44 protein-coding genes (2 of these 44 only partly in view) are annotated in these 57671 nt (G+C 64.5%); 26 read left to right on the forward strand and 18 right to left on the reverse strand.

Annotated features, from left to right (window positions below; genetic code table 11):
* On the reverse strand, nt 1–326 hold the beginning of the coding sequence (locus NGR_RS27620) for a dihydrodipicolinate synthase family protein (RefSeq protein WP_164924535.1). 847 nt of this gene lie to the left of the window's left edge; only the first 326 of its 1173 coding nucleotides appear in the window; its start codon is at nt 324–326; its stop codon lies beyond the left edge, outside the window.
* 289 nt (nt 327–615) lie between these two features.
* Here NGR_RS27620 and NGR_RS27625 point away from each other — a divergent pair, with 289 nt between their 5' ends.
* The 5 genes from NGR_RS27625 to NGR_RS27645 are packed head-to-tail and all read left to right on the forward strand — an operon-like array spanning nt 616 to nt 6562.
* Nucleotides 616–1659 carry a LacI family DNA-binding transcriptional regulator gene (locus tag NGR_RS27625; protein ID WP_012709778.1) on the forward strand — a complete coding sequence of 348 codons (1044 nt, stop codon included), beginning with the start codon at nt 616–618 and terminating at the stop codon, nt 1657–1659.
* Nucleotides 1656–2657, forward strand: coding sequence for a Gfo/Idh/MocA family protein (locus tag NGR_RS27630; protein ID WP_012709779.1), 1002 nt, complete (start codon nt 1656–1658; stop codon nt 2655–2657). Before NGR_RS27625 ends, NGR_RS27630 begins: the two co-directional genes overlap by 4 nt.
* 5 nt (nt 2658–2662) lie before the next feature.
* On the forward strand, nt 2663–4282 hold the full coding sequence (locus tag NGR_RS27635; protein WP_012709780.1) for an acyl CoA:acetate/3-ketoacid CoA transferase: 1620 nt from the start codon (nt 2663–2665) through the stop codon (nt 4280–4282).
* Complete coding sequence (locus tag NGR_RS27640) at nt 4275–5054, forward strand: enoyl-CoA hydratase/isomerase family protein (RefSeq protein ID WP_012709781.1); 780 nt, start codon at nt 4275–4277, stop codon at nt 5052–5054. The genes NGR_RS27635 and NGR_RS27640 overlap by 8 nt, the downstream gene beginning before the upstream one ends.
* Nucleotides 5054–6562, forward strand: coding sequence for an aldehyde dehydrogenase family protein (locus tag NGR_RS27645; protein ID WP_012709782.1), 1509 nt, complete (start codon nt 5054–5056; stop codon nt 6560–6562). The genes NGR_RS27640 and NGR_RS27645 overlap by 1 nt, the downstream gene beginning before the upstream one ends.
* A gap of 106 nt (nt 6563–6668) precedes the next feature.
* Here the strand turns inward: NGR_RS27645 and NGR_RS27650 are convergent, their stop codons facing one another.
* Nucleotides 6669–7736 (reverse strand): LacI family transcriptional regulator, encoded by a 1068-nt coding sequence (locus tag NGR_RS27650; RefSeq protein WP_012709783.1) that lies wholly within the window; start codon nt 7734–7736, stop codon nt 6669–6671.
* 334 nt (nt 7737–8070) lie between these two features.
* On the opposite strand from NGR_RS27650, the gene NGR_RS27655 reads away from it, so the two are divergent.
* The 9 genes from NGR_RS27655 to NGR_RS27695 all read left to right on the forward strand — a co-directional run bounded on the left by NGR_RS27655 (nt 8071) and on the right by NGR_RS27695 (nt 18317).
* Nucleotides 8071–9315 (forward strand): ABC transporter substrate-binding protein, encoded by a 1245-nt coding sequence (locus NGR_RS27655; RefSeq protein ID WP_012709784.1) that lies wholly within the window; start codon nt 8071–8073, stop codon nt 9313–9315.
* A gap of 250 nt (nt 9316–9565) precedes the next feature.
* Nucleotides 9566–10444: a carbohydrate ABC transporter permease gene (locus NGR_RS27660; protein WP_012709785.1), complete on the forward strand. Its 879-nt coding sequence runs from the start codon at nt 9566–9568 to the stop codon at nt 10442–10444.
* Nucleotides 10444–11325, forward strand: coding sequence for a carbohydrate ABC transporter permease (locus tag NGR_RS27665; RefSeq protein WP_012709786.1), 882 nt, complete (start codon nt 10444–10446; stop codon nt 11323–11325). Before NGR_RS27660 ends, NGR_RS27665 begins: the two co-directional genes overlap by 1 nt.
* Nucleotides 11326–11329: 4 nt before the next feature.
* A complete protein-coding gene (locus NGR_RS27670; protein WP_012709787.1) occupies nt 11330–12442 on the forward strand; it encodes an ABC transporter ATP-binding protein in 1113 nt (370 codons plus the stop codon).
* Nucleotides 12439–13959 carry a GMC oxidoreductase gene (locus NGR_RS27675; RefSeq protein WP_012709788.1) on the forward strand — a complete coding sequence of 507 codons (1521 nt, stop codon included), beginning with the start codon at nt 12439–12441 and terminating at the stop codon, nt 13957–13959. The genes NGR_RS27670 and NGR_RS27675 overlap by 4 nt, the downstream gene beginning before the upstream one ends.
* Nucleotides 13956–14729, forward strand: coding sequence for a 3-ketoacyl-ACP reductase (locus tag NGR_RS27680; protein ID WP_012709789.1), 774 nt, complete (start codon nt 13956–13958; stop codon nt 14727–14729). The genes NGR_RS27675 and NGR_RS27680 overlap by 4 nt, the downstream gene beginning before the upstream one ends.
* Before the next feature lie 227 nt (nt 14730–14956).
* A complete protein-coding gene (locus NGR_RS27685; RefSeq protein ID WP_012709790.1) occupies nt 14957–16612 on the forward strand; it encodes a GMC family oxidoreductase in 1656 nt (551 codons plus the stop codon).
* Nucleotides 16613–16623: 11 nt separating this feature from the next.
* On the forward strand, nt 16624–16947 hold the full coding sequence (locus tag NGR_RS27690; RefSeq protein WP_012709791.1) for a Dabb family protein: 324 nt from the start codon (nt 16624–16626) through the stop codon (nt 16945–16947).
* Nucleotides 16948–17048: 101 nt separating this feature from the next.
* Complete coding sequence (locus NGR_RS27695) at nt 17049–18317, forward strand: glycerate kinase type-2 family protein (RefSeq protein ID WP_012709792.1); 1269 nt, start codon at nt 17049–17051, stop codon at nt 18315–18317.
* Between the two features lie 264 nt (nt 18318–18581).
* Here NGR_RS27695 and NGR_RS27700 read toward each other — a convergent pair whose 3' ends face one another.
* Together NGR_RS27700 and NGR_RS27705 are read right to left on the reverse strand one after the other, a co-directional pair.
* Nucleotides 18582–20645, reverse strand: a complete 2064-nt coding sequence (locus NGR_RS27700) for a M3 family metallopeptidase (RefSeq protein ID WP_012709793.1) — start codon at nt 20643–20645, stop codon at nt 18582–18584.
* Between the two features lie 84 nt (nt 20646–20729).
* Nucleotides 20730–21371, reverse strand: a complete 642-nt coding sequence (locus NGR_RS27705) for a LysE family translocator (RefSeq protein ID WP_012709794.1) — start codon at nt 21369–21371, stop codon at nt 20730–20732.
* Between the two features lie 482 nt (nt 21372–21853).
* On the opposite strand from NGR_RS27705, the gene leuB reads away from it, so the two are divergent.
* Nucleotides 21854–22966, forward strand: coding sequence for a 3-isopropylmalate dehydrogenase (gene leuB / locus NGR_RS27710; protein ID WP_164924536.1), 1113 nt, complete (start codon nt 21854–21856; stop codon nt 22964–22966).
* 126 nt (nt 22967–23092) lie between these two features.
* Complete coding sequence (locus NGR_RS27715) at nt 23093–23791, forward strand: phosphatase PAP2 family protein (protein WP_012709796.1); 699 nt, start codon at nt 23093–23095, stop codon at nt 23789–23791.
* 129 nt (nt 23792–23920) lie between these two features.
* Here NGR_RS27715 and NGR_RS27720 read toward each other — a convergent pair whose 3' ends face one another.
* Nucleotides 23921–25813 (reverse strand): MFS transporter, encoded by a 1893-nt coding sequence (locus NGR_RS27720; protein WP_012709797.1) that lies wholly within the window; start codon nt 25811–25813, stop codon nt 23921–23923.
* 509 nt (nt 25814–26322) lie between these two features.
* On the opposite strand from NGR_RS27720, the gene NGR_RS27725 reads away from it, so the two are divergent.
* Both NGR_RS27725 and NGR_RS27730 read left to right on the forward strand, forming a co-directional pair.
* Entirely contained in the window at nt 26323–27357 is a 1035-nt protein-coding gene (locus tag NGR_RS27725; protein WP_012709799.1) for an aspartate-semialdehyde dehydrogenase, read from the forward strand.
* Between the two features lie 284 nt (nt 27358–27641).
* Nucleotides 27642–28463, forward strand: a complete 822-nt coding sequence (locus tag NGR_RS27730; RefSeq protein ID WP_012709800.1) for a lytic murein transglycosylase — start codon at nt 27642–27644, stop codon at nt 28461–28463.
* A gap of 221 nt (nt 28464–28684) precedes the next feature.
* On the opposite strand, the gene NGR_RS27735 is transcribed toward NGR_RS27730, so the two are convergent.
* Both NGR_RS27735 and pdxY read right to left on the reverse strand, forming a co-directional pair.
* A complete protein-coding gene (locus tag NGR_RS27735) occupies nt 28685–29326 on the reverse strand; it encodes a carbonic anhydrase (protein ID WP_164924691.1) in 642 nt (213 codons plus the stop codon).
* A 54-nt stretch (nt 29327–29380) separates the two neighbouring features.
* Nucleotides 29381–30262, reverse strand: a complete 882-nt coding sequence (gene pdxY / locus NGR_RS27740) for a pyridoxal kinase PdxY (RefSeq protein ID WP_012709802.1) — start codon at nt 30260–30262, stop codon at nt 29381–29383.
* A 282-nt stretch (nt 30263–30544) separates the two neighbouring features.
* Here pdxY and NGR_RS27745 point away from each other — a divergent pair, with 282 nt between their 5' ends.
* The gene (locus NGR_RS27745; protein WP_012709803.1) at nt 30545–35332 is read left to right on the forward strand and encodes an NAD-glutamate dehydrogenase; all 4788 of its coding nucleotides are present in this window, start codon (nt 30545–30547) and stop codon (nt 35330–35332) included.
* Between the two features lie 119 nt (nt 35333–35451).
* A complete protein-coding gene (locus tag NGR_RS27750; RefSeq protein WP_012709804.1) occupies nt 35452–36843 on the forward strand; it encodes an MFS transporter in 1392 nt (463 codons plus the stop codon).
* A 263-nt stretch (nt 36844–37106) separates the two neighbouring features.
* On the opposite strand, the gene purH is transcribed toward NGR_RS27750, so the two are convergent.
* The 4 genes from purH to htpX form a co-directional block, all read right to left on the reverse strand.
* A complete protein-coding gene (gene purH, locus NGR_RS27755) occupies nt 37107–38717 on the reverse strand; it encodes a bifunctional phosphoribosylaminoimidazolecarboxamide formyltransferase/IMP cyclohydrolase (RefSeq protein ID WP_012709805.1) in 1611 nt (536 codons plus the stop codon).
* Nucleotides 38718–38854: 137 nt separating this feature from the next.
* Nucleotides 38855–40540: a heparinase II/III family protein gene (locus NGR_RS27760; protein WP_012709806.1), complete on the reverse strand. Its 1686-nt coding sequence runs from the start codon at nt 40538–40540 to the stop codon at nt 38855–38857.
* Between the two features lie 164 nt (nt 40541–40704).
* The gene (locus NGR_RS27765) at nt 40705–42126 is read right to left on the reverse strand and encodes an RsmB/NOP family class I SAM-dependent RNA methyltransferase (RefSeq protein WP_012709807.1); all 1422 of its coding nucleotides are present in this window, start codon (nt 42124–42126) and stop codon (nt 40705–40707) included.
* Complete coding sequence (gene htpX / locus NGR_RS27770) at nt 42126–43085, reverse strand: zinc metalloprotease HtpX (protein ID WP_012709808.1); 960 nt, start codon at nt 43083–43085, stop codon at nt 42126–42128. Before htpX ends, NGR_RS27765 begins: the two co-directional genes overlap by 1 nt.
* Nucleotides 43086–43278: 193 nt before the next feature.
* On the opposite strand from htpX, the gene NGR_RS27775 reads away from it, so the two are divergent.
* On the forward strand, nt 43279–43479 hold the full coding sequence (locus tag NGR_RS27775) for a DUF1674 domain-containing protein (protein WP_012709809.1): 201 nt from the start codon (nt 43279–43281) through the stop codon (nt 43477–43479).
* 278 nt (nt 43480–43757) lie between these two features.
* Here NGR_RS27775 and acs read toward each other — a convergent pair whose 3' ends face one another.
* On the reverse strand, nt 43758–45707 hold the full coding sequence (gene acs / locus NGR_RS27780; protein ID WP_012709810.1) for an acetate--CoA ligase: 1950 nt from the start codon (nt 45705–45707) through the stop codon (nt 43758–43760).
* A gap of 298 nt (nt 45708–46005) precedes the next feature.
* On the opposite strand from acs, the gene NGR_RS27785 reads away from it, so the two are divergent.
* Nucleotides 46006–46707, forward strand: coding sequence for a DUF1013 domain-containing protein (locus NGR_RS27785; protein WP_012709811.1), 702 nt, complete (start codon nt 46006–46008; stop codon nt 46705–46707).
* 181 nt (nt 46708–46888) lie between these two features.
* Here the strand turns inward: NGR_RS27785 and NGR_RS27790 are convergent, their stop codons facing one another.
* Nucleotides 46889–47275 (reverse strand): ectoine synthase, encoded by a 387-nt coding sequence (locus NGR_RS27790; protein WP_012709812.1) that lies wholly within the window; start codon nt 47273–47275, stop codon nt 46889–46891.
* 138 nt (nt 47276–47413) lie between these two features.
* Here NGR_RS27790 and NGR_RS27795 point away from each other — a divergent pair, with 138 nt between their 5' ends.
* Entirely contained in the window at nt 47414–48289 is an 876-nt protein-coding gene (locus tag NGR_RS27795) for a LysR substrate-binding domain-containing protein (RefSeq protein ID WP_012709813.1), read from the forward strand.
* A 36-nt stretch (nt 48290–48325) separates the two neighbouring features.
* Here the strand turns inward: NGR_RS27795 and NGR_RS27800 are convergent, their stop codons facing one another.
* Both NGR_RS27800 and NGR_RS27805 read right to left on the reverse strand, forming a co-directional pair.
* Entirely contained in the window at nt 48326–50233 is a 1908-nt protein-coding gene (locus tag NGR_RS27800) for an AMP-binding protein (RefSeq protein ID WP_012709814.1), read from the reverse strand.
* A 135-nt stretch (nt 50234–50368) separates the two neighbouring features.
* Nucleotides 50369–51028, reverse strand: coding sequence for a YggS family pyridoxal phosphate-dependent enzyme (locus NGR_RS27805; RefSeq protein ID WP_012709815.1), 660 nt, complete (start codon nt 51026–51028; stop codon nt 50369–50371).
* 212 nt (nt 51029–51240) lie between these two features.
* On the opposite strand from NGR_RS27805, the gene leuS reads away from it, so the two are divergent.
* The 3 genes from leuS to holA are packed head-to-tail and all read left to right on the forward strand — an operon-like array spanning nt 51241 to nt 55433.
* The gene (gene leuS / locus NGR_RS27810; RefSeq protein WP_012709816.1) at nt 51241–53871 is read left to right on the forward strand and encodes a leucine--tRNA ligase; all 2631 of its coding nucleotides are present in this window, start codon (nt 51241–51243) and stop codon (nt 53869–53871) included.
* On the forward strand, nt 53858–54388 hold the full coding sequence (gene lptE, locus NGR_RS27815; protein WP_012709817.1) for an LPS assembly lipoprotein LptE: 531 nt from the start codon (nt 53858–53860) through the stop codon (nt 54386–54388). Before leuS ends, lptE begins: the two co-directional genes overlap by 14 nt.
* 13 nt (nt 54389–54401) lie before the next feature.
* Nucleotides 54402–55433: a DNA polymerase III subunit delta gene (gene holA, locus NGR_RS27820; protein ID WP_012709818.1), complete on the forward strand. Its 1032-nt coding sequence runs from the start codon at nt 54402–54404 to the stop codon at nt 55431–55433.
* A 179-nt stretch (nt 55434–55612) separates the two neighbouring features.
* Here the strand turns inward: holA and NGR_RS27825 are convergent, their stop codons facing one another.
* The 3 genes in view from NGR_RS27825 to rsmG are tightly spaced (at most 32 nt apart) and all read right to left on the reverse strand, a layout consistent with a single transcriptional unit that may run on beyond the window.
* On the reverse strand, nt 55613–56503 hold the full coding sequence (locus tag NGR_RS27825) for a ParB/RepB/Spo0J family partition protein (protein ID WP_012709819.1): 891 nt from the start codon (nt 56501–56503) through the stop codon (nt 55613–55615).
* Nucleotides 56504–56535: 32 nt separating this feature from the next.
* Nucleotides 56536–57330 carry a ParA family protein gene (locus tag NGR_RS27830; protein ID WP_012709820.1) on the reverse strand — a complete coding sequence of 265 codons (795 nt, stop codon included), beginning with the start codon at nt 57328–57330 and terminating at the stop codon, nt 56536–56538.
* Between the two features lie 11 nt (nt 57331–57341).
* Nucleotides 57342–57671 carry the 3' portion of a 16S rRNA (guanine(527)-N(7))-methyltransferase RsmG gene (gene rsmG, locus NGR_RS27835; protein WP_012709821.1) on the reverse strand. Its footprint extends 315 nt past the window's final position, so 330 of the gene's 645 nt are visible here — the last part of the coding sequence; the start codon falls outside the window, past its right edge — the gene reads right to left on this strand; it ends in the stop codon at nt 57342–57344.

Raw genomic sequence — 57671 nt, forward strand, 5'->3', positions numbered from 1 at the left:
ACGCTGCGCGCTTCGGCGAGCGAACGGCGGATCAGCTCCTGGGCGCCTGCCCAGGACAAGCCCATGCCGCGCTGCGCGGTGTCCATCGCCTCGGCGATCTTGAAGCCGAGGCTCCATAGGTGATGGCGAAAGGCCATCGTCGCCTCCCAGTCGATCGCCGGGTTGCCCCAGGGATCGGCATCGCGCAACGGATCGGAAACCACATGGGCGGCCGCATAGGCGATGCGGTTGAAGCTCGGCACGGCCGCGGGGCGAGTGATTGGCGTTCCCTGCAGCCGGTATTCTTCGAGCGAGCCGTCCTGGCGCGGCAACAAAAGGCTGGTCATCGGCATTGATCCTCCTGAGGTTTGCGGCATCGAATAATTTAGATCGTTCCAAATTGCAAGGTTGAATATTTTCGAGCTCGCCGAGCGACTCATTGTGGAGCGTGGCTGCTTATCGACGCGAAAAACGGCTATTTTGCTGAAATATAAATGCGTTTGGCGAAATTTCGCTCTCAGATGAGGCACCTAAGCTTCGTGCGATGCCTCGAAAAAAGTGAACGACGCCCTCTTGACGAAATTGGAACGTTCCAATTATTAAGGATGCAAGAGACGAAATGCCGAGGAGGACGTGATGGCGAAGGAGCGGGTGACGGTCGTCGATATAGCGCGCGCTGCCGGCGTGTCGAAGTCGACCGTGTCGCTCGTCCTGCAGGGGAGCGCGCTGGTCAACGAGGCGACGCGCGCCAAGGTGAATGCTGCTATCCGCGAGCTTGGCTATGTTTACAATCGCAGCGCCGCCAATCTGCGCCAGGCACGCTCGAAGATCATCGGCATCGTCGTCAACGACCTGACGAACAGCTTCTTCGCGGAGCTCGCCGTCGGCGTCGATGCGGTGGTGCAGTCCGCGGGCTTCGTGCAGTTCCTGGCCAACACCAGTGAGAAGAGCGAACGCCAGCGCGAGGTCATCGCCTCGATGCGCGAGCACGGCGTTTCGGGCCTGATCATCTCGCCGGCGCGCGGCACGGAAGCGGCCGATCTTGCGCCGCTCGTCGCCAGCGGCATTCCGGTCGTGCTTGTCGTGCGCGACATTGCCGAAGCCGGCGTCTCGTCGCTGACCTCCGACAACCATGCCGGCGCCATGGCCGCCGTCCGTCATCTGATCGAGCGCGGCCATCGCCGCATCGCCTTTCTTGGCGGCTTTCCGGACACCGCCGTCTTCGAGGCGCGCATGCGCGGCTACCGCGATGCGCTCCGCGAGGCGGGAATGCCCGCCCTCGACGAGCTGGTCATCGGTTCGGCGCCGTCGCGGGCCGGCGGCGTGACCGCGATCGAGCAGGCGATGATGCTGAAGGATCGGCCGAGCGCGGCGCTCTGCTTCAACGACGCGGTCGCCTTCGGCGTTTGCGACGGGCTGAGGGCGCGGCGGCTCGAGCCGGGCGCCGATTTCGCGGTGATCGGCTTCGACGACGTGATCGAGGCAAAGACCGCGGTGCCGGCACTGACCACGGTTTCCGTCGATCCGCAGGGCATGGGCGAGCGCGCGGCGGAATTGCTGCTGAAGCAGATCCAGGCCGGGCGCGCCGAACCCGAAGCGATCGTCAGCCCCGTACGGCTCGTCGTCCGCCAGAGCTGCGGCGGCACCGTCGAGCGCAGAGTGAAGGAGATTTCGTCATGATCAGATGGGGATTGATCGGCGCGAGCACGATCGCGCGCGAATGGGTGATTGGCGCCATCCGCGCCGCCGGCGGCGAGGTCGTCTCGGTGATGAGCTCGAGCGAGGAACGCGGGCAGGCCTATGCCGCCGAAAACGGCATCGCCAAGGCCGTTACCAGCCTCGACGACCTCGTCGGCGATCAGGAGGTCGACGCCGTCTATATTTCGACGACCAACGAGCTGCATCACGCCCAGGCGCTCGCGGCGATTCACGCCGGCAAGCACGTGCTCTGCGAAAAGCCGCTGGCGATGAACTTGAACGACGGCTGCGAAATGGTGCTGAAGGCCTGCGAGGCCGGCGTCGTGCTTGGCACCAACCATCACCTGCGCAATGCCGCCACGCACCGGGTCATGCGTGAAGCGATCGCCGCCGGCCGGATCGGCAGGCCGATCGCGGCGCGGGTGTTCCACGCCGTCTACCTGCCGCCGCATCTGCAGGGCTGGCGGCTCGAAAGGCCGGATGCCGGCGGCGGCGTCATCCTCGACATCACCGTGCATGACGCGGACACGCTGCGCTTCATCCTCGACGACGACCCGATCGAGGCGGTGGCGATCAGCCACAGTGCCGGCATGGGCAAGGAGGGGCTCGAGGACGGCGTGATGGGTGTCTTGCGCTTTCGTTCCGGCGTGATCGCCCAGTTCCATGATGCGTTCACGACGAAATATGCCGAGACCGGGCTCGAAGTGCACGGCACGGACGGCTCGCTGATCGGCCGCAACGTCATGTCCCAGCGCCCCGTCGGGACGGTGACGCTGCGCAACGAAGAGGGTGAGGTCGAACTGCCGCTCGATCACCGCAATCTCTACGAGACGGGCATCAGCGCCTTCCATGCCGCGATCGAAGGAAACGGCCGGCCCTCGGCAACCGGCGAGGACGGCGTCTGGTCGCTCGCCACGGGCCTTGCCGTCGTCAAGGCGGCCGCCACCGGCATCGCCGCCCAGATCGAAACGGGACTGTGAAGCGAATGTCCATCAACAAGCATATTTCGCCGGCACAAGCGGCCGGGCTGATCCCGGACGGTGCCGTCGTTTCGGTCTCCTCCTCCAGCGGCCTCGGCTGCCCGGATCTGATGCTGAAGGCGATCGGCGAGCGGTTCGAGGCGACGGGCCATCCGCGCGATCTCACGACCCTGCATCCGATTGCCGCCGGCGACATGAGCGGCATCAAGGGCGTCGACTACATCGCCAAAAAGGGCCTGCTGAAGAAGATCATCGGCGGCTCCTACCCGTCCGGACCGTCGAGCGCCGAGCCGCCGCTGATCTGGCAGATGATCGGCGCCAACGAGGTGGCGGCCTATAACGTTCCCTCCGGCATCCTCTTCGACATGCACCGCGAGGCGGCCGCTAAACGCCCGGGCGTGATGACCAAGGTCGGGCTCGACACCTTCGTCGATCCTTCGCGCGAAGGCTGCGCCATGAATGCTTCGGCTGCCGCGGAGCCTGTGGTGAAGAAGATTTCCTTCGAGGGCGAGGACTGGCTCTATTTCAAGGCGATGGCACCTGACGTGGCGATCATCCGTGCCACGACGGCCGACGAGCGCGGCAATCTCACCTATGAGCACGAGGGCGCCTATTTGGGCGGGCTCGACCAGGCGCTCGCCGCCCGCAACAATGGCGGCATCGTCATCGCCCAGGTGAAGCGCATCGCCAAGGAAGGCTCGTTCAAGCCGCACGACGTGCGCGTGCCGGGTGTGCTCGTCGATTACGTCATCGTCGATCCGGACCAGAAGCAGACGACCCAGACGCTCTATGATCCGGCCATTTCCGGCGAGATCTTCCGACCGCTCGACAGTTTCCGCGTCCCGGAATTCAACATCCAGAAGGTGATCGCGCGCCGCGTCGCCCAGGAGCTCGAAGCGGGCAGCGCCGTCAATCTCGGCTTCGGCATTTCCGCCAATGTGCCCCGCATCCTCTTGGAAGAGGGGTTGCACGGTGCCGTCACCTGGGTGATCGAACAGGGCGCGGTCGGCGGCGTGCCGCTCCTGGACTTCGCCTTCGGCTGCGCCTCGAACGCCGACGCCTTCATGCCGTCGCCCTACCAGTTCACCTATTTCCAGGGTGCCGGCTTCGACGCCTCGCTGCTCTCCTTCCTGGAGATCGACCGCACCGGCTCTGTCAACGTCTCGAAGCTCAGCTTCCGCCCGCATGTGACGGCCGGCGCCGGCGGCTTCGTCGACATCACGGCGCGGGCGAAGAAGATCGTCTTCTCCGGCATGTTCAATGCCGGCGCAAAACTCGGCGTCGCCGACGGCCAACTCGTCATCGAGAAGGACGGCAAGCTCAAGAAGCTGGTCAACCAGGTCGAGCACGTCACCTTCTCCGGCCGCCGAGCCATCGAGCAGGGGCAGGACATCACCTATGTCACCGAGCGCTCGGTGATGAAGCTGATGCCGGAAGGCATCGTGCTCACCGAAATCGCGCCAGGGGCCGACCTGCAGACGCATATTCTCGATCAGGCGGAATTCCCGCTGATCGTCTCCGACAGGCTGAAGGTCATGGATGCGGCACTGTTCCAAGAGGCGCCGCTGGGACTCACGCTGCCCGCCAAGCCGCAGCGCGAGATCGCGGGAGGCGCACATGGCTGACGATCGCATCCGCATCGAGATCGAGGGTACCGTCGCGACGATGACGGTGGCTCGGCCGGAAAAACTCAATGCCTTCGATATCGACATGCTGAAGGCGCTCGCCTCCGCCTGCGACACGGTCGAGGCGAACCGCGATGTGCGGGTCGTGATCCTGACCGGCCAGGGCAAGGCCTTTTCCGCCGGCGGCGACATCAGGGCCTGGGGCGGCATGGAGCCCGCGGCCTTCGGCCACGACTGGGTGCGCTTCGGCCACCGCGTCTTCGAGCGGCTGGCGACGCTGCGCATGCCGGTGATCGCCGCCTTGAACGGCCATGCGCTCGGCGGCGGCCTGGAGCTGGCAGCGGCCGCGGATATCCGCATCGCCGAAAAACAGGTGAAGATCGGCCTGCCGGAAACCAGTCTCGGCATGGTGCCCGGCTGGTCCGGCACGCAACGCCTCGTGTCGCGCTTCGGCGCGCAGGTCGTCCGCCGCATGGTGCTCGGCGGCGAGATGTTCACGGCGGAGGAGGCGAAGGCCGAAGGCCTCGTCGATGCCGTTGTCGAGACGGGCACGGTGATGACGGCGGCGCGGGCCTATGCAGCGCGTGTCGCGTCGCGTGGTCCGGCGGCATTGGAAATATCGAAGCTGATGATCGCTACGGCGAACGGCGAGGACAAGGGCGCGGCCATCGAAGCCTTGGGCTCGATCCTCGTCGCCAAGACCGGCGACCTCAAGGAGGGCGTCGCGGCCTTCAGCGAAAAGCGCGAAGCGCGCTTCAAGGGAGAATGGTGATGACCGTACTGGTGAGGCCGAAGCCGCTCGGCGACGACAAGGTCCGCGAATTCCGCATGCTGATCGACGGCCAATGGATGGCCGGCGCCGAGGGCCGGACGATCGAGCGCGTGGCGCCCGGGCACGGCGTCGTCGTCAGCCGTTACCAGGCGGCGACGATGGTGGATGCCGAGCGCGCCATCGCCGCGGCGCGGCGTGCCTTCGACGACGGCCCCTGGCCGCGCATGACCGCGTCGGAACGCTCGCTGATCCTGCTCCGCGCCGCCGACATGATCGCCGCCCGGGCCGACGAGCTCGCCTATCTCGACGCGATCGAATCCGGCAAGCCGATCAGCCAGGCCAAGGGCGAACTGGCAGGCGCCGCCGATATCTGGCGCTATGCGGCGGCCCTTGCCCGCGAGCTTTCCGGCGAGAGCTACAACACGCTCGGCGAGGGCACGCTCGGCGTCGTGCTGCGCGAGGCGATCGGCGTCGTCTCGATCATCACGCCCTGGAATTTCCCATTCCTGATCGTCAGCCAGAAATTACCCTTCGCGCTCGCCGCCGGCTGCACGACGGTGGTCAAGCCGTCGGAGCTCACCTCCGCCTCGACGCTCGTTCTCGGCGAAATCCTCGAGGCCGCCGGCGTGCCGGCCGGCGTCGTCAACATCATCGTCGGTACCGGCCCGGAAGTCGGCGCGCCGCTTGCCACCCACCCGGATGTCGACATGATCTCCTTCACCGGCTCGACCGGTATCGGCCGGCTGACGATGGCGAACGCGGCGCAAACCCTGAAGAAGGTCTCGCTCGAACTCGGCGGCAAGAACCCGCAGATCGTCTATCCCGACGCGGATCTCGACGCGTTCATCGATGCGGCCGTCTTCGGCGCCTATTTCAATGCCGGCGAATGCTGCAATGCCGGCTCGCGGCTGATCCTGCATCGTGACATCGCCGAGGAGGTGACGGCGCGCATTACCAGCCTCTCCGCCAAGGTCAAGGTCGGCGATCCGCTCGATCCCGAGACGCAGGTCGGCGCGATCATCACGCCGCAGCATCTGGAAAAGATCGCCGGCTATGTAACGGCCGCGGCGGGCGAGGGTGCGGCCGTCAGCCATGGTGGCACCGCACTCGATCTCGGCATGGGCCAGTTCATGGCGCCGACCATTCTCTCGGCCGTCCGGCCGGAGATGGCGGTGGCCCGCGAGGAGGTGTTCGGGCCGGTCCTTTCGGTCCTCACCTTCGAGACGACCGAGGAGGCGATCCGCATCGCCAACTCCATCGATTACGGGCTCTCGGCCGGCGTCTGGAGCCGCGATTTCGATACATGCCTGACGATCGGGCGGCGCGTGCGCGCCGGGACCGTCTGGATGAACACCTTCATGGACGGCGCCTGCGAACTGCCCTTCGGCGGCTACCGCCAGTCGGGGCTCGGCCGCGAACTCGGCCGGCATGCGGTGGAGGACTACACCGAGACCAAGACGCTCAACATGCATATCGGCCAGCGCACCAGCTGGTGGATGCCGCGCTGAGATCGGGATCGGGAGGCAAGTGGGAATGGGCGCGTTGGCACGGTTTGCAGGCACGATGGGGAAGGAAGGGCGTATCCCCTGCCTTTCCGCTTCGGCTGCGCGGGCTTCAGGCGTCGGTGGCAGCTGGCTCCGATTTGAAGCGAAGCTCGGGCTCGAGCAGCAATTGCAGCTCGCCGATCTCGGTGCTGCCGCCGATGCGGCGCAGCAGGATGCGCCCCATGTGCTCGCCGGTTTCGGTCAGGTCCTCGTAGATCGTGTCGACGCGCGGCTGGATGGCGCCGAGCAGCGGCGACGTCTGCTTCGCGACGATGTCGTATTCGACGCCGAGGGTCAGGCCGCAGTCGCTCATGCCGGTGATCGTCGCGAGCGCACAGACCTCGCCGCCGCAGGTGAAGCCATCAGGCGGATCCGGGTCGGCCTGGCGCCGGCGGATCCGGTCGCGGATCGCGCCGGCCGGGCTGTCGAGGTCGATGTCGGTGAGAATTTCATAGGCGCAGCCCGCCTCGCGCACTGCCGTCATGAAGCCATGCAGGATATGGCCGGCAAAGGTGAAACCGGCCGGGCCGCTGATCAGCGCCGGCTTCCGCCGCCCCTTGGCTATCAGCCGCCGCGTCGCCTCATAGGTGAAGGTGAAATTGTCGTAGTCGACGAAAGGATGGGCGGTGGCGAGCTCGGTTCTGCCATGGGTGACGAACGGAAAGCCGGCCTCCGAAAGCAGCTTGACGCGCGGATCGAGCGGTTCGGTGCGCGAGAAGATCAGCCCGTCGGCCATGCCGTTGCGGATGATGTAGTTCACCGCATCGATATTCGCGGCGTCGAGGAAATTCGGCATGACGATCAGGTGGTAGGCGGTGCCCTGCAAGGCCCTGGCGATGCCGGCCATGACGGAGGTTCCGTAGCCGAGGATCTCTTCATGCGGCTCGAGCAGCACGGCGATCACATTCGTCCGGCCGGTCTTCAGGCGTTGGGCAGCGCGGTCCGGCGAATAGCCGATGTCGAGCGCCACCTGGCGGACGCGATGCCGCGTCTCGATAGAGATCTGCGGCGCGTCCGCAAGCGCCCGCGACACGGTGGTGACGGCCAGTCCGGTAATATCGGCAATGGTGCGCAGGGTCGGCTTGCCGCGTCCTGGCGCGGCACTTCCCGGGCGGACGGGTTTAGAAGGATCGGCCAAACGGGTGCTTTCCTGCAAGCGGTCAAGAGCGGCATTTGTAACGTGACGCGAACCGATACGCAATCGTATGATGCAAACGTTTTAAATCGCTATACCACCACTTTTTTGCTGCATCGCAGCATGCATTGCATGTCGTATAGTGCAGTGAAATCAGTCGGTTTCGGTCGGCGGACGGCGGAAGCTCGCGGTCCGCTTGACTTGCGGTGATTTGTAACGTTTTAAATTGTGCGGGCGGCGCATGCCGCAAGCCCAGACTGCCCCTTGGGAGGGGGCAGACAATCCAAAAGAGCGGGAGGAGCTTCCGCTTCGGTAACTTGCAAACGGGAGGAAAACGATGCGCAAGTTGATGACGACGACGGCTGTTGCAGCATTGATGTTGGCGGCGACCGCCGCGCGCGCAGCAGAGAACGTGGAAGTGCTGCACTGGTGGACGTCCGGCGGCGAGGCGGCGGCACTCGACGTTCTGAAGAAGGATCTGGAAGGCAAGGGCATCAGCTGGACCGACATGCCGGTTGCCGGCGGTGGCGGCACGGAGGCCATGACGGTACTTCGCGCCCGCGTCACGTCCGGCAATGCGCCCACGGCGGTGCAGATGCTCGGCTTCGACATCCTCGACTGGGCCAAGGAAGGCGCACTCGGCAACCTTGACGACATTGCCGCCAAGGAAGGCTGGGACAAGGTCGTTCCGACGGCGCTTCAGCAGTTCTCGAAATATGACGGCCACTGGATCGCCGCGCCGGTCAACGTCCATTCGACCAACTGGGTCTGGATCAACAAGGCCGCCCTCGACAAGGCCGGCGGCAAGGAGCCGGCGAACTGGGATGAGCTGATCGCGCTGCTCGACAAGTTCAAGGAGCAGGGCATCACGCCGGTCGCCCACGGCGGTCAGCCCTGGCAGGACGCGACGATCTTCGACGCGGTCGTGCTGTCGCTCGGCAACGACGTCTACAAAAAGGCCTTCATCGACCTCGATCCGGCAACGCTCGGCGGCGACAAGATGAAGGAAGCCTTCGACCGGATGACGAAGCTCAGATCCTATGTCGACGACAACTTCTCCGGCCGCGACTGGAACCTCGCTTCGGCGATGGTCATCGAGAACAAGGCCGGCCTGCAGTTCATGGGCGACTGGGCGAAGGGTGAGTTCCTGAAGGCGAAGAAGGTGCCCGGCACCGATTTTGTCTGCATGCGCTTCCCGGGAACGCAAGGTTCGGTCACCTTCAACTCCGACCAGTTCGCGATGTTCAAGGTCTCGGATGACAAGGTCCCGGCGCAGTTGCAGATGGCCTCGGCGATCGAAAGCCCGACCTTCCAGTCGGCCTTCAACGTCGTCAAGGGATCGGTTCCGGCCCGCACCGACGTTCCGGACACCGATTTCGACGCCTGCGGCAAGAAGGGCATCAAGGATCTGGCCGAAGCCAACGCCAACGGCACGCTCATGGGCTCCATGGCGCATGGGCATGCCAATCCGGCAGCGGTCAAGAACGCCATCTACGACGTCGTGACCCGCCAGTTCAACGGCGAGCTCAGCTCGGACGAGGCGGTGAAGGAACTCGCCGCGGCGGTCGAGGCCGCGAAGTAAGCGACGCGAGGGATTTGCCCCTCATCCCGCTGCCGCGACCTTCTCCCCGCTCGCGGGGAGAAGGGGCAAGCAGCGAGCTCGGCGTGCCTCTCACCCCTTTGGGGGGCTGAGCTCCCTCGCCCCGTCCGCGGGAGGGAGGGGACGGAGGCGCTGCGGCACATGCCTTCTCCCCGCGCGCGCGGAGAAGGTGCCGGCAGGCGGATGAGGGGCAGACCCGCGGCACGAACGAAACGATACGGTGGTAACAAACATGGATAGCCGCACCCGGCTGCAGGAGCTTTTGCCAAAGCTCGTGCTTGCCCCCAGCTTTCTCATAGTTCTGGTGTTCGTCTACGGCTTCATAGTCTATACGGGCTTCCTGTCGCTGACGGACAGCAAGATGCTGCCGTCCTACAATTTCGTCGGCTTGAGCAACTACAGCAGGCTGTGGGCGCTGCCGCACTGGTGGAGGGCGGTCAGCAACCTGGCGATCTTCGCCACGCTCTATATCGTCATCTGCTCGGTGCTCGGCCTGGCACTGGCGATCCTGCTCGACCAGAAGATCCGCGCTGAAGGGTTCCTGCGGCCGATCTATCTCTATCCGATGGCGCTCTCCTTCATCGTCACGGGAACCGCCTGGAAGTGGTTCCTCGATCCCGGCATCGGCCTTGAGAACACCATGCACCTCTGGGGCTGGGAGAGCTTCTCCTTCAACTGGATCAAGGACCGCAACTACACGATCTACTGCGTCGTCATCGCAGCCGTCTGGCAGTCGACCGGCTTCATCATGGCAATGTTCCTGGCGGGGCTTCGCGGCGTCGACAACGAGATCATCAAGGCCGCCCAGATCGACGGGGCGACGACGCCGACCATCTACCGGCGGATCATCATTCCGCTGATGCGGCCCGTCTTCCTCTCGGCCTTCGTCGTCCTCGCTCACCTTGCGATCAAGGCCTACGACCTGATCATCGCTTTGACCGGCGGCGGGCCGGGGCAGGCGACCGAACTGCCGGCGACCTTCATGTATTCCTACACCTTCACGCGCAATCAGATGGCGGTCGGCGCCTCGTCGGCGATCATCATGCTCATCATGATCTTCTCGATCATCGTTCCCTATCTCTATTCCGAAATCCGGGGAGGAAAACGCTGATGGGCGCTCCCAGTCCAGAGAACGTCATCTCGCACAACCGCCTGACCCGGGCGCTGATCTACCTGGCGCTGATCATTTTCGCGCTCTATTCGCTGCTGCCGCTCTACGTCATGCTGGTGAATTCCCTGAAGCCGCTCGACGAAATCCGCCAGGGCGGCATGCTGAACCTGCCGCAAACCTGGACCATCGAGCCCTGGCTTTCGGCCTGGTCGACGGCGCAGATCGGCGTGCAGCCGACCGGCCTCCGTCCGTTCTTCATCAACTCCATCCTGATGGTCGTTCCGGCCGTGGCGATCTCGACCTTCATCGGCGCGCTGAACGGCTACGTCCTGACGAAGTGGCGTTTCCCCGGAGCCAACATCTTCTTCGGCATGCTGCTGTTGTCCTGCTTCATCCCGTTCCAGATCGTGCTGATCCCGATGGCCCGCATCCTCGGTATTTTCGGCCTCGCCGGGTCGATCTGGGGGCTGATCCTCGTCCATGTGGTCTACGGCATCGGCTTCACGACGCTCTATTTCCGCAACTACTACGAGGCCTTCCCGACCGAGCTGGTGCGCGCCGCGCAGATCGACGGGGCGAGCTTCTTCCAGATATTCTGGCGAATCATGCTGCCGTCCTCCGGGCCGATCATCGTCGTCTCCGTCATCTGGCAGTTCACCAATATCTGGAACGACTTCCTGTTCGGAGCCTCGTTCTCCGGGCCCTATTCGACACCGATGACGGTGGCGCTCAACAACCTTGTGAGCTCGTCGACCGGCGTCAAGGAATACAACGTCCACTTCGCGGGCGCGATCCTCGCCGCCCTGCCAACGCTCATCGTCTACATCGTGTCCGGCCGCTACTTCGTCCGCGGGCTGATGTCCGGCGCCGTGAAAGGATAACTCCATGTCATTCCTGAAAATCAGCAATCTGCGCAAATCCTACGGCTCGCTGGAGATCTTGAAGGACATCAATCTCGAGATCGAAAAGGGTGGGTTCCTCGTGCTCGTCGGCCCGTCCGGCTGCGGCAAGTCGACTCTCCTGAACACGATCGCCGGCCTGGAACCGATCACCTCGGGCGACATCGCCATCAACGGCCGCTCGGTGTCGGGGCTGCACCCGTCGAAGCGCGACATCGCCATGGTGTTCCAGTCCTACGCGCTCTATCCGAACATGACGGTCGCCGGAAACATCGCCTTCGGCATGGAAATCCGCGGCGTGCCGAAGGAGGAGCGCGACAAGGCGATCAAGCAGGTTGCCGACATGCTGCAGATCGGTCACCTGCTCGAGCGCAAGCCGAGCCAGCTCTCCGGCGGCCAGCGCCAGCGCGTCGCCATGGGCCGGGCGCTGGTGCGCAATCCGCAGGTCTTTCTTTTCGACGAGCCCTTGTCGAACCTCGATGCCAAGCTGCGCGTCGACATGCGCACCGAGATCAAGCGGCTGCATCACCGAATGAAGACGACGATCGTCTATGTAACGCATGACCAGATCGAAGCGATGACGCTGGCAACCAAGATCGCCGTGCTGAAGGACGGCGTGCTGCAGCAGTTCGGTACACCGGCCGAGATCTACAACAACCCGGCCAATATGTTCGTCGCGGATTTCATGGGATCGCCGGCGATGAACCTGTTGAAGGCGCGCATCGAAGCCTCCGGGCCGAACGTCGCCGTGACGCTGGAGCGGCCGAATGCCGAGCCGCTGAGGCTCGCGGTGCCGCATGACGGCGCGCTCTCCTCCTATGCCGGCCGCGACGTCGTCTTCGGCATCCGTCCGGAGGCGCTCACCGATCCGGACGGTGCCGACCGCAACGCCAAGTTCGTCGCCGAGGGCGATTGCCTGATCGAGGTGGTCGAGCCGGCCGGTTCCGACACCTTCGCGGTCACCCGGCTCGGCGGCAAGGAAATCGTGGCAAGACTCCGCGCCGACGCGCGCATCGCGCCCGGCCAGACGTCGCGGCTCGCCTTCAACCTCGACAAGGCCGTGTTCTTCGACCCTGAGAGCCAGATGCGGATCGCATGAGCCAGAGCATGGAGAGCCAGCCGGATATCGTCATCATCGGCTCGGGCGTCGGCGGCGCCACCGTGGCTGCCGGACTTGCCGCTTCGGGTGCCGAAATCCTCATCCTCGAGGCGGGTCACCACATCGAGGACCTGCCGGTCAACCGCGACCAGCGGGCGATCTTCCAGCGCGGCCATTTCCGGCCGAAGGAGACCTGGTACGAGGCGGGCGGCGCCGGCTTCAACCCCGGCAACTACTACAATGTCGGCGGCAACTCGAAATTCTACGGCGCGGTGCTCACCCGCTACCGCCGCGAGGACTTCGAGGAGATGCGCCACCTCGAAGGCGTCTCGCCCGCCTGGCCGTTTGCCTACGAGGAGCTCGAGCCGTGGTACGCCAAGGCGGAGGAACTCTATCAGGTGCGTGGGAGGCTGGGCGAGGACCCGACCGAACCAGCGCATTCGAACGACTATCCGCACGGGCCGGTGCCGGATGAGCCGGCGATCGCCAAGGTTCGCAAGCGCCTGGCAGCGATCGGTATGCACCCCTATTCGCTGCCGCTCGGCATCGATATCGACCGCTGGCTCGCCAAGGGCAAGACGCCCTGGGATGCACATCCGAACAGTTTCGACGGCAAGATGGATGCGGAAACGGCCGCGCTGACCGCTGCACTCGAATATCCGAATGTGCGGCTGCAGACCGGCTCGCGCGTCACCCGGCTGACGACAGCCCCGGATGGCAAGGCGATCTCCTCCGTGCATTATGTCAAGGACGGGGTCGAGCATAGCATCTCGCCGAAGCTCGTCATCCTCTCGGCCGGCGCCGTGCAATCGGCCGTGCTGCTCCTGCGCTCGGCCGACGAGCGCAACCCGGCCGGTCTCGCCAACCGCTCCGACCAGGTCGGCCGCAATTTCATGAATCACAATTCGAGCGCGGTGATCGCGCTCAGCCCCTGGTACCGCAACGACTCCGTCTATCAGAAGACCTTCGGCCTCAACGATTTCTATCTCTCCGACGGCGAGGGCGGGCCGCCGCTCGGCAATATCCAGCTTCTCGGCCGTGTCTCCGGCGCAATCCTGAAAGCCAACATGCCGGCCATGCCCGAGTGGCTCCTCAACCAGGTCTCGGCCCGCGGAATCGATTTCTACGCGATGAGCGAGGACCTGCCGTCGCCGGAAAGCCGCGTCATGGTCGACGGCGAGCGCATCCTGCTCAAATGGGTGCGCACCAACTGGCAAGCCCACCTCGATCTCGTATCCAGGCTGAAGGCGGTGCTGAAAAAGGCCGGCTTCCCGATCGTTCTGGCCAGGGCCTTCGACAAGCGAACGCCGTCGCACCAATGCGGCACGGTCAGGATCGGCAATGACGCCGCGGACGCGCCGCTCGACGTTTATTGCCGCGCCTTCGATCATCCGAACCTCTTCGTTGTCGATGCCGGCTTCCTGCCGACGTCGGCCGCCGCCAATCCGGCGCTGACGGTTGCGGCCCAGGCGCTGCGCGTCGCTGATCACATCGTCAATGAGGATCTTCGGGCATGACGGACAAGGCACGCCCCGTCGCGATCGTCACCGGCGGCCGCCGCGGCATCGGCCTCGGCATTGCCCGAGCCCTTGCGGCGGGCGGATTCGACATCGCCATCACCGGCATCGGCGATGCGGAAGGCGTGGCGCCGGTCATTGCGGAGCTCGGCACGCTGGGCGCGCGCGCCATCTTCCTCCGGGCCGATGTCGCCGACCTTTCGGGCCATCAGGCAACCGTCGATGCGGTGATCGCGGCCTTCGGCCGGATCGACTGCCTCGTCAACAATGCCGGCATTGCCTCCGTCGTGCGCGGCGATTTTTTCGATCTCAAGCCGGAGAATTTCGACACGATCGTTGGCATCAACCTGCGCGGCACGGTCTTCTTCACCCAGGCGGTGCTGAAAGCGATGCGCGCCATCGCTCCGAGCGCGCCGCGTTCGATCATCAACATCACCTCGGTCTCCGCGGCGATGACGTCGCCGGAACGGCTCGACTATTGCATGAGCAAGGCGGGGCTCGCGGCCTTCACCCAGGGCCTGGCGCTGAGGCTCGCCGAGACCGGCATCTCGGCCTTCGAGGTGCGCCCCGGCATCATCCGCTCCGATATGACCGCGGCCGTGTCCAGCAAATACGACGCGCTGATCGCCGGTGGGCTGGTGCCGGTCAAGCGCTGGGGCGAGCCCGAGGATATCGGCAATATCGTCGCCGGCCTCGCCAGCGGCCAATTCGCCTTCGCCACGGGCTCGGTCATCCAGGCCGATGGAGGCCTGTCGATCAGCCGGTTGTAAACTTGTCGGGGGAGGCAGCCCCTCTCCTCGGGTTTAACCCGAGGACTAACCCTCTCCCCGCCTGCGGGGAGAGGGGACGCGGTCGGCGATACGTCGGGGAGATGGCTAAGGCGGTGCCGCGAGTCCCTTCTCCCCGCGCGCGGGGAGAAGGTGGCGGCAGCCGGATGAGGGGCAAATGCTGAGTTATCTGACCGCGCGCAGACGCGTAAGCTTGAGGACGTCGTGGAATGAGCTATGACTATATCATCACCGGTGCCGGCCCGGCCGGCTGCGTGCTCGCCAACCGGCTGAGCGAGGATCCGGCCGTCAAGGTGCTGCTGCTCGAGGCGGGCGGCGGCGATTGGAACCCGCTGTTCCACATGCCGGCCGGCTTCGCCAAGATGACCAAGGGCGTGGCGAGCTGGGGCTGGAATACGGTGCCGCAGAAGCACATGAAGGGCAGGGTGCTGCGCTATACGCAGGCCAAGGTGATCGGCGGCGGCTCGTCGATCAATGCGCAGCTCTACACCCGCGGGAATGCCGTCGACTATGATCTCTGGGCGAGCGAGGACGGCTGCGCCGGCTGGGACTATCGCAGCGTGCTTCCCTATTTCAAGCGGGCCGAGGACAACCAGCGCTTCGCCGACGACTATCATGCCTATGGCGGACCGCTCGGCGTCTCGATGCCGGTCTCGACGCTGCCGATCTGCGATGCCTATATCCGCGCCGGCCAGGAACTCGGCATTCCCTATAATCACGATTTCAACGGCAGGCAGCAGGCGGGCGTCGGCTTCTATCAGCTCACCCAGCGCAACCGCCGCCGCTCCTCCGCATCGCTTGCCTATCTGTCGCCGATCAAGGATCGCAAGAACCTGACGGTGCGCACCGGTGCCCGCGTCGCCCGCATCGTGCTCGAAGGCCGCCGCGCCGTCGGCGTCGAAGTGGTGACCGCCAAGGGCAGCGAAGCGATCCGCGCCGAACGGGAGGTGCTGGTTTCGTCCGGTGCGATCGGTTCGCCGAAACTGCTGCTGCAGTCCGGCATCGGGCCGGCCGATCACCTGCGTTCGGTGGGCGTCGAGGTCCGCCACGATCTCCCCGGCGTCGGCAGCAATCTTCAGGACCATCTCGACCTGTTCGTGATTTCCGAATGCACTGGCGACCACACCTACGACAACGTCGCCAAGCTGCACCGCACGCTCTGGGCGGGGCTGCAATATGTGCTGTTCCGCAGCGGCCCGGTCGCCTCGTCGCTCTTCGAGACCGGCGGCTTCTGGTATGCCGATCCGAATGCCCGTTCGCCGGACATCCAGTTCCATCTCGGCCTCGGTTCGGGCATCGAGGCGGGCGTGGCGCGGCTGAAGAATGCCGGCGTCACGCTCAACTCCGCCTATCTGCACCCGCGCTCGCGCGGCACCGTCCGGCTTTCCTCGGCCGATCCGGCGGCAGCACCGCTGATCGACCCGAACTACTGGGAGGATGCGCATGACCGCAGGATGTCGCTCGAAGGGCTGCAGATCGCCCGCGAGATCATGCAGCAGCCGGCGCTCGAGCCTTATGTCATGGCCGAACGGTTGCCGGGGAGGGATATCAAGACCGAGGAGCAACTCTTCGACTATGGCTGCGCCAATGCCAAGACGGATCATCACCCGGTCGGCACCTGCAAGATGGGCACGGATCAGACGGCGGTCGTCGATCTCGACCTGAAGGTCCGCGGGCTCGAGGGCCTGCGGGTCTGCGACAGTTCGGTGATGCCGCGCGTGCCGTCCTGCAACACCAACGGGCCGACCATCATGATGGGCGAGAAAGGGGCCGATATAATCCGCGGCCTGCCGCCACTGCCGCCGGCGGTGTTCCAGCATGAGCGCAACGACACGCGGCCCAGGGCCCGCGCCGAAATTAACTGAGGGGAGGAACCATGATTCGCCACTGCGTTTTCATCCGCTTCCGCTCCGAGGTGAGCGAGGCCGAGAAGGCGGCGATCTTCGCCGAGATCGCCGCCCTGAAAGAGCGCCTGCCGGGGTTCCTGGCGGCGCATATCGGCGCCAATGTCAGCCCGGAGACGGGCATGGACAAGGGTTACGCCGAAGGCTTCATCGTCGATTTTGCCGATGCCAAGGCGCGTGATGCCTATCTCGATGACGCAGACCATCGAAAGACCGGCGCAAAAATTGTTGCGGCGGCGGAAGGCGGCGTCCAAGGTGTGCTCGTCTACGACCTACAGCTCCGCGCGTCTTGTTAGACGCGCAAAGGTCGCTGTAGCACTTTAACTTGCTGCATAATTTTGTCCTTGGATCGAATTCGATCCAAGGAATTATGCAGTAAAAATTCCGGACTGATTTCATGGCATTGACCGATCCGCGCCGCTTTCTGACCTCCCTCTTCGAGGCCGCCGTCGTGGCGGCAGATCCCTACGCCGCCATCCGTGCCCACCTGCCGGCGCGGCCGAAGGGCCGCACCATCGTCGTCGGCGCCGGCAAGGCGGCAAGCCAGATGGCCGCCGCCTTCGAGCGGCTCTGGGACGGCCCGATTGAAGGGGCCGTGGTCGCCCGCCATGGGCCGGTCGAGAAGTGCGAGCGTATCAAAGTGCTGCAATCGGCGCATCCGGTGCCGGACGAGGCAGGGCTTGTCGCCTCCTCAGCGCTCCTCGATCTCGTCAAGGGGCTGACAGCCGACGACCTCGTGGTGGCGCTGATCTCCGGCGGCGGCTCGGCGCTGCTGCCGGCGCCGCCGAATGGTTTGACGCTTGACGACGAAATGGCCGTCAACAAGGCGCTGCTTGCCTCCGGTGCGCCGATCTCGGCGATGAACGTGGTGCGCAAGCATGTCTCGCGAATCAAGGGCGGGCGCTTAGCGCTTGCCGCTGCGCCGGCGCGCGTCGTCAGTCTCGTCGTCTCGGATGTCCCGGGCGACAACCCGGCCTTCGTCGCCTCCGGCCCGACCGTATCGGACCTGTCGAGCCTCGAGGAGGCGCGCGAGATCGTTTCCCGCTATGCCATGGCGTTGCCGGAGCGGGTGATGGCGCATCTTTCCGCCGATGCGGCGCGGGCGCCGAGCCCCGATGATGCCGCCTTTGCCGGCAACGAGGTTCATGTGATCGCCTCGGCAAGCGTGTCGCTCGAGGCGGCGGCGGCGCGCGCCAGAGAGTCCGGCATCGAGGCGATGATCCTCTCCGACGCGATCGAGGGCGAGGCGCGCGACATCGGCCGGATGCATGCCGCACTCGCCCGCGAGGTGGCACTGCGCGGCCGCCCGTTTAGCAAGCCCGTCGTGCTGCTTTCCGGCGGCGAGACGACCGTGACGATTTCCAAGGACTACGGCAAGGGCGGCCGCAACAGCGAGTTCCTGCTGTCGCTGGCGCTCGACATCGACGGTGTTGCCGGCATCGATGCGCTCGCCGCCGATACGGACGGCATCGACGGTTCGGAAGACAATGCCGGCGCCTTTGCCGACGGGGCGAGCGTGGCCCGCATGCGGGCGGCAGGCGTCGACCCGCGCGCCCATCTCGCCCGCCACGACGCCTGGTCGGCGTTTTCCGCCAGCGGCGACCTGTTCGTACCCGGGCCGACCGGGACGAATGTCAACGATTTCCGGGCGATGCTGGTGCGCTGAGCTGCCTTACATGGGCAGCATGGTAGGCGGCGGCGTGTGAATGCTCCCCACAGGTGGCCCACAAGGGGGGAGGGCTAACCTGCCGCTCCGCATCCGCCTCTACATCAACCCCTGCGGCAGGCGCGAAGGTTCGAAAAGGGCAGTCGATCGCGGCTGCCGCCGAGCCCCTCCCCCTTGTGGGCCCACAAGGGGTGGGTTGGGGAGGGGTAATCACGCGGAACGACGAGCCTGCGGCAATGGCGCCCGACACCTCAAGGAATTCTCCTACGCCGCCAGCCCCTTCTTTTGGAGCATCGCATCCGGGCTCGGCAGCTTGCCGCGGAAGGCCTTGTAGGCGTCCTCCGGATCGATCGCCCCGCCGACCGAATAGATGTGGCTCTTGAGCTTTTCCGCCATCGCCGGGTCGAAGGGATCGCCGGTCTCCTCGAAAGCGGCGAAGGCGTCGGCATCGAGCACTTCCGACCACATGTAGGAATAATAGCCGGCGGAATAGCCGTCTCCCGAGAAGACATGCAGGAAATGCGGGCTGCGATGCCGCATGACGATCGAGTTCGGCAGGCCGATCTTGTCGAGCGTCGCGGCTTCGAGCGCCATCGGGTCGCTGATGTTTTCTGCCGTATGATAGGCCATGTCGACAAGCGCCGACGAGGTGAACTCGACGGTGGCGAAGCCGGAATTGAAGGTTCGGGCGGCCAGCACCTTGTCGAGCAGCGCCTGCGGCATCGGCTCCCCGGTCCGGTAATGCACCGCATATTCCCTGAGGATCTGCGGCACTGTCAGCCAATGCTCATAGAGCTGCGACGGCAGTTCGACGAAATCGCGCGAAACACCGGTACCCGACACCGACGGGTAGGTGACGTTCGACAGCATGCCGTGCAGCGCGTGGCCGAACTCGTGGAAGAGGGTGCGCGCGTCGTCGATGGAGAGCAGGGCCGGCTTGCCGTCGGCGGGTTTTGCGAAATTGCAGACATTGTAGACGATCGGGATTTCGCCGATCGCGCCATTCTTCAGTTTCAGTTTGTGCTGCGACTGGAACGAACTCATCCAGGCGCCCGAGCGCTTGGAGGAGCGGGCGAAATAGTCGCCGAGGAAGAGCGCCAGGAGTTTACCCGATGCGTCGCGGATCTCGAAGACCCGAACGTCGGGATGATAGGCGGCAATGCCCTTCTTCTCCGTCGCGGTGATGCCGAACAGGCGACGCGCGACGTCGAAGCAGGCATCGATGATCTTTTCGAGCTGCAGATAGGGCTTCAGCTCGCTCTCCGAGAAGCTGAACTTTTTGGCGCGGAGCTTTTCGGCATAGTGACGCCAGTCCCAGGGCATCACCTCGTGGTTGCGGCCCTCGGCGGCGATCAGCTCGGCGAGATCCGCCTCCTCCTCACCGGCCCGCGCCACCGCCTTTTCCCAGACCTGCATCAGCAGGCCGTTCACCGCTTCGGGCGTCTTCGCCATCGTGTCGTCGAGCTTCAGCGCCGCGTAGTTCTCGTAGCCGAGCAGCTTTGCCTTCTCGGCCCGAAGGACAAGCGTCTCGGCGATAATGCCGCGATTGTCTGTCTCGCCGCCGTTTTCGCCGCGCGCCGTCCAGGCCCTGAAGGCCTGTTCGCGCAGCTCGCGGTTTTCCGAGAAGGTCAGGAACGGCTCGATGATCGAGCGCGACAGCGTGACGGCATATTTGCCGTCCTCGCCGCGGTCGCGCGCCACGGCCGCCATCGCATCCCTCAGGAAATCCGACAGCCCGCCGAGTTCCTCCTCCCTCGCGAGCAGCAGCGTCCAGTTCTTCTCGTCGGCCAGCACGTTCTGGCCGAATTTCGCGCCAAGACCGGCGAGCGTCTCGTTGATCGCCGCAAGCCGGTCCTGCTCGGGCTTGGGAAGCTTGGCGCCGGATTTGACGAAACCCTTCCAGTGCCGCTCGAGCACGCGCGTCGCCTCCAGGTCGAGGCCTAGCCTCTCCCGCTTCTCCCACAGCGTATCGATCCGGCTGAACAGCGCCGGGTTCGTGCCGATCTTCGAATAGTGGCGCGACATCTTCGGCGCGATGTCGCGTTCCAGCGCCTGGATGACCTCGTTGGTGTGGGCGCCGGCCTTGGTCCAGAACAGCGCCGAAACGCGCGACAGCTCGTCTCCGGCGATTTCCAGCGCGACGACGGTGTTTTCGAAGCTCGCCGGCTCCGGATTGCTGGCGATCGCGTCGATCTCCGCCTCGTGGCTCGCGAAGGCGGCCTCGAAGGCGGGGGCGAAGTCCTCGTCCTTGATCGCCTCGAAGCGCGGCAGGCCCTGATGGCCGGTCCAGTTCACCAGAGCGGGGTTGAGCGAAGCGTTGACGGTCATGGGATTCCTTTCGCATGCGGAGCTCGGCGCGAGGATCGGCGAGCCGGACGGGATGTTTTGAAGTGGTTGATCAGCGTGGCCGCTTCAAGGCTTGCGCAGGCCAAAAAGACCCGGCGCCGCGTGCCAGACAGCCTGCGCCGCAAAGCCGATGAACAGCAGCCCGGAAAGCCGAACGATGGTGAGCTCATGGCGCCGGTAGAAGCGACGGACGACCGAAGCACCGATGATGGCGATCAGGATCACGTCGGCGATCAGGAAGCCGATCAGCGACACGGCGAGCAGCATCGGCAGGGCATTGAATTCCAGCGCATTGGCGGAACCGGCGAGCAGTGCCGTAAAGGTCGCGAGGGCCACCGGGTAGCCCTTGGGATTGGTGAGCCCGAAGATCAGTCCGCGCCGCAGCGGCCGCTCGACCGTCATCAGCGCTCGATTCTCGCCTTTCGGGCGGGCCCTGAGCGCCGTCCAGCCGATCCAGGCGAGATAGGCACCGCAGAAGAGGCCGAGAATGTCGAAGATCGCCGTTCCGATCGACCGGGCGCCGACGATCGCAACGAGGGCCAGCGCCGACCAGAGAATATCACCGGCGAGATGGCCGCCCATGAACAGCGCGCCGGCTTTCCGGCCCTGGCCGGCGCCGATGCCGAGCAGCGCCAGGAAGGCGGGGCCGGGGATCAGCGTATAGGACAGCGCGGCAAGGAAGGCACCGACGAGAAGCGTCTCGGACATCTTGAAAACCCCGGTTGCAATTTGGCCATTCGAGCCTCCGGCACCGATTCCGTCAAGCGGAAACGGCATGGGCCGCCAGCCATAAGGCCGCCTGACCGACGTGCCCGGCAGCATCAGTCTCGGCGTGAAGGTTTTCGGAGGGTAAGGATGTCCATCGTGTCGCGGACCAGATCTGCAACGGCCCGAATAAACTTGCGCACGGGTTGTTCCTCGCTGTGCGAACCGGATCACGCCACCACCGTCCCACAGGCGGGTGCGCGCCTCTGTTTCCGGGGGAACCGGGGGAAGCGCGCGCACAAATCTTTCGCCGACGCGATTTCCCTCGATACGAAGTTGCGTTAAGAACCGGCCTACAGCGCCGTGCGTCTGTTCAGACGCACCTAGGTCGCTGTAGCACTTTTGAAGGGCTGCATGCTTCTATCCTTCGATCGGCGACGATTTGAGGAAACATGCAGTCGTTTTCCCCTCGAGAAGGACTTTCCATGACTGTGCGCAATCTCTTCCTTCTGCCCGGCGACGGCATCGGCCCGGAAGCCATGGCGGAAGTCCGCAAAATCATCGCTTACATGAACGCCGAGCAGGGCGCCGGCTTCGTGACGGACGAGGGGCTTGTGGGTGGATCCGCCTATGACGCCCATGGCGCGGCGATCTCGGAAGGGGACATGGCGAAGGCGCTCGCCGCCGATGCCGTGCTCTTCGGCGCGGTCGGCGGACCGAAATGGGATGCGGTCCCCTATGAGGTGCGGCCGGAAGCCGGCCTGCTGCGGCTGCGCAAGGATCTTGAACTGTTCGCCAATCTCCGCCCCGCCATCTGCTACCCGGCGCTTGCCAACGCCTCCTCGCTGAAGCCGGAGCTGGTCGAGGGCCTCGACATCCTGATCGTCCGCGAACTGACCGGCGGCGTCTATTTCGGCGAGCCGAAGGAGATCATCGACCTCGGCAACGGCCAGAAGCGCGGCATCGATACCCAGGTCTACGATACCTACGAGATCGAGCGCATCGCCGGCGTCGCCTTCGAACTGGCGCGCACCCGCAACAACCGCGTCTGCTCGATGGAAAAGCGCAACGTCATGAAGTCCGGCGTGCTCTGGAACCAGGTGGTTACCGAGACGCACAAGGCGAAGTATTCGGACGTGCAGCTCGAGCACATGCTGGCCGACGCCGGCGGCATGCAGCTGGTCCGCCAGCCTAAGCAGTTCGACGTCATCGTCACCGACAACCTGTTCGGCGACATGCTCTCCGACGTTGCCGCGATGCTGACCGGTTCGCTCGGCATGCTGCCTTCGGCCTCGCTTGGCGCGCCGGATGCCAAGACCGGCAAGCGCAAGGCGCTCTACGAGCCGGTGCATGGCTCGGCGCCGGACATTGCCGGCCAGGGCATCGCCAACCCGATCGCCATGATCGCCTCCTTCGCCATGTGCCTGCGTTACTCCTTCAACCTGGTAAAGGAAGCCGACAATCTCGAGAAGGCGATCGCCAACGTGCTCGACAAGGGCATCCGCACCGGCGACATCATGGCGGAAGGGTGCCGCAAGGTCGGCACCGTCGAGATGGGCGACGCCATCCTCGCCGAATTCAAGGCGCTCTCGGCCTGATCGGCCATTCCGGCACCATGAATCGCACAGACACCTCCGGATGCCTTCCGGAGGTGTTTTTCTTTGGAATCCCTTGATTTTTCCGTGTTCGTTTTCACATGCAGGAAAGCGACAGGAAAGACCGACATGAACCAACCGCTAGCCTCGACAGCCTGGATCGTGCTGACGACGATCGTCCTCGTACTGGCTCTCGTGCCTTTCGATCCGCAATTGTCGGAATGGGCGCAAACCCTGCCGGACGAGATCGTCGGCTTCAACCGGACGATCACCGACTTCGGCACTTTCGCCTGGATGATCTATACGTCGGCAACGCTGCTGCTGATCGCCTTTGTCGTCCGGCGCGCCTCGCAGCGCGACACCATCCGGCAACGGGCCCGAGCCGCGCGCAATCTCTCGGCCTATTTCCTGCTGACGATCGGCACGGCAAGCGTGCTGGTGCATGGGTTGAAGTTCCTGATCGGCCGCGCCCGCCCGGAACTCTTCGCCGACTATGGCGCCTACAGCCTTACACCCTTTACCGGCGACCGGCTGTTCGAGAGCTTCCCGTCCGGCCATTCGACGGCAGCCGGTGCCTTCTTCGGCGCCTTCGCGATGCTGACGCCGGAGCTACGGCCGCTCTTCCTGATCCTGGCGCTGCTGATCGGCCTGTCGCGCGTCATCGTTGGGGCCCATTATCCGAGCGATGTGGCCGCCGGCCTGCTGCTCGGCCTCTGGGTGTCGATAATGGTCGCCTTTCTCTTCGCCCGGCGGGACTGGCTCTTCCGTTTCGACGCCGACGGCTGGCCGGCGCCGAAAACAGCAACGCCGCCGCCCGAGCCCAAATAAAAAGCCGGCGCGGAAGCCGCGCCCAACAGACAAAAAAGCCGGCGCGGAAGCCGCGCCGGAGTCAGGAGAGCTTGATGGGAAGCGGGAAGCGGTTTTCCGACCGCATCCCGCCTCTGGATTCGCGCCCGCTCAGTCCATCTGATGGATGTCGCGGTCCTTGGTTTCCGGCAGGAACAACAGGCCGATCACCAGCGTCAGGCCGGCGAAGACGATCGGGTACCAGAGACCATAGTAGATGTCGCCCTTGGCGGCGCTCATCGCGAAGGCCGTCGCCGGGAGCAGGCCGCCGAACCAGCCGTTGCCGATATGATAGGGCAGCGACATGCCGGTGTAGCGGATGCGCGTCGGGAAGAGCTCGACGAGCAGGGCAGCGATCGGGCCGTAGACCATCGTCACATAGATGACGAGAACCGTCAGAACCGCGATGATTACCGTCCAGTTGACGCGAGCCGGGTCGGCCACCATCGTGAAGGCGCCGCCCTTGTCGATCGAATAGACCGCCATTTCGGTTGCACTGCCGACTTCCTCCTTGGTGAGGAGCTTGTCGGCGACAAGCTTGTCGGCCGGAACCATGGTCTTTTCGCCGGCGCGGATAGCGGCCGCGTCGAGGGCCAGTTCCGGATTGCCGGCAACAAAGCCGTCGAGCTTGGACTCCGGCACCTTGGCCGCACCGCGCACCAGCGGGTAGCCCGAGGCCTGCAGCGCCATGTTGACCTGCTTGCTGAACGCGGCGTCCTCGGCCTTCGCCTTGTCGCCGGCGGCAATGGCGTCATAGCTGGTGATCGTCGTCTCGCCGACCTTCACCGTCGCCGGTGTCCCCGCGGCCGCCGTGGTCACCACGTCGTAGGGTACCGAGTTCTTGGTCAGGAAGGCCGTTGCGATGTCGCACGAAGTCGTGAACTTCGCCGTCCCGGTCGGGTTGAACTGGAATTTGCAGTCGCCGGGTGCGGCGGCGACGGTGGCGCGGACACTCTGCTGTGCCTCGGCCAAAGCCGGGTTGCCGGCCCAGGTCAAGGTCTTGAACAGCGGGAAGTAGGTCAGCATGGCGAGCAGCAGGCCGGCCATGATGATCGGCTTGCGACCGATCTTGTCGGAAAGCCAGCCGAAGAACACGAAGAAGCCGGTGCCGAGCACGAGCGAGGCGGCAACCATCAGGTTCGCCGACTGGCCGTCGATCTTCAGGATGCTCTGCAGGAAGAACAAGGCGTAGAACTGGCCCGAATACCAGACCACGGCCTGACCGACGACGGCACCGAAAAGCGCCAGCAGCGCGACCTTGGCATTCCGCCACTGGCCGAAGGCCTCCGTCAGCGGCGCCTTCGAACCCTTGCCCTCTTCCTTCATCTTCTTAAAGGCCGGCGATTCGTTCATCTTCAGCCGGATCCAGACGGAGACGCCGAGAAGCACGCAGGAGAGCAGGAAGGGTATGCGCCAGCCCCAGGCGGCGAAGGCCTCCTTGCCAAGCATGAACTGCACGAGCAGGATCACGATCAGTGAGAGGAACAGACCGAGCGTCGCCGTCGTCTGGATCCACGAGGTGAAGTAGCCGCGGCGGCCATGCGGCGCGTGTTCGGCGACATAGGTCGCGGCACCGCCATATTCACCGCCGAGCGCCAGGCCCTGCAGCAGGCGCAGGACGATCAGGATGATCGGCGCGGCGATGCCGATCGACGCAGCACCGGGCAGCACGCCGACCAGGAAGGTCGACAGACCCATGATCAGGATCGTGACGAGAAAGGTATATTTGCGGCCGACGAGGTCGCCGATGCGGCCAAAGACCAGCGCGCCGAACGGGCGTACCAGGAAGCCTGCGGCAAAGGCAAGCAGCGCGAAGATGTTGCGGGTCGTCTCCGGATACTGGCTGAAGAAGGTCGCGCCGATATAGACGGCGAGCGATCCGTAGAGATAGAAATCGTACCATTCGAAGACGGTACCGAGCGAGGAAGCGAAGATGACCTTCTTTTCCTCGGCGGTCATGGGACCGGCTTTTTTGATGCCGTCCGCTGTTGCGACATTTGCCATTTTGATGATCCTCCACTTCAAAAGGCACTCTGGGCGCCCGTTGGATCGTTCCGCCTCCTCCCCGAAGCCCGAAACGCGGTACGCCTGATTGAGAGGATGTCAGAAAAGCCTTGCCCGAGGCAGGGATGCTTTCGTCCTATGACTTTCGTCTAATGCGGCGATCGGGCGCGGCGTGGAATCGAGCACTCTTGCGCTGGCCGGCAATTCGGGGCGCAGAGGCGCCGGCGGCTTGACTCTTGTGGAAAAGCCGGTAAGAGCAGCGGCGAACGAGGAAACGAGATGCGACCGAACAATTCGTCCATCGCTGCGCTGAACTTGCCGGCCCACGCCGGGCAGGCACGCTCTTTCTCGCTCAATAGCAAAACAACGGCCAAAACGACGACGAAAACCGTCTGACGTCTCTGGCCCTCCGCTCTCTCCCCGGTACGGCCGGGGACAGGATCTTCGCGGGACGGTCCGCGCGGCTCCGCCTCCACCCGACGAGGAGAGACAGAAAGAGAGCTTAGAACATGGGTTTCAAGATTGCAGTCGCAGGCGCCACCGGCAATGTCGGCCGGGAGATGCTGAACATCCTTTCCGAACGGGGATTTCCCGCGGATGAGGTTGTGGCGCTCGCCTCGTCACGCTCCGTCGGCACCGAGGTCTCCTACGGCGACAAGACGCTGAAGGTCTCCAACCTCGAAACCTATGATTTCTCCGACACCGATATTTGCCTGATGTCGGCCGGCGGCGCGGTTTCCTTGAAGTACTCGCCGAAGATCGGCCAGCAGGGTTGCGTCGTCATCGACAATTCCTCGGCCTGGCGCTACGACGCCGAGGTGCCGCTGATCGTGCCGGAAGTCAACGCCGACGCGGTTTCAGGCTTCACCAAGAAGAACATCATCGCCAACCCGAATTGCTCGACCGCGCAGCTCGTCGTCGCGCTGAAGCCGCTGCACGACCACGCCAAGATCAAGCGCGTCGTCGTTTCCACCTACCAGTCGGTGTCCGGCGCCGGCAAGGACGGCATGGACGAACTCTTCAACCAGACGCGCGCCGTCTTCGTCGCCGATCCGATCGAGAGCAAGAAGTTCACCAAGCGCATCGCCTTCAACGTCATTCCGCACATCGACGTCTTCATGGAAGACGGCTACACCAAGGAAGAGTGGAAGGTTCTCGCCGAAACCAAGAAGATGCTCGATCCGAAGATCAAGGTGACCTGCACGGCGGTGCGCGTGCCGGTGTTCATCGGCCATTCGGAATCGGTCAATATCGAATTCGAGAACGAGATCACCGCCGACGAGGCGCGCGACATTCTGCGCGAGGCGCCGGGTTGCCTGGTCGTCGACAAGCACGAGAACGGCGGCTACGTGACGCCCTATGAATGCGCCGGCGAAGACGCCACCTATATTTCGCGCATCCGCGAGGACGCAACCGTCGAGAACGGCCTCAACATGTGGGTCGTTTCCGACAACCTGCGCAAGGGTGCGGCGCTGAACGCCGTTCAGATCGCCGAACTGCTTGTCAACCGCGGCCTGATCAAGCCGCGCAAGCAGGCCGCCTGACGAGGCGACAAACAAATGGAATGCGAACCCCGCTCGGTAACGGACCTTGCGGGGTTTCGCATTGAGGTTCGGGCGGTGGATTCACGTGAAACCATTGCCTTCTGCATGTCTCCTTAAATCGACCTCGATTTAAGGACAAAGACATGCAGAACTTCAAAGTGCTACAGCGACCTTCGCGCGTCTGATTAAGACGCGCGGCGCTGTAGGGGGGGACGAGAGCGAAACGACGGCCCGGGCGGGGCGGGCTTTTCAAGTCAATTATTGGGGCTTTGACGGGGTATACCATGCACATGGCAAGGTGCGCAGTAACGGGGCTTGCAGCCCTCATCTCAACAGCAATTCTTCCCGCAGCCGCCTCGGCGGCGCAATGCGGCAGCAACGCCGGCGGCTTTTCCGCCTGGGTCGCCGAGTTCAAGCGCGAGGCCGCGGGCAACGGCATCAGTTCGTCAGCGCTGAATGCGGCACTCGCCAACGTCTCCTATAGCCGCGCGACGATCCGCGCCGACCGCGGCCAGAAAAGCTTCAAGCTGTCGCTCGACCAGTTCATGCAGAAACGCGGCGGCCAGGCGATCATCTCGCGCGGCCGCAAGATGCGCGCCCAGAACGCAGGGCTTTTCGACAGCATCGAGCAGCGCTACGGCGTGCCGGCCGGTCCCCTGATCGCCATCTGGGGCATGGAAACCGGCTTTGGCTCCTTCATGGGCAAGGAGCATACGCTCTCCGCCGTCTCGACGCTCGCCTATGACTGCCGCCGCTCGGCCTATTTCACCGACCAGCTCTACGCCGCGCTTCAGCTCGTCGAACGGGGTGACCTCAGCCCCGCCGCCCGGGGTGCTGCGCATGGCGAAATCGGCCAGACACAGTTCCTCCCGTTGAACGTCCTGAAATTCGGCGTCGATGGCGACGGCAACGGCCATGTCGACATGGTCCGCTCCAAGGCCGATGCCCTGGCCTCGACCGCGAACTTCCTGCGCGGCCACGGCTGGCAGCCGGGCGGCGGTTACCAGCCGGGCGAGGTGAACTACGCGGCGATCCAGGGCTGGAACGCCGCCAGCGTCTACCAGCAGGCGATCGCCATCATCGGCGCCGAGATCGACGGCGACTGAGAAGAGCGCGGTTCGCAGTTTCCGCCCCTCCGGCCTGCCGGCCACCTTCTCCCCGTATTGACGGGGAGAAGGGACATTGAGGCACGATCAGCACTTATCCGGAAGACGTCCGGCGGTCCGCAGACAACAATACTGCCCTCCTCAAGAAGGGGACTGTGACGCCGCCGCAAGTCCGTTCGCCCCGCTTGCGGGGAGAAGGTGCCGGCAGGCGCTCTTCTGTCTTACGTTCCCGGCCGGGCGAAATCGCCGGTCTTGGCGTCCATCACCCAGAGCTCGCCGGTCGAGATGTCGAACCAGGCGCCGTGAAGAGCGAGCTTTCCCTTCGCCTCGAGAATCTGCACGCAGGGAAAGGTTCTGAGGTTGGCGATCGAATTGCGGATCGATACGCGCTCCAGGGCGCGCTGGCGTTCCGACAGCGTCATGACGGCGTTGCTCTGAATCTGCTCCGCGGCCGGCTTCAAGAGGTTCATCCAGCGGCCGATGAAATCGCCGGGCGACAGCGGTTCGGCGTCCGGGTCGAGTGCCGCCTTGATGCCGCCGCAGCGGCCGTGACCCATGACGACGATATCGCTGACGCGCAGCGACTGGACGGCAAATTCCAGAGCCGCCGACGTTGAGTGATAGTGCCCGTCCGGCTCATAGGGCGGCATCAGATTGGCGACGTTACGAATGACAAAGAGCTCCCCCGGGCCGCAATCGAAGATCGTCTCGGGGGCCGCCCGCGAATCGCAGCAGGCAATCAGCATCGTCCTCGGCTTCTGGCCGGTTTCTGCGAGGCTCTTGTAGCGTTGCTGCTGTTCGCTGAACCGGCCGTTCATGAAGTTACGGTAGCCGTTCAGAAGATGTTCCGGGAAGCGCTGCATGTCCATCGGTTACTCCGCTGCGATCGACAGATCAATCCATTATGAGCAGTTTCTTTATTTCGGCCGCATCTGGCTCGGATGCATCAGCCGGCGCATCTGCACCATCGCCATCGGCGTCGCCAGGCTCGATGCATCCTGTTCGAGCGTCAGTTCGTCCGCACCGCGTTTGCGGCTGCGCGCGATGATCTCGAACACGCTTGCGGTCGCCATCTGCAGCGCACGTTCCTCGGAAAGCCCCTGAAGCAGCCGCGCCAGAAAGACGGCCGAAAGCAGGTCGCCGGTGCCGTTCGGCGGATCGTCGATCAGCCGATGCTCGGCAAGCAGCGCGTGCCGCCCGGAAAGATAGAGATTGCCGGTGCCGCCGCTCATCATCGGGATCGCCGACGTCACCAGCACGCGGGATGGCCCGAGACCGAGCGCAGCGTCGAGGATCGCCTGGTTGGTTTCAAGCGCCGCACCGGCGAGCCAGGCGAGCTCGAACCGGTTGGGCGTCGCCAGCGTCGCCAGCGGCAGCAGCCGATCGCGGATGGCGGCCGCGATCTCGGCCGGCACATAGAGCCCGTTGGCGTCGCCGATCACCGGGTCGCAGGCGTAGACGAGGTCGGGATTGCGTTCCCGGAGCGCCGCCACCAGCCGGAGAACGCCCTCGGCCTGGGCCGGCGAGCCGAGATAGCCGGACAGGACGGCGCGCACCTCGCCCGCCCATGGGGCGTTGGCGAGATCGTCCATGATGGACTGGAAATCCGCGTCCGGCATCACCACCCGCGTCGAGCGGCCATGGCCGGGATGCCAGGGAAGAATGACCGTCGGCAGTGCCCATACCCGGTGGCCGAGCGTCTCAAGGGCGAACACGGCGGCACGATTGCCGACCGAACCGCGAATCACATGGCTGGATATGACGATGACGGCGCCGGGCGCGGCGGGCATTTCGGACATCGGGCGAGACCATCCTTCGATTGGGCGTGTGATCGCCCGCTGTTGCGGCCCTGTCAACAGGGAGCCGGTCCGGACGATCTTGACGTGGCTGCGGCGTTTTTATTCGTTTTCATCGTTTTTTGAGAAATTTTCGCAAAATCACCCTCGATTTAAATGGATTTAGGTCGTTTCTACGTGAATTTCTCCAAAAACAGGCTCGATTTTGCCCAAATCCAGCATAAAAACGATCGCCATTGACCATGGTTCTGATAGGGTCGACTATCATTTTGGGGGAGCGAATTCATGGGCGTGAAGCATAATCCGAAACGGGACCGTCACATCGATGCGGCCCGTGCGGCCGTCACCAAGATCGGTACCGAAACTCTGCCGCCCGAGATTCTCTTCGGCGGCGCGAGCAACGACGACCTCGATCTCTATTCGCCGGACATGCTGGCGCTGACGGCCGCCCACGCCCGCCGGGAACTGGCGCGCTGGGACGGCGGCAAGCCGCAGGTTTCGGTCGAGACGGTGCCCGGCGTGGCGCCGGGTGGAACCGAGGTCTCGATCATCGCCGTCACCGAACGCAACATGCCTTTCCTTTATGACTCGGTCATGGGGGAGGTGACGAGCACCCACCGCGACATTCACCTGGCGATCCATCCCATTCTGGTCGTGGAGCCCGGCCGGCCGGCGAAGCTCTTCGACGCGGACGAGCAAAGCGACCCGGCGCAGCGCGTCAGCCACATCCAGATCCATCTGAGCAAGCTGACGCCGCTCGAGGAGCGGTCGCTGAGCAAGCGCATCACCGACGTCCTGGAACAGGTTCACCAGACCGTGCACGATTGGCCGGCGATGACCGCCCTGCTCGACCAGGCGATGCGGGAACTGGAGGATTACAACGCGTCCCGCAAGAGGAGCGACCGCGACGAGGCGCTCGCCTTTCTTCGTTGGCTAAGGGACAACAACTTCACCTTCCTCGGCATGCGCGAATACACCTATTCCGGCAAGGGCGAGAAAGCCAGCGTCGAGCGCGGCAAGGGCAGGGGCCTCGGCATTCTCTCCAATCCGGACGTCCGCGTTCTGCGCCAGGGCAAGGACGCGGTGCTGACGACGCCGGAGATCCTCGCCTTCCTGGAAGGTCCCGACTTCCTGATCGTCACCAAGGCCAATGTGAAGTCGGTGGTGCACCGGCGGGCCTATATGGACTACATCGGAGTCAAGCGCTTCGACGCCTCCGGCAATGTCGTCGGGGAACTGCGCATCGTCGGGCTCTTCACATCGACCGCCTATACAAGGCAAGCGGCGGAAATCCCGCTCTTGCGGCATAAGATCGAGAAGATCATCGATCACTTCGGCTACGATCCGCAGAGCCACTCCGGCAAGATGCTGGCGAATACGCTCGAAGCCTATCCGCGCGACGATCTCTTCCAGATCGACGTCGGCCTGCTCGCCGCCTTCTGCGAGCAGATCAATGAGCTCGGCGACCGGCCGCGCGTCCGCGTGCTGCCGCGCATCGACCATTTCGACCGCTTCGTGTCGGTCATCGTCTTCGTGCCGCGCGAGCAATATGACTCGGATGTCCGCGAAAAGATCGGCGATTACCTGAAGACCGTCTATGACGGCCGCGTCTCCGCCTATTACCCCGCCTTCCCCGAAGGCGGTCTGGCGCGCGTCCACTTCATCATCGGCCGGTCGGGCGGCAAGACGCCGCGCGTCCCGCAGGCCAGGCTCGAGGAAGCGGTCCGTGCCATCGTCACGCGCTGGACCGATCGCTTCAACCTGTTCGCCCGCAACGACGGCATCGAACTTTCGGTCGGCCAGGCCTATCAGGCCGCCTTCACGCCGGCCGAGGCCTATGCCGACCTTGACGGCATAGCCGCCTGCAAGGCGGACGACCCGATTCGCATCTCCTTCTATCACCGGGACCGGGAAAGCCCCGACGCGCTGGAACTGAAGATCTTCCACGCCGATACGCCGGTTTCGCTCTCCCGCCGCGTGCCGCTCCTCGAAAATCTCGGTTTCCGCGTCATCAGCGAGCAGACTCACGACATCGGCGTGCGCGCCTCTGGGCACGAACCGCGCGAGGTCGTGCTGCACGACATGGAACTCATTCACCGCGACGGGCACACGGTTCATCTCGCCAAGACCGGTGCTGCGCTGGAGGAGGCCTTCCTCGCCGCCTGGAACGGCACGATCGAGGACGACAACTTCAACCGTCTCGTTCTGCTGGCCGGGCTGACCGCCCGCGAAGTCACGGTGCTGCGCGCCTATTCGCGCTACCTGCGCCAGGCGGGGATCACCTATTCGCAGGGCTATATCGCCGACACGCTGAACAAATACCCCGCCATCGCCGCCGATATTTTCCGGTTGTTCTCGACGCGGCTCGATCCGAAGATCGACGTCAAGGCGCGCGCCAAGAAGACCGGCGCCCTTCTTGCGACGATCGAGGAGGCGCTCTCCGCCGTGCCGAGCCTCGACGAGGACCGGATCCTGCGCCGCTACGCCAACGCCATCCAGGCGACGCTTCGGACCAACTATTTCCAGAAGGATGCCGAAGGCAGGCCGCGCTCCGTGCTTGCCTTCAAGCTCGACCCGAAACAGCTCGAGGGCCTGCCGGAACCGCGGCCCTTCCGCGAAATCTTCGTCTACGGCACCGAGGTAGAAGGCGTCCATCTGCGTTTCGGCAAGGTGGCGCGCGGCGGGCTGCGCTGGTCCGACCGGGCCCAGGATTACCGCACCGAGGTGCTTGGCCTCGTCAAGGCGCAGCAGGTCAAGAATGCGGTCATCGTTCCGGTCGGTGCCAAGGGCGGCTTCTACCCGAAGCAGCTGCCGGTCGGCGGCAGCCGCGACGAGATCTTCAAGGCCGGAACCGAGGCCTACAAGACCTATATCCGCACGCTGCTCTCGGTGACCGACAACATCGTCGGCCAGGAGGTCGTGCCACCCAAGGACACGCTTCGCCTCGACGGCGACGATCCCTATTTCGTCGTGGCGGCCGACAAGGGCACCGCGACCTTCTCGGACACGGCGAACGGGCTGGCGCAGGAGGCCGGCTTCTGGCTCGACGACGCCTTCGCCTCCGGCGGCTCGGCCGGCTACGACCACAAGAAGATGGGCATCACGGCGCGCGGCGCCTGGGAAGCCGTCAAGCGGCATTTCCGCGAGATGGACATCGACATCCAGACGACACCCTTCACGGTGGCCGGCGTCGGCGACATGTCGGGCGACGTCTTCGGCAACGGCATGCTGCTCTCGGAAAAGATCCGGCTGCTTGCCGCCTTCGACCACCGCGACATCTTCATCGATCCGAATCCGGATATCGATCGCTCCTTTGCCGAGCGCACGCGGATGTTCGCGCTGCCGCGCTCGAGCTGGCAGGACTACGACCGCAAGACGCTTTCGCCCGGGGCAATGATCATCTCGCGCACGGAGAAACTCGTCACCCTGACGCCCGAGGCGATGGCGGCGATCGGCATCGACAAGCAGAAGGCAACGCCGTTCGAGATCATGAACGCCATCCTGAAGAGCCAGGTCGACCTCCTGTGGTTCGGCGGCATCGGCACCTATGTGCGCGGCAGCAGCGAAACCGACGCCGACGTCGGCGATCGCGCCAACGACCCGATCCGCGTCACGGCGGAAGAGGTGCGCGCCCGGGTCATCGGCGAGGGCGCCAATCTTGGCGTCACCCAGAGGGGGCGCATCGGCTTCTCGCTCGCCGGCGGGCGCTGCAATTCCGATGCGATCGACAATTCGGCCGGCGTCAATTCCTCCGACGTCGAGGTCAACATCAAGATCGCGCTCGCCTCGGCGATGCGCGACGGACGATTGACACGGCCCAAGCGCAACACGCTGCTGGCGGCGATGACCGACGAAGTCGGCCATCTCGTGCTGCGCAACAACTACCAGCAATCGCTGGCGATCTCGCTCACGGAGATGCTGGGCCCCGCCAACCGCACGCCGCTGGCGCGTCTGATGGCGCGGCTCGAAGCCGATGGCCAACTGAACCGCAAGGTGGAAACCCTGCCGACCGAACTGGCGATGGCCGAGCGCTACCAGGCGGGCAAGCCGTTGACGCGGCCCGAGATCGGCGTGCTGCTCTCCTATGCGAAGCTTGTGCTGTTCGACGAGCTGGTCCAGAGCGATCTGCCGGACGATCCCTATTTCACCGCGACGCTCGAGCGCTACTTCCCGGCCAAGATGCGCAAGACCTATGCCGGCGACATCCACGGCCATCGCCTGCGCCGCGAAATCGTTGCGACGGTGCTCGCCAACGAGACGATCAACCGCGGCGGCCCGGCCTTCGTCTCGACCCTCACCGACGGCACCGGCTTCCTTTCCGCCGACGTCGTCAAGGCGGCGGTCCTGGCACTCGACGGTTTCGACCTGCCGCGGATCTACGGCGAGATCGACGCGCTCGACAACAGGATCAGCGGCGCGGTCCAGAACAGGCTCTACCAGGAGGTCGGGCGCATCTTTGCGCTGGTCGCCGAACGCGCCTTGCGCACCCGGGCCTCCGATGGGCCGGTGGCCGAGGCGGTGGCGCGGCTTCGTGAGGGGCTGCAAAAGCTGCGCGGCACGATGCGCGCGGCAATTTCGAGCGAGGGCGCCGAGGAGTCGCGCCTGAAGGCGGCGGGCTTCATCGAGAGCGGTGTGCCGGCAAAGCTTGCCGAAGAGATCGCCGAATTGTCGCTGATGACCCTGGTCCCGGAGATCATGCAGATCGCCACGGTGACCGGCGAACCGCTCAATCGCACCGCACAAGGCTACTTCGCGGTGACCGAGACGCTCCGCGTCAACCGCCTGCTGGCGGCCGCCGACCGCGTCCCCGCCACCGAGCAGTTCGAGGCGATGGCCCTGACACGGGCGGTTGCCGACATAGCCACCGCCCGCCGCGACATCACCGTCGCCGCGCTTGTCGAACAGAAGCGTGAACGCAACCCGATTCTCGCCTGGCAGGAACAGGACCGTGAGCGTGTGTCGCGCGCCGGCGACCAGCTGAAGCTCCTGACCGAAAAGGGCGAGACGACGCTTGCCAAGATCACCGTCGCCGCAGGTCTGCTCAGCGATCTTGCGCGCGGCAGGGCGAAATGACACATTCCCTTCGGGCCGCTGGCCCGGAGGACTGATTCCGTTCCCGGTTCAAGCGTGAATTTCGACGCATTGGCACCCGCGCCCAGCATTGGCGCGGGTGCCAATTCCGGGAGGGATGCTTGGACATTGCAGCCGAACGAGCGCGAGAACAGCCGAAAACCAGCCGTCTCGGCATTGCCGGCTGGATGCTGTTCGACTGGGCCGCGCAACCTTTCTTCACCGTCATCACCACCTTCATCTTTGCACCTTATTTCGTTTCCCGGCTAACGACAGACCCGGCGGCGGGCCAGGCGCTCTGGGGCTACACGCTGACAGTTTCCGGCATCGCCATTGCGGTGCTTTCGCCGGTGCTTGGCGCCATCGCCGACGCGACCGGACCGCGCAAGCCGTGGATCGCCTTCTTTGCCGCCATAAAGATCGCCTCGCTGGCGATGCTCTGGTTCGCGGTGCCCGGTTCACCGCTGATCTACCCGGCGATCTTCCTGGCGCTCGCAACGGTCGCCGCCGAATTCTCGATCGTCTTCAACGATTCGATGATGCCGCGGCTCGTCGGCGAGAAGGATGTCGGTAGGATCTCCAACATCGCCTGGGGGCTCGGCTATCTCGGCGGCATGATCGTGCTGATCGGCGTCGTCGCCCTGCTTGCCGGGAATCCGGCCACCGGCAAGACGGCGCTCGGGCTCGATCCGCTTTTCGGGCTGGATCCGGCCAAGGGCGAAGACGCACGCATCACCGGGCCTATCGCGGCGCTCTGGTATCTGGTCTTCGTGCTGCCGATGTTCCTTTTCACCCCGGATGCGGGCAAGGCGACGACATCGCTCGGGGAAGCGACGGCCCGGGGCCTGGCAGAACTCAGGGGCACGCTCAGCGAACTCAAGGAGAGGGCGGGAATCCTGCGCTTCCTGATCGCCCGTATGATCTTCCAGGATGGCGTCAACGGCTTGCTGGCGCTCGGCGGCACCTTCGCCGCCGGCATGTTCGGCTGGCAGACGATGGAACTCGGCCTTTACGGCATCATCCTGAACGTCGTCGCGATCGGCGGCTGCCTCTATGCAAGCCGGCTCGACACGCGACTCGGCTCGAAACGAATCGTCGTCGCCAGCCTCGTCTGCCTGACGGTCGCGACGCTCGGCATCGTTTCGACCGGCCCCGGCTTCACGCTGTTCGGGCTTGTCGCACTGCCGATCGAGGATTCGGGAGGGCTTTTCGGCACGGCAGCGGAGAAAGCCTATATCCTCTACGGCCTCCTCGTCGGCATCGCCTTCGGCCCGGTCCAGGCCTCGTCGCGATCCTATCTCGCCCGCAGCGTTTCGCCTGACGAGGCGGGGCGCTATTTCGGGCTTTATGCGCTGTCGGGGCGCGCGACCTCGTTCCTGGCGCCTGCCTCCGTCGCCACCATCACCCTGATGACCGCTTCGGCCCGCATCGGCATGCTGGCGCTGGTCGCCTTTCTCGCCGTCGGGCTCATCATCCTGCTGCGCACGCCCTACCCGGCGCATCGCCCGGCGTGAGGGCGCGGGCGAAGGCTCGCGGCGGGCCTGCCAAGCAGAAGAGCGAACCTCTCAGCCGTCATCCTCGGGCTTGACCCGAGGATCCACTCCCAAGCCGGCAAACCGCAAATGCGCGTGCCACGCTGAAATCTGCTCGGCTTCCTGGTGAGGCCTGCGCCTGGATCCTCGGGTCAAGCCCGAGGATGACGGGGGGGAGGAAGCTTTTCCGAAGGCGCAACAGACTCAGATCGCTGCAATACCGTTGAGACGGCATACGTCCCCGCTCAGTGCCGGAAATGCCGCATTCCCGTAAACACCATCGCAACATTGTGTTCGTTGGCCGCGGCGATCACCTCCTCGTCGCGCATCGAGCCGCCCGGCTGGATGACGGCTGTGGCGCCGGCGGCGATCGCCGAGAGAAGACCGTCGGCGAAGGGCAGGAAGGCCTCCGAGGCGACCGCCGAGCCGCGGGTCAGCGGTGCGGCGAGGCCATGCGCCCTGGCCGCTTCCTCGGCCTTGATGGCGGCGATGCGGGCCGAATCGACACGGCTCATCTGGCCGGCGCCGATGCCGGCGGTCTGGCCGTCCTTGGCGTAGACGACGGCGTTCGACTTGACGTGCTTGGCCACCTTGAAGGCGAATTTCATGTCCTCGAGTTCCTGTGCCGTCGGTGCACGCTTGGTGACGACCTTGAGCTCGAGATCCTCGACCATGCCGTTGTCGCGGGTCTGGACGAGCAGGCCGCCGGCTACCGTCTTGGCAGTCAGCCCGGGGGTGCGCGCATCCGGCAGGCCGCCGGCCGCCAGCAGGCGGAGGTTGGGCTTCCTGGCGATGATCGCCTTGGCTTCGTCGCTGACCGACGGCGCGATGATCACCTCGGTGAAGAGCTTGACGATCTCTTCGGCCGTTTCCGCATCGAGCTCTTGGTTGAGAGCGATGATGCCGCCGAAGGCCGAGGTCGAATCGCAGGCGAGCGCCCGGCGATAGGCCTCAGTGAGCGACGGCGCGGTGGCGACGCCGCAGGGATTGGCGTGCTTGATGATCGCGCAGGCCGGCGCCTTTTCCGGCAGGAACTCCGCGACCAGCTCGAAGGCCGCGTCCGTATCGTTGATGTTGTTGTAGGAAAGCTGCTTGCCCTGCAGCAGCGCCGCGGTCGCAACCCCCGGCCGCTGTTCGCCGGTCACGTAGAAGCCTGCCTTCTGGTGCGGGTTCTCGCCGTAGCGCATCTCTTCCTTGAGCACGCCGCCGATCACCCGATGGCGCGGCATGGCCAAGTCGAGCGCCTCGGCGAACCAGTTGGAGATCGCCGCGTCGTAGGCCGCCGTCCGGGCATAGGCCTTGGCCGCCATCTTCTGGCGGAAGGCGTAGCGCGTCGTACCGTCGGCGATCTCCTCGAGCAGCGCCGAATAATCGGCCGGATCGGTGACGATCGTCACATAGGCATGGTTCTTGGCCGATGCGCGGATCATCGCGGGACCGCCGATGTCGATGTTCTCGACGGTGGTCGGATAATCGCCGCCCTGGGCGCGAACCTCTTCGAACGGGTAGAGATTAATGACGGCGAGGTCGATGCCGGTGATGCCGTGCTCGTCCATCGCTGCCTTGTGGTCTGCATCGTCGCGGATCGCCAGCAGGCCGCCATGCACGCCGGGATGGAGCGTCTTGACGCGGCCGTCCATGACTTCCGGAAAGCCGGTCAGTTCGGAAACGTCGCTGACCGGAAGCCCGGCCGCCGCCAGCGCCTTGTGCGTGCCGCCGGTCGACACCAGCCGAACACCCTTCCCGTGGAGGGCGCGGGCGAGTTCGACGATGCCCGCCTTGTCGGACACCGAGAGGAGGGCAGTTTGAATCCGGACTTCGTCCGGAGCCGGGATTTTCTTGGAGGCGACAGCCATCAACCATGCTCCTTTGCAGCGCCGGACGCTTGGAAGAGGGGTGCCGGCGATTGGGGTGGCTGCCCGTTAGCACAGCTTGCCAGCGGAAGGAACCTTCGCCGCCGCAGGGGGTGGAAAATAGCTTCCTGGTCCTGAGTCTAGCCCTCGCGGGTCAGCGTCCACTGGATCTCCGGTTGCGACCCCGCCGTGAAGGTGACGGTGATCTGCGACGAGGCGCGCACACCGGAGGGGTCGGCGAAGAAGACATCCTCCTCGACCGCCAGCTCTCCGTCCCGGCAGGCAAAAAGCCAGCCCTCGCCGTCGGGCGCACTCAGATAGATCTCGCTCTTGCTGCTCTGGCGAAGCCCGATCGCCGGATGGATGTGAAAGCGGGCAACGGCAATCGCGGCATCGGACGCCTCCGGATCGCTGCCGTTTTCCCGGGCAAGCCGGTCGCGTCCGCGGATCAGCCGGCCGCCGTTCAGGACGCCGATGTCGCGCTCGTGGATGAGCCCGAAGGCGCCGAGATAGCCGTCATGGCGCGCCTTGACGGATTCGATGCGGCCGGGCTCGTCGCTTCGCTGCGCCTCGATCCGCGATACCCCACTGACCATGATCGGACCGAGAAAGGCCGATTGCGAAAAACGCGAGGAGGAGGTGTCGTTCACCGTCACCGTCGAATGTGCAGCGGTCGCGCGGGCCATTTGTCGAAATCGTTCGCCGGCGAATTTCGGCGCGCCGGCATTGATGATCAGACGGTTTCGTCCCGAAGACATCTCGAAGGAGAGGCAGCCGGCATGGGCGCCGCGCGACAGATCGACCGACAGCGGACCCCCCGTATCGACGATGACGACGGTCTCGCCGAGGGAAAGCCGCTCGAAGTCGATATGCGGAAGCGACCGGAACGGCTCGCCGGCCGTCTCGTCGTAACGCAGCACCGACGCAAGCTCATGCGCCGGCACCGAGCTTGCGCCGTTGAAGAGCGCCAGTTCGCCGCTCTGGTGCCGGAAGAAGCGCAGCGCCGGGTACATCCGGTCGATTCCGGAGATCAGCCGTGACGGCACGTCGTGACCGAGATTGACATAGGTCTGCCTGAGCGGCAGCAGGTCGAGCAGCAGTTCGAGTGCGGCGCGCGGATTGCGCGAAAAATGGCCGCCATCGGGCAGGATCTGCCGGTCAAGCTCGAGATCAAGACCGCGCCCGGCCCTGCGCAGCGCCGAAGCAGAGACAGGCATCGACACGGAAGCCATGGCCAGCGCGATGCGGACCCTGAGCCGCGCCTCGCCGTCCGGTACGGTCCCGGCGATATGGCGGAGATAGCGGACCTGGAAGGCCAGGCTCTTGAGGAAGCGGCGATAGAAACCATGCTCGGCATTGCGCAGCGCCACCGGCGAATGCGACAGCCAGGCGATGACGCGCTGGGCGACCACGTCGGCCTCCCAGGAGATACCGCCGATATTGCGGCCATGCGTGCCCATCCAGTCGTCGAGGATATGGCGAAGCCGGGCGAAGCCGGCTTCATCGCGTACGGCCCGCATGTGGCGCAGCCAGTCGAAAGCATGCAGCCGGTTGGCGAATTCGTGCGACGGCAGGTCGATCTCGAAGGGCGAATCGCCCTCGGTATCAAGCACCCGGCCCGCCAGTGGATAGCGGCCCTGAAGAATTTCCTCCGCCACGAAGGGATCGATGGCCCTGAGGTCCGTCGGCGCGACGATGAGCCGATCCGGCGTCGACGCGGAAAACCGCAAAGCCGACAACCGTCCGAGCGCCAGCCGCCGCGCAAGGCGGCGCCAGCCTTCGCGCAGATACAGGTAGAGCAGCCTTCGTTTACCGGAAAACAGCATCGGCGCCTGCAGGTTTCTTGATTGCCGCGACGGAAACGTCGAAGCGCTTGATGAGCACTTGTCGGGATTGCGCCAGATTCGCTTTCATGGGCCGGGATCGTGCCGGAAGGATGATTAAATTTCTATCAATCCGGCGTCATTGATAGGCGGGCGGTCCTGACGCGTCAATTGTCCCGGCCGTCGGCGCGGCGAAGCACAGCCGCATAGAAACCGTCGAGCCCAGCTGAAAAGGGCTGGTCGAGCGGCAGCATCGCCGGCGTCGTGCGGAACTCGCCGAGCGCGGTGATCGCCGCCTCGAGCCCCGGCCAGTCGGAAGCGGCGATCGGCAGACGTTCGCAATCGCCGTCCGCCACGACCCGCGCCACGACCTCTTCACCCTCGCGCGGATCGAGCGAACAATTGGAAAAGACGACGATGCCGCCCGGCCTGACGACGGTGAGCGCATGGCGCAGCAGCCGCTCCTGAAGCCGGGCCAGCTTTTCGACGTCCCCAGGCCCCTTCGTCCACAGCACATCCGGATGACGCCGCGTGGTGCCGGTCGACGAGCAGGGGGCATCGAGAAGGGCTGCGTCGAAGAGCTCGTCCGGTCGGAATTCCGCCATGTCGGTCTCTTTCGTGCGGGCTTCGAGGCCGAGCCGCTCAAGATTGGCTTTCAGCCGCCGCAACCGGCTGGAGGACTGGTCGAGCGCCGTCACCTTCGCACCCGCAAGGATGAGCTGGGCTGTCTTGCCGCCCGGCGCCGCGCAGAGATCGACCACGGTCTTTCCGGAAAGATCGCCGAAAAGACGCGCCGGAATGGAGGCGGCCGCATCCTGCACCCACCAGGCCCCTTCCGAGAAACCCGGCAAGGACGGGATCGTCCCGGTAAAATCGCCGAGCCGAACGGAACCGGTCGGCAGCACCGTGCCGCCGAGGCGCTCGGCCCACAGGGCCGGTTCGGACTTCACCGTCAGATCGATCGCGGCCGGAACGAGCTGTGCTTCTGAAATCGCTTCCGCCTCGGCGCGGCCATAGTGAGCGACGAGCCGCTCGTAGAACCAGGCCGGAATGGCCGGCACGGTCTGCAGCGCCTCGAGAATCGCCTGCTTCTCGCGCGAAAGGCGCCTGAGCACGGCGTTGACGAGGCTGGCGAAGCGGCGGTTGCGCGGATCCGACTGTGCCTGCTCGACGGCGAGGTCGACGGCCGAATGGTCCGGAATGTCGAGATAGAGGATCTGTGCTGCCGCCACGGTCAGCACGTGCTCGAGCGCACGCGCCCCCTCGGGCAGCGGCGTCTGCAGCAGCGAATCGATCGCGGCGCGGATCCGCGGCAGGTGCCGGAGTGCCGAATTGAGGATGGCGCGCACCAGCGCCCGGTCGGCATCGTTCAACTCGCGATAGGCGGGATTGCCATGCTCCTGGTCGAGCATGCCGTCGAGGGAGGTGTTGCGGTCGATGACCGCCGCGAGGATCTTGGCCGCGGCCTGACGGCTCTTCAGCCCCGGCTTCGCCTGGAGGCTGGCGCCAGACTGCGCTCCTCCCCCCCGGGAAGGCTTGTGCGGCCTGGATCGTTTCGGACGTGAATCGTTCTTGTTGTTTTCTGACATCAGGACCAGGGGCCTTTCGGCGGTTCGGAACCACCGCGACCCCAGCCGGTTTTCGGGACGGAGCGCGATCTGCGCACCGCATTATCAGGGCGAGCCGGCGCCGTCGACCCCGCTGACATTTCGCGCGCCATCCGTTCGAGCGCCGCAACGCGGTTCTCGGTGTTCGGATGGGTCGAGAAGAGATTGTCCATGCGCTCGCCCGAGAGCGGATTGATGATGAACATGTGCGCCGTCGCCGGGTTGCGCTCGGCATCATAGTTCGGAATGGCATGGGCGGCGCCGGCGATCTTGCGGAGCGCCGAGGCGAGCGAGAGAGGATTGCCGCAGATCTCCGCGCCGCGCCGGTCGGCAGAATATTCGCGTGTGCGGCTGATCGCCATCTGCACCAGCATGGCTGCGAACGGAGCGACGATCATCGCGATCAGCACGCCGACGAAGCCGAGCGGGTTGTTGTTGTCGCGGTTGCCGCCGAAGAAGAAGGCGAAGTTGCCGAGCATCGAGATGGCCCCGGCGAGCGTCGCCGTCAGTGTCATCGTCAGAGTATCGCGATACTGGATATGCGCGAGTTCATGCGCCATCACGCCGGCGACTTCCTCATAGGAGAGCGACTGCAGCAGGCCGGTCGAGGCAGCGACCGCCGCATTCTGCGGGTTGCGGCCAGTGGCAAAGGCGTTCGGCTGCGGACTGTCGATGACATAAACGCGCGGCATCGGCAGGCCGGCATTCGTCGCCAGGTCGCGCACGATGCCGTAATATTCCGGCGCATCGCGTTCGTCGACCTCCTGGGCCCGATACATGCGCAGTACCATGCGGTCGGAATTCCAGTAGGAGAAGAAGTTCATGCCCGCGGCCATCAGCAGGGCGATCATCATGCCGCCCCTTCCGCCGATGACATAGCCGACGGCCATGAAGAGGGCGGTCATGAAGGCCAGTAACATTGCGGTGCGAACAAGGTTCATGATTCAGGCTCCGGGCATTTTCAATTGCTTCTCGCCCGGCGGCGGCGAAGCGCGACGGGCAAGCTCGGCGTGTCCTGCGAGCTCTCCCCCAAACGTTTCACGTGAATCAGGGTTCCCGCCTTGACGGAAGCGACTTATATGATGGGGATAAAGTCCCCGCTCTTCAATATCGTCAGGGAAATCCGTCCGCCACATGCAGAACGACAACGACAATTCACCCGGTCACGCGAAGCGGCCGCTGTCGCCGGCTGCTCTTCGCGCCTTGAAGGAGGCTGAGGAGAGACGGCGCGCCGAGGAGCAGGCGGCGATGCCGCAGGAATTCGGCGGTCGCGGCGGCCTCGATCCGGCCCGGTTCGGTGACTGGGAAATCAAGGGCCGGGCGATCGATTTCTGAGAGGCTGGGGGTGGCTGGACGTCGTTTCGGAGGCGAATCAGTCGTTGTTTGATGGGCACGACCCGCTTCCGGTCCGCAGAGATTCGACGCTCAATGTCCTGTCGGCCCTCACCCTGGCCCTTCCCCCGCGCGGGGGGACGAGAGCTTGCGGCATCTCTCTTTCCGACAGAGCGGGCGGCAAGTCCCTTCGCCCCGCTTGCGGGGAGAAGGTGGCCGGCAGGCTGGATGAGGGGGCGTTTCGTCGCGCCTTCCCGTCCCTCATACCCCAAAAACCAACCTCACCCGCGGTTCTGGCGATTGGCGATCAGGTCGTCGACGACCGCCGGATCGGCGAGCGTCGAGGTGTCGCCGAGCGAACCGAAGTCGTCCTCGGCGATCTTGCGCAGAATCCGCCGCATGATCTTGCCGGAGCGGGTCTTCGGCAGGCCGGGCGCGAACTGGATCTTGTCCGGCGTGGCGATCGGCCCGATCTCCGAACGCACATGCTTGACGAGTTCCTGGCGCAGCTCGTCGCTGCCGACCTCGCCGGCCATCAGCGACACGTAGCAATAGATACCCTGGCCCTTGATCGGGTGCGGGTAGCCGACCACCGCCGCTTCCGAGACGAGATGGTGCGAAACGAGCGCCGATTCGACTTCCGCCGTGCCGAGGCGGTGACCCGATACATTCAACACGTCGTCGACGCGGCCGGTGATCCAGTAGTAGCCGTCCTCGTCGCGGCGGCAGCCGTCGCCGGTGAAGTACTTGCCCTTGTAGGTGGAGAAATAGGTCTGGATGAAGCGCTCGTGGTCGCCATAGACGGTGCGCATCTGCCCCGGCCAGCTGTCGGTGATGCAGAGATTGCCGTCGGCCGGCCCGTCGATCACGTTTCCTTCATTGTCGACGATCTGCGGCTTGACGCCGAAGAACGGCCGCGTCGCCGAACCAGGCTTGAGATCGGTCGCGCCCGGCAGCGGCGTGATCAGGATGCCGCCGGTCTCCGTCTGCCACCACGTGTCGACGATCGGCGAGCGCTCCGCGCCGACGACATGGTAGTACCACTCCCAGGCTTCCGGATTGATCGGTTCGCCGACAGTGCCGAGCAGACGCAGCGACGAGCGCGACGAGCGATTGACGAAATCGTCGCCGGCGCCCATCAGCGAGCGGATGGCGGTCGGGGCGGTGTAGAAGATATTGACCTTGTGCTTGTCGATCACTTCCCAGAAGCGGCCGGCATCCGGGAAATTCGGCACGCCCTCGAACATCAGCGTCGTCGCGGCGTTGGCGAGCGGCCCGTAGACGATATAGGAGTGGCCGGTGACCCAGCCGACATCGGCCGTGCACCAGTAGATATCGCCGTCGTGATAGTCGAAGACATATTGATGTGTCATCGAGGCGTAGACGAGATAGCCGCCGGTCGTGTGCAGCACGCCCTTCGGCTTGCCGGTCGATCCGGACGTATAGAGAATGAACAGCGGGTCCTCGGCGCGCATCTTTTCCGGCGGGCAATGCGGCTCGACCGTGGCGATTTCCTGATGATACCAGACGTCGCGGCCCGGCGCCCACGGCACCTTGCCGCCGGTGCGGCGGACGACCAGCACCTTGTTGACCATGACATGCTGCCGGGCAGCGATGTCGATCGCCTTTTCGGTGTTTTCCTTGAGCGGCACCGGCTTGCCGCCGCGCAAGCCCTCGTCGCAGGTGATCACGAAGGTGGATTCGCAGTCGACGATGCGGCCGGCGAGCGCCTCCGGCGAGAAGCCACCGAAAACCACCGAGTGGATCGCGCCGATGCGGGCGCAGGCGAGCATCGCATAGGCCGCTTCCGGCACCATCGGCATGTAGATGGTGACGCGGTCGCCTTTCTCGACGCCATGCTTCTTGAGCACGTTGGCAAGCCGGCAAACCTTGTCGTAGAGCTCGTTATAGGTGATCCTCTTGTCGATGTAGGGATTGTCGCCCTCCCAGATGATTGCGGTCTTCTCGCCATGGGTCTTCAAATGGCGATCGATGCAATTGTAGGAGACGTTGGTCAGCCCGTCTTCGAACCACTTGATCGAAACATTGCCGTCGAAGGACGTATTCTTGACCGTGGTATAGGGCTCGAACCATTCGATCCGCTTGCCGTGCTCACCCCAGAACTTCTCCGGATCGGCAACGCTTTCCTCATACCATTTCAGATAGGTCGCGTTGTCGACAAGCGTGCGGTTCTTGGCCGCTTCCAGGACCGGATAGGTCTTGACGTCCATATTTTCCTCCCTGCGCATTGCTGCCTGGATGACGATGAGTGTGGGTCGAATCCACCCGGAACATCGACATGATGATTTCGAAAGTTGGAGCGGCGCGCACCGCTCTCGGCGGCACTCCCACCGCCCTTTGCACGATTCATAGCAGGTCGAAGCTTGGCCGCAATTAGACAAAAGCACATTCGGAAGTGAAGAATTGCAATTTCGAGACAACAACGATATAGAACGCTCAATTCCCGGAAATCAGTGGTAGACTCCACGGCCCGCGACACCGGCGCGGACGGACAAAAGGACTATATCCATGGCTCAGCAATTGCTTATGCCCAAGGCAACGGCCGTCTGGCTCGTTGACAACACCGCACTGTCGTTCGACCAGATCGCGCAGTTTTGCAAGCTGCACCCGCTCGAAGTCAAAGCGATTGCCGACGGTGAATCGGCGCAGGGCATCAAGGGCCTCGATCCGATTGCCACCGGTCAGCTTTCGCGCGACGAGATCGCCCGCGGCGAGGCAAATATCAACCACAAGCTCAAGCTCTCCGAACCGAAGGTCCGGGTTCCGGATTCGAAGCGCAAGGGACCGCGCTACACCCCGGTTTCCAAGCGTCAGGACCGCCCGAACGCCATTCTCTGGCTGGTCCGCAACCATCCCGAATTGAAGGACGCGCAGATCTCGCGCCTGGTCGGCACGACGAAGTCGACGATTGAGCAGATTCGCGAGCGCACCCATTGGAACTCGGCCAACCTGACGCCGATGGATCCGGTCACCCTCGGACTCTGCTCGCAGATCGACCTCGACCTCGAAGTCGAGCGCGCTGCCAAGGGCCGCCCGCTGCCGACCGCAGCCGAGGTCGGCGCAACGCTCGAGTCCGCGCGGGAAACCGAGAAGCTCGACTACGGCTACGAACGCGAAGAAGAGAAGGAAATCGACGCCGATGCCGTCTTCGCCAAGCTGAAGTCGCTGAAGTCGGACCGCAAGGACGAAGACGAAGACGACAATTTCTGATCGCTTTCTCGCCGAGAGACTCAAGAAACCCGGATTTTGTGATCCGGGTTTTTTGTTGGCTATGTCTCACGCAAGGGACCCCGTATGCGGCGAGAGCGGACTAAGGAGGGCACCGCGAGTCTCCTTCGCCCCGCTTGCGAGGAGAAGGTGCCGGCATGCGGATGAGGGCCAATACGCCCTCTCAATAGGCCGAGCCAGACGAATCATTGAGGTTGTGGCGTTCGGTGCCCTTGAGCGGCGGATTGAAGACGCTGACGAGGATCAGGTCCTCGTCGCGGCCGCCACGCAGATAGTGCCTGTCATGCTTGTCAAGCACATAGATGTCGCCCTGGCGGATCGGAAAGACATTGCCGTCCATGTCCTCGACCTCGCCTTCGCCGGCGATGCAATAGCAGGCTTCGAGATGGTTGCGGTATTGAAGCAGCGACACGCTGTTGGCCCGCACAACCGTGTGGCAGACGGTGAAGCCCATGCCGTCCCTTTCCGTCAGCAGGCGGTGGCTGGTTCCGCTGCCCCACTCGACGAAGTGGTCGGTCGCTTCGATATCCTGCAGGCTGCGCACGAACATGGCGTTTTCCTCGTGTAAGAAAATTTGACACTTGCCGCGATGCGGCGCCCGGCCGATCGCGATGCATTCCGTTATTCGCTTGATTTCTGCTCCTTACAAACGATGATTCCTCACCGGATAGTTGAGGAGAATTTACATATGATGCCCCCCTTGGGCGCCCTGCGGGTCTTCGAAGCCGCCGCCCGCCTTGCGAGCTTTTCCCGCGCCGCCGACGAATTGCACGTCACCCACGCCGCCGTCAGTCATCAGATCCGGCAACTGGAGGAATGGTTCGGCCGACCGCTGTTCCGGCGCGAAAAGCGCGGCGTTCGCCTTGCACCGGAAGCCGAACGGCTCGCCGAGGCCCTTTCGGCCAGCTTCGAGCGCATCGCCGCCGAAGTGGAATCCCTGAGGCTTCGGGCGAAATCGGAAATCACCGTCGCCTGCATTCCCTCGATCGCCACCCGCTGGCTGATCCCGGCGCTCGGCGATTTCCTTGCAAGCCAGACCGATGTCACGGTCAAGGTGGTCTACGCCATGGCAGCGCAGCGTCTGCGCGAAACCGGCTGCGACGTGCTGATCACGCTTGGCGCCGATCTGTCTGACGGAGTCCTCTGCGAGCGGCTCTTTTCACGCGTCAACCGGCCGGTCGCCAGCCCGCGCTACCTGGAGCGCAAGGGTCGGCTCGACGACGCTGAACGCATCGCCCACGCGGACCTTTTGCACGATGAGACGACGGCCCATTGGCAAACCTGGTTCGCCAGGGCCGGGCTGCAAACGACCGCAGCGAGGGGCCCGGTCTTTCAGGACTTCAACCTGCTCGCCACCGCCGCGATCGCCGGCCACGGCGTGGCGCTCTGTCCGGTGGAAGTATGCCGACGGGAGATCGAAAACGGCGACCTGATTGTGCTCTCGGATCTATCCGTTCTCGAGCAGGAGAGCTATTTCCTGATCAGCAAATCGTCGCGGCACAAGGCGGTGTCCGCCTTCTGTGCATGGTTCAAGGGAGTGGTGGACCCGGCATCGGAATTGTAGATTGTCGCAACGTCTGCAAGTTCGCCAAAGCGGACCTCAGACACCAATCCCCCGGGCATGCAACGCCTCGGTGATCTCGTCGAGGATCGCCGGATCGTCGATCGTCGCCGGGATCTTCCAGGGCTGGCGGTCGGCGATCTTCTGGATCGTCGCGCGCAGGATCTTGCCGGACCGGGTCTTCGGCAGGCGCTTGACGCAGATCGCCGTTCGGAAGGCGGCGACGGGACCGATACGCTCGCGGACGAGGGCGACGACCTCCTTCTCGATCTCCAATGTTTCCCGTGAAACATTCGAATTGATTACCAGGAAGCCGGCAGGAATTTGCCCCTTCAAGGGATCGGCGATGCCGATCACGGCGCATTCGGCGACGTCCGGATGGCTGGCGCAGACCTCCTCCATCGCCCCGGTCGAAAGCCGATGGCCGGCGACGTTGATGATGTCGTCTGTGCGGGCCATGATGAAGACATAGCCGTCCTCGTCGATATAGCCGGCATCGGCCGTCTTGTAGTAGCCGGGATATTCCTCCAGATAGGCCGCCCGAAACCGATCGTCGGCCTTCCACAGCGTCGGCAGGCAGCCGGGCGGCAGCGGCAGCTTGACCACCACGTTGCCGAGCGTGCCGGCTTCGACCGGATGGCCGGCATCGTCGAGGACCTGGACGTCGTAGCCGGGAAGGGGGACGGCGGGCGATCCGTATTTGACCGGCAGCAGGCCGAGGCCAAGCGGATTTCCGGCGACCGGCCAGCCGGTCTCCGTCTGCCACCAATGATCGATGACCGGCACGCCGAGCGCCCGCTCGGCCCAGCGGATCGTGTCCGGATCGGCGCGTTCGCCGGCGAGATAGAGGGCGCGGAAGCGCGACAGGTCATAGCGTGCCACATGGGAGGCTTCCGGATCCTCCTTGCGGATCGCCCTGAGCGCCGTTGGGGCGGTGAACACCACGGCGACGCCGTGCTCTGCGATGATGCGCCAATAGGTGCCGGGATCGGGGGTGCCGACCGGCTTGCCTTCGAAGAGGATCGAGGTGCTGCCGTTGAGAAGCGGCCCGTAGACGATGTAGGAATGCCCGACGACCCAGCCGATGTCGGATGCCGCCCAGAAGACCTCGCCGGGCTGGACGCCGAAGAAATTCTCCATCGACCATTTCAGCGCGACCATGTGGCCGCCATTGTCGCGGACGACGCCCTTCGGCTGGCCGGTGGTGCCGGAGGTATAGAGGACGTAGAGCGGATCGGTGGAAGCGACTTCCGCACAGGGGGCTTCCTCGCCGGCTCGTTTTGCGGCGGCAAGCGCGGCGGCGAAATCGATATCGCGGTCGGGCACCAGGCCGGCGGCCAGCATGTCACGCTGGAAGATCAGGCAATGGGCCGGCTTGTTGCCGGCGATCTCGATCGCCTGATCGAGCAGCGGCTTGTAGGCGACGGTGCGGCCCGGTTCCAACCCGCAGCTTGCCGAGACGACGAGCTTGGCCTGACAATCGTCGATGCGGACGGCGAGCTCGTTGGCGGCGAAGCCGCCGAAGACGACCGAATGCACCGCGCCGATCCGCGCCGCCGCCAGCATGGCGATCGCCGCCTGAGGGATCATCGGCATATAGATGATGATCCGGTCGCCCTTACCGATGCCGAGCTTGCCATAGACCGCAGCCATCGCCTTCACGTCGTCAAGCAGCGCCGCATAGGAGATCTTTTCGATTCTGCCGGTGACGGGGCTGTCGTAAATGAATGCCGTCTGCTCGCCACGGCCAGCCTCGACATGGCGGTCGAGGCAGTTGTAACAGCTGTTCGTGACGCCATCCGGAAACCAGTGCCCGTAGGTTCCGCGCTCGGCGTCGAAGATCAGCCGCGGCTTTTCGAACCAGTCGATCGCCTCTGCGGCCTCGGACCAGAAGCTTGCCGGATCGGCTTTCCATGCGGCATACACTTCGGAATAGCGGCTCGCCATTTCCGTTCTCCTCCACTGACCTATCCGGACTGTTCAGCCCGGCTCCTCGGTTCTGAGGATAGGCCTGTGGAGGGAAAGATGAACCCCGACGAAAGAGTAATGGGCGGAAACAGCAGCTTTTCGCGCGCCTGCCGTTCAGCGCGCGCCGAAAATTGCCGACCCGACCCGAACGCTGGTGGCGCCGAATCCGATGGCCGTTTCGAAATCGCCGGACATGCCCATCGACAGCCTGTTAAGGCCACACTTCGCCGCGAGCTTTGCCAGCAGCGCGAAATGCGGGCCGGGATTCTCATCGAGAGGGGGAATGCACATCAACCCCTCGATATCGAGGCCAAGCTCCAGGCGGCAGAGATCGACGAAGGCAAGGGTGTCTTGCGGCGCAATCCCGGCCTTCTGCGCTTCGAGGCCGGTATTGACCTGCACGTAGAGGCGGGGCTTGCGGCCCTGGCGCTTGATCTCGGCGGCGACGGTGCGGGCGACCTTCTCCCGATCGATCGTTTCGATGACGTCGAAGAGCGCGACGGCGTCGGCCGTCTTGTTGGACTGCAGCGGACCGATCAGGTGCAGCTCGAGGCCGGCAGTCTCGCGCTTCAGCTCCGGCCATTTGGCTTGCGCTTCCTGGACGCGATTTTCCCCGAAGACCCGCTGGCCGGCGGCAATCGCCGGCCGGATCGCCTCGGCATCGAAGGTCTTCGAGACGGCGACGAGGGTGACGCCGCCTTGAGCCCGGTCCGCCGCCGCTTCGCTGGCACGAATCCGGCTCATTACGTCGTTCAGCCGTTCCTGGACTTCCATTCTGCGCTCCTTGCGGTGTCGAGACCCGTTAAGCGATTATTGAAACTTGCATGGCTTGCCAAGCCCGTCAAAGCCGGCGGCCGCCAAATAGGCCAAAGTACAGCGCTCCGGCCTTCAAAACTTGACGGTCAGGCGGTTTCGTGATGAAGGTCAGGCCAGCGATCACGAGGGCGCTTTGAGCCCCGCAAAATTTCCGGAACATCGACAAAGACATGGCTACCGAACGATACAATCCGCGCGATACCGAACCGCGCTGGCAGCAGGAATGGGACGCACGCAAGGTTTTCGAGACGGAGAACGACGATCCGCGCGAAAAATACTATGTGCTCGAGATGTTCCCGTATCCGTCCGGTCGGATCCACATGGGCCATGTGCGCAACTACACGATGGGCGACGTCGTTGCCCGCTACAAGCGGGCCCGCGGTTTCAACGTGCTGCATCCGATGGGTTGGGATGCCTTCGGCATGCCGGCCGAGAACGCCGCCATGGAGCGCGGCGTGCATCCGGCCGGCTGGACCTACCAGAACATCGCCGCGATGAAGGCGCAGCTCAAGGTCATGGGGCTGTCGCTCGACTGGAGCCGCGAATTCGCCACCTGTGATCCGGCCTATTACCAGCGCCAGCAGTACCTGTTCCTGGATTTCCTGGAAAAAGGCCTGGTCTATCGCCGGCAATCGAAAGTCAATTGGGACCCGGTCGACAACACCGTGCTCGCCAATGAGCAGGTGATCGACGGTCGTGGCTGGCGCTCCGGCGCGCTGGTCGAGCAGCGCGAGCTGACCCAGTGGTTCTTCCGTATCACCGATTTCAGCCAGGACCTGCTCGACGCCCTCGACGGCCTGGAGCAGTGGCCGGAAAAAGTGCGGCTGATGCAGAAGAACTGGATCGGCCGCTCCGAGGGCCTGGCTCTCCGCTGGGCACTCGATCCGGCGACGGTTCCGGGCGAGACGAAGGAACTGACGGTCTACACGACGCGGCCGGACACGCTGTTCGGCGCCTCCTTCCTGGCGATTTCCGCCGACCACCCGCTCGCCAGGGAAGCCGCCGCCAAGGATGCGGCGATCGACGCCTTCTGCGAGGAGTGCCGGCGCGCCGGCACCTCGCTCGCCGCTCTCGAGACGGCCGAGAAGAAGGGCATCGATACCGGTATTCGCGCCCGGCACCCCTTCGACCCGGAGTGGGAACTGCCCGTCTATGTCGCCAATTTCGTGCTGATGGACTATGGCACGGGCGCTATTTTCGGCTGCCCGTCCGGCGACCAGCGCGATCTGGATTTCGCCCGGAAATACGGCCTGTCGGTCGTGCCGGTCGTCATGCCGAAGGATGCCGATGCCGCGACCTTCACGATCGAGGACGAGGCCTATGGCGGCGATGGCGTGATGATCAATTCGCGCTTTCTCGACGGGCTTTCGACGGAAGAAGCCTTCGAGGCTGTCGCCTCGAAGCTCGAGCAGGAAACGCTGGACGGCGCGCCGCGGGCCGAGCGCAAGGTGAATTTCCGCCTGCGCGACTGGGGCATCTCCCGGCAGCGCTACTGGGGCTGCCCGATCCCGGTCATCCATTGCGAGGATTGCGGCGTCGTGCCGGTGCCGAAGGCCGACCTGCCGGTGACGCTGCCGCCCGACGTCACTTTCGACAAGCCCGGCAATCCGCTCGACCGGCACCCGACCTGGCGGCACGTCGCCTGCCCGCAATGCGGCAAGGACGCGCGCCGGGAAACCGACACGATGGACACCTTCGTCGATTCCTCCTGGTATTATGCGCGTTTCACCGCACCTTGGGAGGACAAGCCGACCGATCCCAAGGCCGCCAACCACTGGCTGCCGGTGGACCAGTATATCGGCGGCATCGAGCACGCGATCCTGCACCTGCTCTATTCGCGATTCTTCACCCGGGCGATGAAGGCGACCGGCCATGTGGCGATGGACGAACCCTTCAAGGGGCTGTTCACGCAAGGCATGGTCGTGCACGAGACCTATAGCCGCGGCGAAGGCGCGCAGCGCGAATGGGTCACGCCGGCGGAAATCCGCATCGACGAGATCGACGGCCGCCGCCGCGCCGTGCTGATCGAGACCGGCGAGGAAGTCGCCATCGGCTCGATCGAGAAGATGTCGAAGTCGAAGAAGAACGTCGTCGACCCGGATGACATCATCGGCTCCTACGGCGCCGACACGGCACGCTTCTTCGTGCTGTCGGATTCGCCTCCGGATCGTGATGTCATCTGGTCCGAGGCCGGCGTCGAGGGCGCACACCGCTTTGTCCAGCGTGTCTGGCGGCTGGTCGGCGAGGCCGCGGAAAGCTTGCGCGGCGCAAAAGCTTCGCCGGCTAAGGAAGGGGAAGGCCTGGCGATCTCGCAGGCCGCCCACCGCACCTTGCGCGCCGTCGAGGCCGACTACGACAAGCTTGCCTTCAACAAGGCCGTGGCGCGCATCTACGAACTGGTCAACGTGCTTGCCGCGCCGCTCACCCAGGTGGCCGCGGGCAAGGCCGACCAGGCAGTCACCGCAGCCGTCAAGGATGCCACGACGATCCTGATCGACCTGATCGCGCCGATGATGCCGCATCTCGCCGAGGAATGCTGGCGCGAGATCGGCGGCGAAGGGTTGATCGCCGAGAGACCCTGGCCGACCTTCGACCCGGCGCTCGTCGTCGAGAACGAAATCACCTTGCCGGTGCAGATCAACGGCAAGAAACGCGCCGATTTGACAATCGCGCGCGACGCAGATCAGAGTGCGATTGAAAGCGCCGTCCTCGCGCTTGACGCCGTCAAAGCGGCGCTGAACGGCGCTAGCCCGAGAAAAATCATCGTCGTGCCCCAAAGGATCGTCAATGTCGTTGTCTGAGAAAGCTGGCCTTCGTCTCCGGTCCTTTGGCGTGCTTGCCGGCACATTGCTGCTGACGGCGCTGGCCGGCTGCCAGGTCCGGCCGCTCTATTCCGATGGTCCGACCGGCGCAACCTCTGCGGCGCTTGGCTCCGTCGAGATCTCGGAAGCGGACGATCGCGTCGAGCAGGAAGTGCGCAATGCCTTGATCTTCCTGGCATCCGGCGGCCAGGGCGAGCCCGTCAACCCGCAATACCATCTCGCCCTCGACGTTTCGCACCGGACGATGGGTGTGCTTTACGACGATGCCGAGGATCGGGCAGCCGCCGGCCGCATCGTCGTAAAGGCGGATTACAATCTGACGCGGACGGCGACCGGCGAGACGGTGAAGGCGGGCTATCGCTCGGCAGTCGCCCTGGCCGACTTCCCGGAACAGGAATTCGCCAAGGTTCGGGCCGTGCGTGACGCCGAGAATCGCGCCGCCAAGGAGCTGGCGGAGCTGATCCGGGCCGATATCGCCGCCGCCCTCGGCCGCTGACGCCGGTAGTCGGATGAGCGAGGTCAAGTCGCACGAATTCGACGGCTTCCTGAATAGAGGTGCCTCGAACTACCGTCTTTTCCTGCTCTACGGTCCTGATCGCGGCCTCGTTTCGGAGCGCGCCGCGCAGCTTGCCGCCGGCTGCGGCGTCGCTCTCGACGACCCCTTTGCCTTGGTCAAGCTTGATGCCTCGGAGCTGCAGCAGGCCGGCCGGGTGCTTGACGAGGTCAACGCCATTGGCCTCTTCGGCGGCGAAAAGCTCGTCTGGATCCGCGGTGCTGCGAGCGAGAAGGCGATCGCCGAGGCCTTGCAGATCCTCGCCGATACACCGCCAACCGGCAGCACGCTTATCATCGAGGCGGGCGATCTCAAGAAGGGGGCCGCGCTCCGGAAGATCGGCGAAACGTCGCGCGCCGTCGCCTCGATCGCCTGCTACAGCGACGACGCCCGCAGCCTGCAGGCCTTGATCGACAAGGAGCTCGCAGAGGCCGGTTTGCGTATAGGCCCAGCGGCCCGCGAGCGTCTTCTCGAAGCGCTTGGCGGCGACCGGATGGCGTCACGCAACGAGCTCAGAAAGCTGGCGCTCTATTGCCGCGGCAAGGATATGATCGACGAGGAGGACGTGCTTGCGATCGTCGGCGACGCCAGCGCCATCTCCGTCGACGACGCGGTCGATGCAGTGCTCAAGGGCGACGTCGATGCCCTGCTGCACGCCATGAAGAAGATCACCAGCTCGAAGACGCCGCCCTTCCTTGTGCTCCAGGCCTGTCTGAGGCAGTTCCAGCAGCTGGATGTGATGCGCGCCGAAATGGACACCAGCCGCCAGCCGGCGAACCAAGTGGTCGCAAGCCTCGGCCGCGGCCTGCATTTCCGCCGCAAGCCGATCGTCGAGGCGGCGCTCAAGCACTGGACGGCCCCGGCGATCCGGCGCGAACTGAGCCGGCTCCAGGCCACGATATACCAGAGCCGGGCCCGCCAGAGCCTGGAAGACAGTCTGGTGCTGCAAAACCTGCTAGCGATCGCGATTCAGTCGGCAAGGCGCTGAGTGCGCGGCGGATGCGCGAAGCGCGCCGGCCAGTTAAATGGCTGCCTCCTGCATATTCGTCGCCCGTCATCCTCGGGCTTGACCCGAGGATCCAAGCACAAGCACTCGGGAGCGTGTTGCATTCAGCGTGTAGGGACGTTTCCGGGATCCTCGGGTCAAGCCCGAGGATGACGACACATTCACCGCCGCTCGAGCAGCCGGCAAATCTCCTCAAGCTGGTCGAGCGTCTTGTAGGCGATCCTGAGATGGCCACCCGAAGCCTTGTGGCTGACGGTCACTTCGAGCCCGAGGCTATCCGACAGGGTGCGCTCCAGTGCCAGCGTATCGGCGTCCTTTTCCTCGCGCGGCCGGACCTTGGCAAAATTGGGATCATTCTGAGCCTTGATATCGTGCTGGGCCAGGCGCTCGGTTTCGCGCACCGAGAGGCCCTTGGCGACGATCGAGCGGGCCAGCGCAACCGGGTCGGACGTCGGGACCAGGGCACGCGCATGGCCGGCGGAGAGACTGCCGTCGGAAAGCATGTCGCGGACCGGTTCGGGCAGTTTCAGCAGCCGGAGGCTGTTCGCCACATGGCTGCGGCTTTTGCCGATGATGTCGCCGAGATCGTTCTGCGTGTAACCGTGTTCGGCGATCAACTGTTCATAGCCGAGCGCTTCTTCCAGCGGATTGAGATCGGAGCGCTGGACGTTTTCGACGATCGCGATTTCCAACGCCGTCCGGTCGTCGACATCGCGCACGATGACCGGGATTTCGGTGAAGCCCGCAAGCTGGGCCGCCCGCCAGCGCCGTTCGCCGGCGATGATCTCATAACGATCGTGCCCGACGGTCCGCGCCACCACGGGCTGCACGATGCCATGCTGGCGAATCGAGCTCGCCAAGTCCTGCAGTTCCGCTTCGTCGAACTGGCGACGCGGATTTCGCGGGTTGCGGGAGACGAACTCGATCGGCACGCGTCGGTCCGGGTTGACCGGGCTCGCGGGTGCCGCTCCGCTTTGCAACGGCTGATCCATCTCGCCGATCAAGGCGGCCAAGCCGCGACCGAGGCGTCTCTTGGAGCTGTCGTCGTTCATTCTACACCCGATTAATTACGATACCGAAACAATTACGCAGCCTTGCGCTGCCGTTCACGTTGGATGACTTCCGACGCTAGCTGCAGATAGGCCTGGCTGCCGGCGCATTTGAGATCGTAAAGGATCGCCGGCTTCCCGTAGGATGGCGCTTCAGACACGCGGACATTCCGCGGGATCAAGGTGTGATAAACCTTCTCGCCGAGATGGGTTCGAACGTCGCTGACGACCTGCTGGGCCAGATTGTTGCGCGAATCGAACATGGTGAGCACGATCCCCTGGATATCCAGGCTCGGATTGACGGTACGACGCACCTGATCGACCGTCTCCAGAAGCTGGCTCAGGCCCTCCAGCGCGAAGAACTCGCATTGCAGCGGAACCAGGACGGAATGGGCTGCGGCCATGGCGTTCATCGTCAGCAGGTTGAAAGACGGCGGGCAATCGACGAGCACATAGGAGTAGGCGAGCGCCTCCGGCGCGGCCAGCGCCTTGCGCAGCCGAAAGACCCGATCGGACTCGCGCGAGATCTCCATCTCGACGCCAAGCAGATCCATCGTCGATGGAACGATGGTCAGGTTCGGCACAGCCGTCTCGAGCGCGATCGCGCCGATCGAATGTGTACCCATCATCAGCTCGTAGGAGGACAGATGCCGATCGCGGCGCTGGATGCCCAGGCCGGTGCTTGCGTTGCCCTGCGGATCGAGATCGACGATCAAAACCCTTTCGCCGATGGCTGCCAATGCTGTTGCCAGGTTGATCGCGGTCGTCGTTTTGCCGACGCCGCCTTTTTGATTGGCTATGGTGATGATCCGATTTCTTGGGCCAAACATGCTTCGCTCGCCTAACACTTCGTGCGACGTGAAAGATTTGCAATCTCGAGCACAACCGAATCTTGCTCGACGACACTTGCATGTTTTACCAGATCGAATTGAAACCGGCTAACGGCTTTGTCTACTTCCTGCTGATAATCCCGGCCTTTGTGAAAGAATGCGATGGTATTGGATCCATCCGCAAGCATCCAGGGCGCGCTGTAGTCCAGCAACTGGGTCAAATCAGCGAGCGCACGGGCCGAAATCGCCTCGCAGCGCGGAATCACCGACGGTGCTTGTTCAACGCGAATCGGATGAACCGAGCCCCGGGCGCCGGTCTCGTTCAGGGCGACACGCAGAAA

This window comes from Sinorhizobium fredii NGR234 (genome assembly GCF_000018545.1).
GTDB lineage: Bacteria > Pseudomonadota > Alphaproteobacteria > Rhizobiales > Rhizobiaceae > Sinorhizobium > Sinorhizobium fredii_A.

Bases quoted from the DNA above. Each gene is read 5' to 3' on its own strand.
- NGR_RS27625 (WP_012709778.1), top strand. From the start codon at position 616: ATGGCGAAGGAGCGGGTGACGGTCGTCGATATAGCGCGCGCTGCCGGC.
- NGR_RS27630 (WP_012709779.1), top strand. From the start codon at position 1,656: ATGATCAGATGGGGATTGATCGGCGCGAGCACGATCGCGCGCGAATGG.
- NGR_RS27635 (WP_012709780.1), top strand. From the start codon at position 2,663: ATGTCCATCAACAAGCATATTTCGCCGGCACAAGCGGCCGGGCTGATC.
- NGR_RS27640 (WP_012709781.1), top strand. From the start codon at position 4,275: ATGGCTGACGATCGCATCCGCATCGAGATCGAGGGTACCGTCGCGACG.
- NGR_RS27645 (WP_012709782.1), top strand. From the start codon at position 5,054: ATGACCGTACTGGTGAGGCCGAAGCCGCTCGGCGACGACAAGGTCCGC.
- NGR_RS27655 (WP_012709784.1), top strand. From the start codon at position 8,071: ATGCGCAAGTTGATGACGACGACGGCTGTTGCAGCATTGATGTTGGCG.
- NGR_RS27660 (WP_012709785.1), top strand. From the start codon at position 9,566: ATGGATAGCCGCACCCGGCTGCAGGAGCTTTTGCCAAAGCTCGTGCTT.
- NGR_RS27665 (WP_012709786.1), top strand. From the start codon at position 10,444: ATGGGCGCTCCCAGTCCAGAGAACGTCATCTCGCACAACCGCCTGACC.
- NGR_RS27670 (WP_012709787.1), top strand. From the start codon at position 11,330: ATGTCATTCCTGAAAATCAGCAATCTGCGCAAATCCTACGGCTCGCTG.
- NGR_RS27675 (WP_012709788.1), top strand. From the start codon at position 12,439: ATGAGCCAGAGCATGGAGAGCCAGCCGGATATCGTCATCATCGGCTCG.
- NGR_RS27680 (WP_012709789.1), top strand. From the start codon at position 13,956: ATGACGGACAAGGCACGCCCCGTCGCGATCGTCACCGGCGGCCGCCGC.
- NGR_RS27685 (WP_012709790.1), top strand. From the start codon at position 14,957: ATGAGCTATGACTATATCATCACCGGTGCCGGCCCGGCCGGCTGCGTG.
- NGR_RS27690 (WP_012709791.1), top strand. From the start codon at position 16,624: ATGATTCGCCACTGCGTTTTCATCCGCTTCCGCTCCGAGGTGAGCGAG.
- NGR_RS27695 (WP_012709792.1), top strand. From the start codon at position 17,049: ATGGCATTGACCGATCCGCGCCGCTTTCTGACCTCCCTCTTCGAGGCC.
- NGR_RS27700 (WP_012709793.1), bottom strand. From the start codon at position 20,645: ATGACCGTCAACGCTTCGCTCAACCCCGCTCTGGTGAACTGGACCGGC.
- NGR_RS27705 (WP_012709794.1), bottom strand. From the start codon at position 21,371: ATGTCCGAGACGCTTCTCGTCGGTGCCTTCCTTGCCGCGCTGTCCTAT.
- leuB (WP_164924536.1), top strand. From the start codon at position 21,854: ATGACTGTGCGCAATCTCTTCCTTCTGCCCGGCGACGGCATCGGCCCG.
- NGR_RS27715 (WP_012709796.1), top strand. From the start codon at position 23,093: ATGAACCAACCGCTAGCCTCGACAGCCTGGATCGTGCTGACGACGATC.
- NGR_RS27720 (WP_012709797.1), bottom strand. From the start codon at position 25,813: ATGGCAAATGTCGCAACAGCGGACGGCATCAAAAAAGCCGGTCCCATG.
- NGR_RS27725 (WP_012709799.1), top strand. From the start codon at position 26,323: ATGGGTTTCAAGATTGCAGTCGCAGGCGCCACCGGCAATGTCGGCCGG.
- NGR_RS27730 (WP_012709800.1), top strand. From the start codon at position 27,642: ATGCACATGGCAAGGTGCGCAGTAACGGGGCTTGCAGCCCTCATCTCA.
- NGR_RS27735 (WP_164924691.1), bottom strand. From the start codon at position 29,326: ATGCAGCGCTTCCCGGAACATCTTCTGAACGGCTACCGTAACTTCATG.
- pdxY (WP_012709802.1), bottom strand. From the start codon at position 30,262: ATGTCCGAAATGCCCGCCGCGCCCGGCGCCGTCATCGTCATATCCAGC.
- NGR_RS27745 (WP_012709803.1), top strand. From the start codon at position 30,545: ATGGGCGTGAAGCATAATCCGAAACGGGACCGTCACATCGATGCGGCC.
- purH (WP_012709805.1), bottom strand. From the start codon at position 38,717: ATGGCTGTCGCCTCCAAGAAAATCCCGGCTCCGGACGAAGTCCGGATT.
- NGR_RS27760 (WP_012709806.1), bottom strand. From the start codon at position 40,540: ATGCTGTTTTCCGGTAAACGAAGGCTGCTCTACCTGTATCTGCGCGAA.
- NGR_RS27765 (WP_012709807.1), bottom strand. From the start codon at position 42,126: ATGTCAGAAAACAACAAGAACGATTCACGTCCGAAACGATCCAGGCCG.
- htpX (WP_012709808.1), bottom strand. From the start codon at position 43,085: ATGAACCTTGTTCGCACCGCAATGTTACTGGCCTTCATGACCGCCCTC.
- NGR_RS27775 (WP_012709809.1), top strand. From the start codon at position 43,279: ATGCAGAACGACAACGACAATTCACCCGGTCACGCGAAGCGGCCGCTG.
- acs (WP_012709810.1), bottom strand. From the start codon at position 45,707: ATGGACGTCAAGACCTATCCGGTCCTGGAAGCGGCCAAGAACCGCACG.
- NGR_RS27785 (WP_012709811.1), top strand. From the start codon at position 46,006: ATGGCTCAGCAATTGCTTATGCCCAAGGCAACGGCCGTCTGGCTCGTT.
- NGR_RS27790 (WP_012709812.1), bottom strand. From the start codon at position 47,275: ATGTTCGTGCGCAGCCTGCAGGATATCGAAGCGACCGACCACTTCGTC.
- NGR_RS27795 (WP_012709813.1), top strand. From the start codon at position 47,414: ATGATGCCCCCCTTGGGCGCCCTGCGGGTCTTCGAAGCCGCCGCCCGC.
- NGR_RS27800 (WP_012709814.1), bottom strand. From the start codon at position 50,233: ATGGCGAGCCGCTATTCCGAAGTGTATGCCGCATGGAAAGCCGATCCG.
- NGR_RS27805 (WP_012709815.1), bottom strand. From the start codon at position 51,028: ATGGAAGTCCAGGAACGGCTGAACGACGTAATGAGCCGGATTCGTGCC.
- leuS (WP_012709816.1), top strand. From the start codon at position 51,241: ATGGCTACCGAACGATACAATCCGCGCGATACCGAACCGCGCTGGCAG.
- lptE (WP_012709817.1), top strand. From the start codon at position 53,858: ATGTCGTTGTCTGAGAAAGCTGGCCTTCGTCTCCGGTCCTTTGGCGTG.
- holA (WP_012709818.1), top strand. From the start codon at position 54,402: ATGAGCGAGGTCAAGTCGCACGAATTCGACGGCTTCCTGAATAGAGGT.
- NGR_RS27825 (WP_012709819.1), bottom strand. From the start codon at position 56,503: ATGAACGACGACAGCTCCAAGAGACGCCTCGGTCGCGGCTTGGCCGCC.
- NGR_RS27830 (WP_012709820.1), bottom strand. From the start codon at position 57,330: ATGTTTGGCCCAAGAAATCGGATCATCACCATAGCCAATCAAAAAGGC.